Origin of the sequence: Rhodococcus sp. NPDC077669 (assembly GCF_040686915.1) — a bacterium.
Lineage (GTDB): Bacteria > Actinomycetota > Actinomycetes > Mycobacteriales > Mycobacteriaceae > Rhodococcoides > Rhodococcoides fascians.
The window spans coordinates 1-55,675 of the sequence record NZ_JBFBMD010000024.1 but is presented as its reverse complement, the minus strand read 5'-3'; the positions used below and the strand labels follow the sequence as shown (position 1 = coordinate 55,675).

The 55,675-nt window shown below is 65.3% G+C and carries 55 protein-coding genes and 1 pseudogene (1 of these 56 cut by a window edge); 30 read left to right on the top strand and 26 right to left on the bottom strand.

The window, feature by feature from the left end; genetic code table 11:
- Positions 1-1,110, top strand: partial view of a glutaminase A gene (gene glsA, locus AB0P23_RS21070; RefSeq protein ID WP_032375616.1) — the 3' portion only. It extends 99 nt beyond the left edge of the window; only the last 1,110 of its 1,209 coding nucleotides appear in the window; its start codon lies beyond the left edge, outside the window; its stop codon occupies positions 1,108-1,110.
- 25 nt (positions 1,111-1,135) lie between these two features.
- On the opposite strand, the gene AB0P23_RS21065 is transcribed toward glsA, so the two are convergent.
- Both AB0P23_RS21065 and AB0P23_RS21060 read right to left on the bottom strand, forming a co-directional pair.
- Positions 1,136-2,317 (bottom strand): FAD/NAD(P)-binding oxidoreductase, encoded by a 1,182-nt coding sequence (locus tag AB0P23_RS21065; RefSeq protein WP_032375643.1) that lies wholly within the window; start codon positions 2,315-2,317, stop codon positions 1,136-1,138.
- Between the two features lie 8 nt (positions 2,318-2,325).
- Complete coding sequence (locus AB0P23_RS21060; protein ID WP_032375617.1) at positions 2,326-2,793, bottom strand: hypothetical protein; 468 nt, start codon at positions 2,791-2,793, stop codon at positions 2,326-2,328.
- 202 nt (positions 2,794-2,995) lie between these two features.
- On the opposite strand from AB0P23_RS21060, the gene AB0P23_RS21055 reads away from it, so the two are divergent.
- Positions 2,996-3,682 (top strand): HemK2/MTQ2 family protein methyltransferase, encoded by a 687-nt coding sequence (locus AB0P23_RS21055; RefSeq protein WP_094718662.1) that lies wholly within the window; start codon positions 2,996-2,998, stop codon positions 3,680-3,682.
- 61 nt (positions 3,683-3,743) lie between these two features.
- Positions 3,744-3,908 (top strand): CDGSH iron-sulfur domain-containing protein, encoded by a 165-nt coding sequence (locus AB0P23_RS21050; protein ID WP_063216898.1) that lies wholly within the window; start codon positions 3,744-3,746, stop codon positions 3,906-3,908.
- Here AB0P23_RS21050 and AB0P23_RS21045 read toward each other — a convergent pair.
- On the bottom strand, positions 3,890-4,888 hold the full coding sequence (locus AB0P23_RS21045; protein WP_048319872.1) for an iron-containing redox enzyme family protein: 999 nt from the start codon (positions 4,886-4,888) through the stop codon (positions 3,890-3,892). The two genes, AB0P23_RS21050 and AB0P23_RS21045, sit on opposite strands and share 19 nt — an antisense overlap.
- A 127-nt stretch (positions 4,889-5,015) precedes the next feature.
- Between AB0P23_RS21045 and AB0P23_RS21040 the strand changes: the two genes are divergently transcribed.
- Complete coding sequence (locus AB0P23_RS21040) at positions 5,016-6,197, top strand: zinc-dependent alcohol dehydrogenase (protein ID WP_032375618.1); 1,182 nt, start codon at positions 5,016-5,018, stop codon at positions 6,195-6,197.
- A gap of 76 nt (positions 6,198-6,273) precedes the next feature.
- Here the strand turns inward: AB0P23_RS21040 and AB0P23_RS21035 are convergent, their stop codons facing one another.
- Positions 6,274-7,227, bottom strand: coding sequence for a hypothetical protein (locus AB0P23_RS21035; protein ID WP_032366265.1), 954 nt, complete (start codon positions 7,225-7,227; stop codon positions 6,274-6,276).
- A 207-nt stretch (positions 7,228-7,434) separates the two neighbouring features.
- Between AB0P23_RS21035 and AB0P23_RS21030 the strand changes: the two genes are divergently transcribed.
- Together AB0P23_RS21030 and AB0P23_RS21025 are read left to right on the top strand one after the other, a co-directional pair.
- Entirely contained in the window at positions 7,435-7,827 is a 393-nt protein-coding gene (locus AB0P23_RS21030) for an OsmC family protein (RefSeq protein WP_027496209.1), read from the top strand.
- 39 nt (positions 7,828-7,866) lie between these two features.
- Positions 7,867-8,703, top strand: a complete 837-nt coding sequence (locus AB0P23_RS21025; RefSeq protein WP_052063189.1) for a YihY/virulence factor BrkB family protein — start codon at positions 7,867-7,869, stop codon at positions 8,701-8,703.
- Here AB0P23_RS21025 and AB0P23_RS21020 read toward each other — a convergent pair.
- The 4 genes from AB0P23_RS21020 to AB0P23_RS21005 all read right to left on the bottom strand — a co-directional run bounded on the left by AB0P23_RS21020 (position 8,651) and on the right by AB0P23_RS21005 (position 13,053).
- Positions 8,651-9,364 carry a CDP-alcohol phosphatidyltransferase family protein gene (locus AB0P23_RS21020; protein ID WP_051365079.1) on the bottom strand — a complete coding sequence of 238 codons (714 nt, stop codon included), beginning with the start codon at positions 9,362-9,364 and terminating at the stop codon, positions 8,651-8,653. The genes AB0P23_RS21025 and AB0P23_RS21020 overlap by 53 nt on opposite strands.
- 98 nt (positions 9,365-9,462) lie before the next feature.
- Complete coding sequence (locus AB0P23_RS21015) at positions 9,463-9,612, bottom strand: hypothetical protein (RefSeq protein WP_363799192.1); 150 nt, start codon at positions 9,610-9,612, stop codon at positions 9,463-9,465.
- 181 nt (positions 9,613-9,793) lie between these two features.
- The gene (locus AB0P23_RS21010) at positions 9,794-12,112 is read right to left on the bottom strand and encodes a glycosyltransferase (protein ID WP_363799189.1); all 2,319 of its coding nucleotides are present in this window, start codon (positions 12,110-12,112) and stop codon (positions 9,794-9,796) included.
- The gene (locus AB0P23_RS21005; protein ID WP_032375647.1) at positions 12,109-13,053 is read right to left on the bottom strand and encodes a WcbI family polysaccharide biosynthesis putative acetyltransferase; all 945 of its coding nucleotides are present in this window, start codon (positions 13,051-13,053) and stop codon (positions 12,109-12,111) included. Before AB0P23_RS21005 ends, AB0P23_RS21010 begins: the two co-directional genes overlap by 4 nt.
- A gap of 202 nt (positions 13,054-13,255) precedes the next feature.
- On the opposite strand from AB0P23_RS21005, the gene AB0P23_RS21000 reads away from it, so the two are divergent.
- Genes AB0P23_RS21000 through AB0P23_RS20980 form a run of 5 tightly spaced genes read left to right on the top strand, consistent with a single transcriptional unit; the run spans position 13,256 to position 18,319 of the window.
- Complete coding sequence (locus AB0P23_RS21000; RefSeq protein WP_230593396.1) at positions 13,256-14,290, top strand: glycosyltransferase; 1,035 nt, start codon at positions 13,256-13,258, stop codon at positions 14,288-14,290.
- Positions 14,287-15,399, top strand: a complete 1,113-nt coding sequence (locus AB0P23_RS20995; RefSeq protein ID WP_032371103.1) for a glycosyltransferase — start codon at positions 14,287-14,289, stop codon at positions 15,397-15,399. The genes AB0P23_RS21000 and AB0P23_RS20995 overlap by 4 nt, the downstream gene beginning before the upstream one ends.
- Positions 15,396-16,415: a glycosyltransferase gene (locus AB0P23_RS20990; protein ID WP_032375620.1), complete on the top strand. Its 1,020-nt coding sequence runs from the start codon at positions 15,396-15,398 to the stop codon at positions 16,413-16,415. The genes AB0P23_RS20995 and AB0P23_RS20990 overlap by 4 nt, the downstream gene beginning before the upstream one ends.
- Positions 16,412-17,263 (top strand): galactosyltransferase-related protein, encoded by an 852-nt coding sequence (locus AB0P23_RS20985; protein WP_363799185.1) that lies wholly within the window; start codon positions 16,412-16,414, stop codon positions 17,261-17,263. The genes AB0P23_RS20990 and AB0P23_RS20985 overlap by 4 nt, the downstream gene beginning before the upstream one ends.
- Positions 17,264-17,296: 33 nt before the next feature.
- Positions 17,297-18,319 carry an LLM class flavin-dependent oxidoreductase gene (locus AB0P23_RS20980; RefSeq protein WP_032399681.1) on the top strand — a complete coding sequence of 341 codons (1,023 nt, stop codon included), beginning with the start codon at positions 17,297-17,299 and terminating at the stop codon, positions 18,317-18,319.
- A 69-nt stretch (positions 18,320-18,388) separates the two neighbouring features.
- Here AB0P23_RS20980 and AB0P23_RS20975 read toward each other — a convergent pair whose 3' ends face one another.
- Positions 18,389-19,582, bottom strand: a complete 1,194-nt coding sequence (locus tag AB0P23_RS20975) for an alpha/beta fold hydrolase (protein WP_027496218.1) — start codon at positions 19,580-19,582, stop codon at positions 18,389-18,391.
- Positions 19,583-19,935: 353 nt separating this feature from the next.
- Here AB0P23_RS20975 and AB0P23_RS20970 point away from each other — a divergent pair, with 353 nt between their 5' ends.
- Positions 19,936-21,192 (top strand): PucR family transcriptional regulator, encoded by a 1,257-nt coding sequence (locus AB0P23_RS20970; RefSeq protein ID WP_032366259.1) that lies wholly within the window; start codon positions 19,936-19,938, stop codon positions 21,190-21,192.
- Positions 21,189-21,923, top strand: a complete 735-nt coding sequence (locus AB0P23_RS20965) for an EAL domain-containing protein (protein WP_230074240.1) — start codon at positions 21,189-21,191, stop codon at positions 21,921-21,923. The genes AB0P23_RS20970 and AB0P23_RS20965 overlap by 4 nt, the downstream gene beginning before the upstream one ends.
- A 62-nt stretch (positions 21,924-21,985) precedes the next feature.
- Here the strand turns inward: AB0P23_RS20965 and AB0P23_RS20960 are convergent, their stop codons facing one another.
- Positions 21,986-22,183, bottom strand: coding sequence for a CsbD family protein (locus tag AB0P23_RS20960; RefSeq protein ID WP_027496220.1), 198 nt, complete (start codon positions 22,181-22,183; stop codon positions 21,986-21,988).
- Positions 22,184-22,301: 118 nt separating this feature from the next.
- Here AB0P23_RS20960 and AB0P23_RS20955 point away from each other — a divergent pair, with 118 nt between their 5' ends.
- Positions 22,302-22,763 carry a hypothetical protein gene (locus AB0P23_RS20955; protein ID WP_027496221.1) on the top strand — a complete coding sequence of 154 codons (462 nt, stop codon included), beginning with the start codon at positions 22,302-22,304 and terminating at the stop codon, positions 22,761-22,763.
- Between the two features lie 74 nt (positions 22,764-22,837).
- Here the strand turns inward: AB0P23_RS20955 and AB0P23_RS20950 are convergent, their stop codons facing one another.
- The 3 genes from AB0P23_RS20950 to AB0P23_RS20940 form a co-directional block, all read right to left on the bottom strand.
- Positions 22,838-23,386, bottom strand: coding sequence for a DNA starvation/stationary phase protection protein (locus AB0P23_RS20950; RefSeq protein WP_027496222.1), 549 nt, complete (start codon positions 23,384-23,386; stop codon positions 22,838-22,840).
- A 79-nt stretch (positions 23,387-23,465) separates the two neighbouring features.
- Entirely contained in the window at positions 23,466-24,530 is a 1,065-nt protein-coding gene (locus AB0P23_RS20945) for a TerC family protein (RefSeq protein WP_032371100.1), read from the bottom strand.
- Between the two features lie 312 nt (positions 24,531-24,842).
- On the bottom strand, positions 24,843-26,057 hold the full coding sequence (locus tag AB0P23_RS20940; RefSeq protein WP_032375624.1) for a helix-turn-helix domain-containing protein: 1,215 nt from the start codon (positions 26,055-26,057) through the stop codon (positions 24,843-24,845).
- Positions 26,058-26,272: 215 nt separating this feature from the next.
- Here AB0P23_RS20940 and AB0P23_RS20935 point away from each other — a divergent pair, with 215 nt between their 5' ends.
- Together AB0P23_RS20935 and AB0P23_RS20930 are read left to right on the top strand one after the other, a co-directional pair.
- Entirely contained in the window at positions 26,273-27,712 is a 1,440-nt protein-coding gene (locus AB0P23_RS20935; RefSeq protein WP_032375651.1) for an amino acid permease, read from the top strand.
- Positions 27,709-28,608, top strand: a complete 900-nt coding sequence (locus tag AB0P23_RS20930; RefSeq protein WP_032399679.1) for a universal stress protein — start codon at positions 27,709-27,711, stop codon at positions 28,606-28,608. The genes AB0P23_RS20935 and AB0P23_RS20930 overlap by 4 nt, the downstream gene beginning before the upstream one ends.
- A 6-nt stretch (positions 28,609-28,614) precedes the next feature.
- On the opposite strand, the gene speB is transcribed toward AB0P23_RS20930, so the two are convergent.
- The gene (gene speB, locus AB0P23_RS20925) at positions 28,615-29,574 is read right to left on the bottom strand and encodes an agmatinase (RefSeq protein ID WP_032399678.1); all 960 of its coding nucleotides are present in this window, start codon (positions 29,572-29,574) and stop codon (positions 28,615-28,617) included.
- Between the two features lie 115 nt (positions 29,575-29,689).
- On the opposite strand from speB, the gene AB0P23_RS20920 reads away from it, so the two are divergent.
- Genes AB0P23_RS20920 through AB0P23_RS20910 form a run of 3 tightly spaced genes read left to right on the top strand, consistent with a single transcriptional unit; the run spans position 29,690 to position 32,846 of the window.
- Positions 29,690-30,322 (top strand): XRE family transcriptional regulator, encoded by a 633-nt coding sequence (locus AB0P23_RS20920; RefSeq protein ID WP_032399677.1) that lies wholly within the window; start codon positions 29,690-29,692, stop codon positions 30,320-30,322.
- Positions 30,319-31,164 (top strand): carbon-nitrogen hydrolase family protein, encoded by an 846-nt coding sequence (locus AB0P23_RS20915; protein ID WP_363799175.1) that lies wholly within the window; start codon positions 30,319-30,321, stop codon positions 31,162-31,164. Before AB0P23_RS20920 ends, AB0P23_RS20915 begins: the two co-directional genes overlap by 4 nt.
- Positions 31,161-32,846 (top strand): NAD(P)/FAD-dependent oxidoreductase, encoded by a 1,686-nt coding sequence (locus tag AB0P23_RS20910; RefSeq protein WP_283348335.1) that lies wholly within the window; start codon positions 31,161-31,163, stop codon positions 32,844-32,846. The genes AB0P23_RS20915 and AB0P23_RS20910 overlap by 4 nt, the downstream gene beginning before the upstream one ends.
- Here AB0P23_RS20910 and AB0P23_RS20905 read toward each other — a convergent pair.
- The 3 genes and pseudogenes from AB0P23_RS20905 to AB0P23_RS20895 all read right to left on the bottom strand — a co-directional run bounded on the left by AB0P23_RS20905 (position 32,843) and on the right by AB0P23_RS20895 (position 35,070).
- The gene (locus AB0P23_RS20905; RefSeq protein ID WP_363799211.1) at positions 32,843-33,046 is read right to left on the bottom strand and encodes a hypothetical protein; all 204 of its coding nucleotides are present in this window, start codon (positions 33,044-33,046) and stop codon (positions 32,843-32,845) included. The two genes, AB0P23_RS20910 and AB0P23_RS20905, sit on opposite strands and share 4 nt — an antisense overlap.
- 43 nt (positions 33,047-33,089) lie before the next feature.
- Positions 33,090-33,545: pseudogene (locus tag AB0P23_RS20900) on the bottom strand (YoaK family protein); the annotation flags it as partial.
- A 28-nt stretch (positions 33,546-33,573) separates the two neighbouring features.
- Complete coding sequence (locus AB0P23_RS20895; RefSeq protein WP_283348336.1) at positions 33,574-35,070, bottom strand: PucR family transcriptional regulator; 1,497 nt, start codon at positions 35,068-35,070, stop codon at positions 33,574-33,576.
- Positions 35,071-35,199: 129 nt separating this feature from the next.
- On the opposite strand from AB0P23_RS20895, the gene gabT reads away from it, so the two are divergent.
- Together gabT and AB0P23_RS20885 are read left to right on the top strand one after the other, a co-directional pair.
- The gene (gene gabT / locus AB0P23_RS20890; RefSeq protein ID WP_287452443.1) at positions 35,200-36,564 is read left to right on the top strand and encodes a 4-aminobutyrate--2-oxoglutarate transaminase; all 1,365 of its coding nucleotides are present in this window, start codon (positions 35,200-35,202) and stop codon (positions 36,562-36,564) included.
- Between the two features lies 1 nt (position 36,565).
- Positions 36,566-38,017, top strand: a complete 1,452-nt coding sequence (locus tag AB0P23_RS20885; protein WP_032366251.1) for an NAD-dependent succinate-semialdehyde dehydrogenase — start codon at positions 36,566-36,568, stop codon at positions 38,015-38,017.
- Positions 38,018-38,128: 111 nt separating this feature from the next.
- Here the strand turns inward: AB0P23_RS20885 and AB0P23_RS20880 are convergent, their stop codons facing one another.
- Both AB0P23_RS20880 and AB0P23_RS20875 read right to left on the bottom strand, forming a co-directional pair.
- Positions 38,129-39,157: a Glu/Leu/Phe/Val dehydrogenase dimerization domain-containing protein gene (locus AB0P23_RS20880; RefSeq protein ID WP_363799206.1), complete on the bottom strand. Its 1,029-nt coding sequence runs from the start codon at positions 39,155-39,157 to the stop codon at positions 38,129-38,131.
- 283 nt (positions 39,158-39,440) lie between these two features.
- Positions 39,441-39,920, bottom strand: coding sequence for an Lrp/AsnC family transcriptional regulator (locus AB0P23_RS20875; protein WP_027496234.1), 480 nt, complete (start codon positions 39,918-39,920; stop codon positions 39,441-39,443).
- 134 nt (positions 39,921-40,054) lie between these two features.
- Between AB0P23_RS20875 and pdhA the strand changes: the two genes are divergently transcribed.
- The 3 genes from pdhA (at position 40,055) to AB0P23_RS20860 (ending at position 43,562) form a co-directional block, all read left to right on the top strand.
- A complete protein-coding gene (gene pdhA, locus AB0P23_RS20870) occupies positions 40,055-41,137 on the top strand; it encodes a pyruvate dehydrogenase (acetyl-transferring) E1 component subunit alpha (protein ID WP_027496235.1) in 1,083 nt (360 codons plus the stop codon).
- Positions 41,134-42,138 (top strand): alpha-ketoacid dehydrogenase subunit beta, encoded by a 1,005-nt coding sequence (locus AB0P23_RS20865; protein ID WP_032371090.1) that lies wholly within the window; start codon positions 41,134-41,136, stop codon positions 42,136-42,138. The genes pdhA and AB0P23_RS20865 overlap by 4 nt, the downstream gene beginning before the upstream one ends.
- A 74-nt stretch (positions 42,139-42,212) precedes the next feature.
- Positions 42,213-43,562, top strand: coding sequence for a dihydrolipoamide acetyltransferase family protein (locus AB0P23_RS20860; RefSeq protein ID WP_206498267.1), 1,350 nt, complete (start codon positions 42,213-42,215; stop codon positions 43,560-43,562).
- 32 nt (positions 43,563-43,594) lie between these two features.
- Here the strand turns inward: AB0P23_RS20860 and AB0P23_RS20855 are convergent, their stop codons facing one another.
- Complete coding sequence (locus AB0P23_RS20855) at positions 43,595-45,064, bottom strand: MDR family MFS transporter (RefSeq protein WP_032371088.1); 1,470 nt, start codon at positions 45,062-45,064, stop codon at positions 43,595-43,597.
- Positions 45,065-45,174: 110 nt separating this feature from the next.
- Between AB0P23_RS20855 and AB0P23_RS20850 the strand changes: the two genes are divergently transcribed.
- Complete coding sequence (locus AB0P23_RS20850; RefSeq protein ID WP_051365083.1) at positions 45,175-45,822, top strand: helix-turn-helix domain-containing protein; 648 nt, start codon at positions 45,175-45,177, stop codon at positions 45,820-45,822.
- 67 nt (positions 45,823-45,889) lie between these two features.
- On the opposite strand, the gene AB0P23_RS20845 is transcribed toward AB0P23_RS20850, so the two are convergent.
- Both AB0P23_RS20845 and AB0P23_RS20840 read right to left on the bottom strand, forming a co-directional pair.
- Positions 45,890-47,032 (bottom strand): FAD-dependent oxidoreductase, encoded by a 1,143-nt coding sequence (locus AB0P23_RS20845; RefSeq protein WP_032375654.1) that lies wholly within the window; start codon positions 47,030-47,032, stop codon positions 45,890-45,892.
- On the bottom strand, positions 47,029-47,526 hold the full coding sequence (locus AB0P23_RS20840; protein WP_027496240.1) for an Lrp/AsnC family transcriptional regulator: 498 nt from the start codon (positions 47,524-47,526) through the stop codon (positions 47,029-47,031). Before AB0P23_RS20840 ends, AB0P23_RS20845 begins: the two co-directional genes overlap by 4 nt.
- 166 nt (positions 47,527-47,692) lie before the next feature.
- Between AB0P23_RS20840 and AB0P23_RS20835 the strand changes: the two genes are divergently transcribed.
- Complete coding sequence (locus tag AB0P23_RS20835; protein ID WP_072692112.1) at positions 47,693-48,265, top strand: antibiotic biosynthesis monooxygenase; 573 nt, start codon at positions 47,693-47,695, stop codon at positions 48,263-48,265.
- Positions 48,266-48,311: 46 nt separating this feature from the next.
- Positions 48,312-48,836 carry a peroxiredoxin gene (locus tag AB0P23_RS20830; protein ID WP_027496242.1) on the top strand — a complete coding sequence of 175 codons (525 nt, stop codon included), beginning with the start codon at positions 48,312-48,314 and terminating at the stop codon, positions 48,834-48,836.
- Positions 48,837-48,839: 3 nt separating this feature from the next.
- Here AB0P23_RS20830 and AB0P23_RS20825 read toward each other — a convergent pair whose 3' ends face one another.
- Positions 48,840-48,962, bottom strand: a complete 123-nt coding sequence (locus AB0P23_RS20825) for a hypothetical protein (protein ID WP_255032376.1) — start codon at positions 48,960-48,962, stop codon at positions 48,840-48,842.
- A 91-nt stretch (positions 48,963-49,053) separates the two neighbouring features.
- Here AB0P23_RS20825 and AB0P23_RS20820 point away from each other — a divergent pair, with 91 nt between their 5' ends.
- The gene (locus AB0P23_RS20820) at positions 49,054-50,172 is read left to right on the top strand and encodes a methyltransferase (RefSeq protein ID WP_094622006.1); all 1,119 of its coding nucleotides are present in this window, start codon (positions 49,054-49,056) and stop codon (positions 50,170-50,172) included.
- Between the two features lie 24 nt (positions 50,173-50,196).
- On the opposite strand, the gene AB0P23_RS20815 is transcribed toward AB0P23_RS20820, so the two are convergent.
- A complete protein-coding gene (locus tag AB0P23_RS20815; RefSeq protein ID WP_027496244.1) occupies positions 50,197-50,622 on the bottom strand; it encodes a hypothetical protein in 426 nt (141 codons plus the stop codon).
- Between the two features lie 197 nt (positions 50,623-50,819).
- On the opposite strand from AB0P23_RS20815, the gene AB0P23_RS20810 reads away from it, so the two are divergent.
- Complete coding sequence (locus AB0P23_RS20810; protein WP_032375637.1) at positions 50,820-51,668, top strand: Bax inhibitor-1/YccA family protein; 849 nt, start codon at positions 50,820-50,822, stop codon at positions 51,666-51,668.
- A gap of 63 nt (positions 51,669-51,731) precedes the next feature.
- Here the strand turns inward: AB0P23_RS20810 and AB0P23_RS20805 are convergent, their stop codons facing one another.
- Both AB0P23_RS20805 and AB0P23_RS20800 read right to left on the bottom strand, forming a co-directional pair.
- The gene (locus AB0P23_RS20805) at positions 51,732-52,952 is read right to left on the bottom strand and encodes an acetyl-CoA C-acetyltransferase (protein ID WP_032383529.1); all 1,221 of its coding nucleotides are present in this window, start codon (positions 52,950-52,952) and stop codon (positions 51,732-51,734) included.
- 72 nt (positions 52,953-53,024) lie between these two features.
- The gene (locus AB0P23_RS20800; protein ID WP_032371083.1) at positions 53,025-54,038 is read right to left on the bottom strand and encodes an SGNH/GDSL hydrolase family protein; all 1,014 of its coding nucleotides are present in this window, start codon (positions 54,036-54,038) and stop codon (positions 53,025-53,027) included.
- Positions 54,039-54,133: 95 nt separating this feature from the next.
- On the opposite strand from AB0P23_RS20800, the gene AB0P23_RS20795 reads away from it, so the two are divergent.
- Entirely contained in the window at positions 54,134-55,519 is a 1,386-nt protein-coding gene (locus AB0P23_RS20795; RefSeq protein ID WP_027496256.1) for a cystathionine beta-synthase, read from the top strand.
- Positions 55,520-55,675 lie beyond the last annotated feature (156 nt).

Genomic DNA, 55,675 nt, shown 5'->3' with positions numbered 1-55,675 from the left:
GCCGATCCCGACACGTTCGCGGTTGCGCTCGCCACCGTCGGTGGGTCGCACTACGGGGCGGGCGATACCGACACCGAATTCTCCATCCAGTCGATCGCCAAAGCGGTGGCCTATGCGCTGGCCATCGAGGACAACGGGCTCGCAGCGGTGCTCGAGGCCGTCGACGTCGAACCGTCGGGGGATTCGTTCAACGAGATCTCGTTGGAGGCGCGGACCGGTCGACCTCGCAACTCTCTGATCAATGCCGGTGCGCTGGCGGTACATTCGATGATCGCGGGAAGTGACGGCGAAGAACGAGCGGGGCGGCTCATCGAGCTGCTCGGAGCCATGGCCGGCCGTGAACTCCACATCGATCGATCGGTGTACGAGGCCGAACTGGAATCCGACGATCGAAATACCGCGATCGCGCACCTGCTGAAGTCGGTCGGCCACCTCGGTGCGGAACCCGCGGTCGTCGTCGACGGGTATGCGCGCCAGTGCGCGGTGACGGTGACGTGCAACGATCTGGCCGTGATCGCCTCGGTGATGGCGAACGGCGGAACCGATCCGGCCACCGGCCGACAGGTCGTCGACCCCGCGGTCAACCGTCACGTTCTCGCTGTCATGGCAACCTGTGGGATGTACGACGGCAGCGGCAGTTGGATTGCGACAGTGGGCATTCCGGCCAAGAGTGGAGTCGCGGGAGCCATCATGGGCGTGCTCCCCGGTCAGGTGGGTGTTGCCGTGATCTCGCCCCGGTTGAACGAGCACGGAAACAGCGTCCGCGGGGTTGCGGTGTTCGAGAGGTTGTCACGCGACCTCGGTCTGCACATGATGCACGTCCCTCCCAGCGGCGAATCCGCCATTCGCACGCTGAACGAATCCGACGGCGTCACGACCGTCGAACTGCAGGGCGAGCTGAGGTTCGCCGGTGCGGAATCCGTCGTCGCCCGTCTTGCGGCCGGCGTCCCGGACTGCGAGGAGATAGTCGTCGATTTCACCGAAGTGCGCGCCGTCGACGGCGCTGCACAGCGCCTCCTTCGAGAGGCTGTGAGCGGACTGGAAGACGACGGCTACCGCGTCGTCGTCGAGGATCCCGACGGGCTGATGAACGCCTCCCGCGACAGCTGACACACCTCGAACCAGACGGTCGGTGTCACAGTCTCCCGGCGAGAATCATGTGCCAGTAGGACTGCGGTAGGCCGTATCGGTCGAACGCCCACGCGGACCGTCTGGGTTTCAGGGGATCGAGAAACGAGGGTAGCGACGACGCCAGTGCACCGGTGCGGTCGAACTCGGCAGCGATCAGAGTGTGTGCTTCGACAGCGATGGGTGCGACGGTGTACCCGTCGTAACTCGACATCGCTCCGCCGCTCCTGGATGCGACGAGATTGTCGACGAGAACCGAAATCTGTTTGCGTAGAGCGCCACCCGACGAGTCGGTGTCGATCGCTGCACCGTCGCCTGCAGCCCACACCTCGGGGTGGCGTCGGTGCCGCATCGTGCGGGAGTCGATGTCGACGACACCGTGCTGCTGCTCTCCTGCCAGACCGGACTCCTGTACCCACAATGGTCCGCGATACGGCGGGACCAGGTGCAGCATGTCGTAGTCGATACGCTCGTCGACCCCGGCGTGATCGGTGACGGTGATGCGCTTGCTCTCGGGCTCGAGCGCCGTGACCGCCGTATCCATCAGGACGCGCACACCCAGGTCTCGGAGGTGGCCGGCGAGCCGGGGGTCCAGGTCAGGGACACCGAGCAGACTCTCACGATCTACGACCAACGTGATGTCGACGGTCGGTAGTCGTCCTGTGCGCTTCCAGTGGGCGGCCGCGAGGAACAGCGGCTTGACAGTGGTCCCGGTACACCCGACGGGCGGACGCGGCACGGTGAACACGGCGCGACTGTGTGCAGGCAGGTCACGGACCAGCCGCCATGTGCGCTCGGCCCGGTCGAGGTAGTTGCTGGCGACATCGGGAAAACGAAGCGCCGCATGCACACCCGGCAGAGCGGCTTCGTCGGCGATCAGGCCTTGCCCCAGTACGAGATCGCGGTAGCCGTACTCCATTCCCGACGCGCAGCGAACCGAGCGTTCTGTCGGATCCACCGACACGACCGAATCTTCGAGCCACACACAGCCCTCGGGGGTCACCGAGCGTTGGGTCCGTTCGGCCTCGGTCAGCGGTGCCTGACCGGCACCGACGTACGACAACAGGGGCTTGTACGTGTGCACCTGCTTGGGCTCGATCACGGCGACGTCGGACACGCCCTTCTTCAGCAGTCGTGCGGCCGCGCTGATCCCGGCATTGCCTCCACCGATGATCAGCACGTCGTACATGGTGCGGCTCACCGTGAATCGGCCGCCTGCGCTGTGACGTCGGTGCGGGCATCGGTTTCGGTGCGGGCTTCGGCGAGCGTGCGGTAGACGAACACGCGGTCCGAGACGCCGCTCGGGTCTGCGCCGTCGGGAAGCACAACGGAGAGTTTCTGCTGCCAGCGACCCTGGCGAATAGCGGTGGCGTCGAGCACGGAGCGAACCCCCGCCGCGACGAACGTGACGCGAGACAGATCGAGAATCAGAGCCCGGCCGCGCTCGGCGGCTTCCCCCAACGTCTCTGCCAGCACCGGAACGTCCACGTCGGTGATGGTGCCGGCAATGCGCACCTCGATGTCGGCGCCTGCGCTCTCGTCGACCGACACCGTCATCTCGGCCTCCGGGAGCGAGGAACGGGTACTCGAGGCACGGTCGTCGGCGGTGGAGAGCGATGGAACCACACCGGCGAGCGGAGTTCGAATGGACGGAACGACGATCATGGACAACTCCTCTGGAGCCGAACTCCTGAACCCGTGCAGGGGGAGTGCGGCAGTCGACTGCCGAGACTGCGGGCTGCTCCTCAACCACACACGTCCTAGCACTACCCCGAAGTGCGTGTCGGTAAGCCTGTTCCGAACAACCGGTTTGCGGGGCTTGGACGCGGGAATACGAATCCGACAATCCACGCTGGGAGGAATGTCCATGACGACAGCCGAATTCGATTCCGTCCGTTCGCTGGCACGAGTGCACGCCGATCCCGGAGTGTACGAGCCTCAGGAGGATTCACTTCTGCTGTGCGACGTCGCCGCAGATTCTGGGCTCGTGCCCGGAGCCCGTGTACTCGACATGTGTACCGGTAGCGGCGCAGTGGCCATCACCGCAGCACTGCTCGGTGCCCGCGAGGTGGTGGCCTTCGACATCTCTCCGCGTGCGGTTGCCTGTGCGCAGCGCAATGCCCGGTCGGTCGGAGTCGATGTGGATGTGCGGCTGGGGTCGTTCTCGGAGGCGACCGAGCTGGAGCCGTTCGACATTCTGCTGTGCAACCCTCCGTACGTTCCGTCGGAGACCGCGCCCACCGGCATGGGTTTGCACCGCGCCTGGGATGCGGGTGAGGACGGGCGAGTGGTGCTCGACCCTCTGTGCACGCGAGGCGCGGAACTGCTGGCACCCGGCGGTGTGCTGCTGGTGGTCCACTCGGAATTCTCGGGTCCGCAGCGAACACGGGAGATGCTGAATACTCACGGTTTCGGTGCATCGGAGGCGGCGTGCCGCACAATCGACTTCGGGCCCGTCATGACGGCTCGTGCCGAGTGGCTCGAGGCCAAGGGCGTGCTCGAATCAGGCCGCAGAACGGAAGAATTGGTGGTGTTGCGTGGCGACAAGCGATGAGTCGACGGGTGGTGACGCTGCACCTGCGCGCACTCGGGTGAGACTGGTCCGGGGCGGACCGATGCTGATCGACGGGCCGGTCGAGATCGAACTCGACGACGGCTCCGTCGTCACCTCGGATCGTTTCGTCGTCGCGCTGTGCACGTGCAAGCGCAGCAAGACGTACCCGCTGTGCGACACGAGCCATCGCGCGAAGCGACGAGCGAGTCAGTCCAGCGACGACTGACCGGCGGACCACCGCTGCATCACGTGGTCCGCGAGCTCGTTCTCGACGAAATCCAGTGCGCGCATGCCGAATACGATGTCGGCTTCGATGTGTGGTTCCTGTCCGATCAGGTTCTCCACCACGTCGTGGCGCAGGACCTGCTCGTGGACGGCGTCGGCCTCGACGTGCTCCGCGTAGAACGCGATGCATGCCGCCGGCGCAGACAACCTGCGAAGGCCCTGCACGAACCGCTGTGAACCCGGCGAGGACGTGATCTCCGTGGCGGCGAAATGGCCCACGGTGGCACCTCGCCGGCTGCGGTGCAATCCGAACAACGACATGAGGTTGACCCACGCGAGTGTCTGGGCGGGGACGCGGTCCACGTACCCGAGGTAGGACGCATCGAGGTCTGCTGCCGTCATGGATTCGGCCCACAGATGCTGGTGGACACGCTCACCCCTGCCACCGCCGTACTCGTCGAATTCGACGGCGACATACGAGGCCTTGACCTGGCCGACCAGCCTCGGGATCGCCCACGCATGGGGATCCGCTTCCTTGAGGTGGTAGATGGACCGATGTACGAAGTACTCGCGCATCTGCTCCCACGATCCTTCGTCCCGCAGGAACCACGACGGGCCGGTACCGGACGACGCCTCGACCGACAGTCGCTTCATTTCGGCGACGACGTCGTCGCCGGGTTCGACATTCGAGCGCACGTAGTTCAGAAACGCGGATTCGAGTGCTGCTCTGAACTGCAGCAGTGCTGGATCCCACTCCAGTTCGTCGTCCACGCCCTCGAACCCGCGGTAGTGCAGTTCGTAGCTGACGAGCAACGCCAGTTGCATATCACGCGACGTCGGATCGGCATCCGACGCGCTGGGCAGTGCGGCACCGCCGCCGGTGGAGAGATACCGGATCACGGCGTCCGAGAGTGGACCACACGGCACCGGCAACCGAGGCGACACGAGGGTGGGGGCGATGGAAGGGGTCACAACACTCATTGTTCACGCCTACCCGCTGCCGGTCACGGTCAATCGTGTGGGTCCGATGCGTTTGCACGCATACGAAGCAGGTAATCCGCTTCGTGCGATTCCGAGTTTCGGGGTCGAGTAACAGAGAGGAGCCTCCATGCGCGCAGTGACATGGCAGGGCAAGAGGAACGTCAGCGTCGATTCGGTGCCCGATCCCCGCATCGAAGCGCCGACGGACGCGATTGTGAAGATCACGACCACCAATATCTGCGGATCGGACCTACACCTGTACGAGACGCTCGGTGCCTTCATGGACCAGGGCGATATTCTGGGTCACGAGCCCATGGGCATCGTGGAGGAAGTCGGTTCGGAGACAGGCGATCTCGCCGTCGGAGACCGTGTGGTCATCCCGTTCCAGATTTCGTGTGGACATTGCTACATGTGCAATTCGAGTCTGTACACCCAGTGCGAGACCACCCAGGTTCGTGAGCAGGGCATGGGTGCCGCGTTGTTCGGCTTCTCCAAGCTGTACGGCCAAGTGCCCGGTGGGCAAGCGGAGTACCTCCGTGTTCCGCAGGCGCAGTTCACGCACATCAAGGTCTCCGAGGCCGGACCCGATTCGCGATACGTCTACCTCTCCGACGTATTGCCTACCGCGTGGCAGTCGGTGGAGTACGCGTCGATACCTGCAGGCGGGTCGGTGACGGTGCTCGGACTCGGTCCCATCGGAGACATGGCCGCCCGCATCGCCCAGCACAAGGGTGCTCGGGTCATTGCTGTCGACCTCGTACCCGAGCGCCTGGCGCGAGCTGCGGCACGGGGAATCGAAACGGTGAATCTGGCCGAACACAGCGGGGGCGTCGGCGACGTCATTCGAGACATGACCGACGGCCGAGGAACGGACGCGGTGATCGATGCCGTCGGAATGGAGGCGCACGGCTCACCGGTCGGCAAGCTGGCCCAGCAGATCGTCGGAATGCTGCCCGACGCCGTGGCCGCGCCGATGATGCAGAAGGCCGGCGTGGACCGGCTGGGTGCGCTGTACTCGGCAATCGACATCGTTCGACGCGGCGGAACCATCTCGATCATCGGTGTGTACGGAGGTATGGCCGATCCGCTACCGTTGATGACCTTGTTCGACAAACAAATTCAGCTGCGGATGGGCCAGGCGAACGTCAAGCGATGGGTCGACGACATCATGCCGCTTCTCGGCGACGACGATCCGTTGGGCGTCGATTCGTTCGCTACTCACGAGCTTCCGCTCGAAGAAGCGCCGCATGCGTACGACATCTTCCAGAAGAAGCAGGACGGTGCGATCAAGGTTCTGTTGAAGCCCTGAACCTTTCGAATACAGCGATGCGGCCCGGAACTTCACGGGCCGCATCGGTATTCGCAGAAGGATCGATCGATCGTCGTCAGTCGACGGAGATGACGTCCTTGGCGATTGCTGCCAGGCGAGTCTGTCCTGCGGACACGACTCCGTGGCGGTTCTTGTGTGCCTCTTCGTACGCCACGACAGTGCGTACGTCGGCGGGTGTGGTCAGTTCCTTGATGGCGGCCACCGCGTCCGAGACGTTGAGGTCGTCGTAGTCCGCTACGGGAAGTTCGTCGGCACCGAGAGTTCCACCGGCGGACCGCGCGGTGTGAATGGCGTCGGCGACAGAATCGACACCCTCGCTACGGGTGACATCTTCGGCGGCTTCGAGTGCGGCATCGCGGCTGGCGGTCAACGTTCTGACGGCGACGTCGCCTGCGTGTGCACCGCGGCCGAGCAGAGCGCTCAGTCGGTCCGGGGTGGCGCGAGCGGCGTCCAATGCACGGTCGAGACCGCGAGCCGACCAGTTGGCCGGTGCGTTGACGATCTTGACTGCGGTGCCGGCAGCTGCCTGGAAAGGCGTCCGGCGCAGTGCGGCGGGTCCACCCAGGGCGTCTTCGGCGAGGACGGTCTCGAGCCATTCGACCGTCGCGGCGTGCGCGGTGGCCAAGCGGCCGGCCAGTGCCACGACGGACGGTTCCTCGGCTGCTGTTGCCAGAGCCTTGATGTACTTCGCTCGACCCAACAGTTGCTGCTCGAGGGCGAGATCGCCTAGCAGTGCCTCGTCGAACGGCTGCGCCTGCTCGGCGACTGCCTTCACCGCTGCGAAGGTGCGTCCGATGAACGGTGCCACTACCTCGGGCAGGCCACCGAGGTTGCGCAGTGCTTCCTCGATAGCGGCGGCGCGGTCACGTCCGTTGGCGGCGTTCTGCGTCAGTTCCCGACGAACCGCTTCGGTGCGCGCCTGCACGACGCGGGTTTCCGCGACCTGAATTTCGGTGTGTGTCAGCTGCAGTGCAATCCGCAACTGAGCGATCAAAGTCGATGTGCTCATGGTGCTCCCCTTTCGGTGGGTGGGTACATGGATCCGGCCGATGCCTGTGGGTCACAGCGTGATGCTCGGCCCTGTTCGGGTGTTACCCGTCGGTAAGTTTTGCCAAACGGCTGTACCGCAGGTGTGAACAGCGACACGTCCGAACCGCTACTCGTGTCGGCGGGATTCGACGGTTTCGATCGGCAGCGGAATGGACATCCGACACCGATGACTACCGAGCTGTACACAGCAACCGTCTCTGCAACTGCGACCGGCGTGACCTCCGACGACGGAGTGCTGTCGTTGAGTGTGCGAGAACCGGCCGAACTCGGTGGCCCGGGCGAGGCCACCAACCCCGAGCAGTTGATGGCCGCAGCGCTGTCGAGTTGCTTGGTGGAGTCACTGCGAATCGCACTGGGGACCGTCGGCGGCAGTGTCGACGAACTCGCGGTCAAGGGCACCGTCGTGCTGACCGATTCCGACGCATCCGGTTACGACGCGAAATTCGCACTGTCGGTGTCGCTACCGGGCACCGACAACCCGGAGGCCGTACTCGCGCAGGCCACGTCGATCTGCCCGTTCCTCAAAGTGATCGACGCCGTGGACGTCACCCTTGAATAACCGCTCGATCGATCGGCGGACCTGCTCCGAACGCGCGCGATGACATCCGTTCGCGTTCGGGCGGTTCGCGGAGTGCAGGCGATCAAAGCCGGCTTCGCGCGTGAGGACACCACGCTGATCGCGGGCGGACTGACGTTCTACGCGGTGATCGCCGTCGTCCCTCTGCTGCTTCTGACGATCCGGGCGACCGTGTTGTTGGTGTCGGCGCAGTGGGTACAGGGCGGATTCGACGCCATGTCTGCGTTACTGCCCGATGCGTTGGGTGCCCGCGCGGCGCTCGACGGCCTGGCCGATGCCGGAATACACCTGGGACCACTGGGGGTCGTGATCTCGATCTTTCCCGCAACGTTCTACGGAGAGGGTCTGCGGAGGGCGATCGTGCGCTTCGCCCCGACCCGTGAAACGTTCACCGGGTGGCGAGGCAGAGCTGCCATGGTGCCCTTTTTCGTTGCCGCCCCGGTGTTGCTCCTCGGGGTGCTGACCGTCGCACGCGTCCTGCAGGCGACCACGGGCGGCGGGGGTGCCGGTGCGCTGGCTCTACGAATATTTCTGGGGTTCAACTGCCTATGGCTGATCCTGGCCGTTCCGCTTGCCTGGACCTACCGGGTCATCGCGCCGCGGGCGGTGGGGTGGCGGGCACTCGTGGCCGGCTCCTTGGTCACGTCGTCGATCGTCACCGGGTTCGTGCACGGCTTCATCTTGTTCCTGGCCATTCCGGTCGACCTCGGTGCACCGTTCGGCGGTCTCACCGACATCGGCGGCGGTGTGGCAATCATGCTGTGGATGTTCGTCTTTCACGTGCTGGCGCTCGCCGGCTGGCTGATCACCGCCGAGTTCGATCGGCCCGTCGGTACAGCCCGAACATCAGCTGGGTGAACCCGAGAACAGCCAGACCACACGTCACCGATATTCCGATCGTCGCGGACGTCTGAGCGCTACCGGGGCCCGCGCCCGCAACGGTCGCGGTGACGACGGCGGCAACGACCCGAGACGGCCGCTCCCACACTGTCAGAAAGCCGACGTCGGAAATCCCGGCTCCGACGGCACGCGCGCGGGCCGTCTCGTGCAGCAATGTCGTCACACCGACGGCAACCACGATGGGCATCGGAGCACCCAGCGCGAGGCTGCCCGCCAGGAACAGCAGATCGCTGCACCGATCCGACACCGTGTCCAGCAGATAGCCCCACTGCGATTGGGAACGGCCGATCATGGCCACGCCGCCGTCGATACCGTCGAGCAGCCCGGAGAACACGATGAGCACCGCCGCCAGGAGGGGCAGCGAGGTGCCCGGCCGGGACAACGCCACCGAGCCTGCAGCCGCAACCACCGCGGCGACGGTGACGACGTGGGCAGAGACGGACGCGCGCACGAGCGGGGCGCTCAGGAAGTACACCAGACGAAGCCACGTCGACACGAGCACCGACGACGATGGATCGATGTTGCTGTGCAGACCCGACCATGTCGACAGATATTCCTGGCGGGTCGCCGGAAGTTCGGACGAAGTGCGCCGGCTCGGTGTGCTGCGCTGGTTGACCATCGACGATCCTTGCTCGGCAAATCGAAAAACCGACTCTACGAAAGATTCGTCGATGTATACCCGCCTATTCGAAACCCACACCCGAGCGGCTCGAACTGTTACTGCTCTTCGGAGTTGCTCTGTCTCCTGCGGGCTTTGAGCCGCGATATTTTGATCCCGACGGCCGCGAACAGAATCAGCCATCCCGCGATCAACACTCCGCCTCCGACGAATGCCGCTCGCTGTAGAGGATGGGTGTCTGCGTACACGTAACCGACTGTGCCCCAAAGCAAAGCGACGAAAAAGATAATCGCCATCATCCACATCATCGAATACAGCGTTCTGTTCATCATTCGCCCGATCTCGCCGTTGCTTTTGTCTGCCGCCGATTTACATTCTCCCACTGGCCGTACCCGATTCGGTCGAGTCGACACCGGAACCACCCCACATTCACCACGCAAGTTTCGGTTGAACCTCGCCCGCGAAGAGCCCGAACTCCGCGCCTGTCCGATGCATGTGCCCGAACAGGGCCTCCGCGAGGTCCTCGGAAGCCGTTCCCATCGTCGACGACCACCGTCGAGCGCGACAGCTCGACCGAGACGTGCGCAGTTCGACCGTGCCCGAGTTGCCCACGTCGACCGTCAGCCGATCCGCTCCTGTCTCCACGAGACGACGAAGTGCGTCGGCACCGAACAGGACGAGGCCGCGCACCTCGAGCACCGCGTGAGAACGTGCGGTGTCTCCCGGAAGACCCACCTGGATGCGGCAGTCGGCGTCGCCCCACTGCCGCCGTAATTCTTCGGCACCGGGTCCGTGAATCCACACTCGACAATCAGGATGCCTCAGGACCGAGCCGACGGTCTCGAGGAGGGACGCAGCGCTGTGCCCGGTGGTATCGACAACCGCGACGATCTCCGGCAGCGCGTAGGTCAGACCCTGGGTACGCGCCGCAGGGTCGGTGATGCGGGAGGCCAGCATCAGCGCTTCGGCGTTCTTCCGCTCTCGGTCTCCGCCCGTGCGTTCGGCCCAGTCGGGCCCGTCGTGCCAGGCGACTGCTCGCGGCCGATGGGCCAGGACGGCACCTGCGGCGTAGGCCCGATGCGCGAATTCCCAGTCTTCTCCGCCGTACCCGACGAACGTCGGGTCGAACCCGCCGAGTTCCTCGAACAACGTTCGGCTGCAGGACATCACGGCACTGATGACGTATCGGTACGAACGACGGTCCGCGTCCAGAAGGTCTCGCGAGCCGGCGTAACCGTCACGAAGCCATGGAGGCTCGGTGAATTCCGTCGGGCCCGCAGATCGGCCGTCGAACCAGGTACCGACGTCCGCGGGCGACCACCCGCCGAGATCGGCATGTCGACGCCTACCCACCGTCACCGCATCGGGAAGGGCCACGATCAGGCGTACCGATTCCTCGATGTAATCGGGTTCGGGCACGGTGTCGGCGTCGAGGAAGCAGAGGATGTCTCCGCGCGCTGCGGACGCACCGAGATTGCGTGCGGCGGCGGCCCGGAATCCGAGATCCGGTTGGCGCACGACGGTGATGTCGAGAGCCGAGCCGAATTCCTCCACGTTCGGTTCCTCGGGAGATCCGTCGTCGGCGACGATCACCTGGATGCGGGACGCGGGCCAGGTCTGCGCGGTCAACGCTGTCAGAACCAGGTCGAGCTGGTGCTGCTGCCGGAAGTAGGGAATCACGACCGACACTCGGGGCGTGTCGGATGCGGTCGGTGCCAGATCCCACCGATTGTGCGGAACCACCGAGCGGCCATCGGGCAGCGCGATGGACGGTAGAGCCATGCTTTCTCGGAACAGGGAGCTGTACAGGTCGGCCGCCTGCGCCGGCGATGGATACGGTGCCGAGTCGGTGGCCTGCCATGTCTTCTCGGGTCGGCGTAACGCTTCTGCCATGGCCTCGGCCAGGCCCTCCACTGTGTCCTCGTGAATCCACAGCGCATCGGGCGAATTGACGGCCATCTCGTCGACGTATCGACCACGAGGGACCAGAGGGCGACGGCCCGCCGCGATCCAGGTGTTGATCGAACCGGATGCCGATACATGCCGGTGGAAAGCGACCGGGACAGCAATGGACCGCAACCGGCCGCCCAGTTCGGCGTCGGGCACGAAGCCGGTCGTCGAAAACGGCCTGCCCAGATGCCGGGCAGTGGCGCGTAGTTCGTCGAGCACGTCCTCGTGTCCGGCCGACGCGGCCCCGACGATCTCGAACCCGACGTCGGTGTCCAGTGCAGACATGGCACCGAGTACTTCGCTGTGTCCCTTCCCCGGATAGACGAACCCGAGAATCCCGACGACTCGCCGGGGGACGACGTCGTCGGATCGTAGTGCCGGGCGGTCTATCGGTAGGGGAATGACCCGGATGTCGGGTCGGCTGTCGAGTATGTCCTCGACAAGCAGTCGCTCGTGCACACTCGACACCACGACCGTTGCAGCGCAGTCGATCACTCGGCGGTAGCAGTCGGTGCGTGCCGCAAACGCGGAGCCGTCCGAGATCTGGGGTACGTCGTGCAGCGTAACGGTGATGCGGGCTCGATGCTGCTGTGCCAGTGCGACAATGGCATCGGCTGCCTCGTGCGCGGTACGTCCGAACAGCCGGTCGGTGAAGTGAATGTGGACGGGAGTGTCGCGCGGTAGTCGGTCGGGAGCGGTCACCACGGGACTCGCTGTGGCGGCAGCCATGTCGCGGGCGCACCGGACGACTCCGTGGTCCGGTGGGCCGACCACGAGATGATGCACGGGTGCGATCACGGCGTCGTCTGCAGGATTCGCAGGAGCTCGGAGTGGCGGGCCAGTGCGGCGTCGACGAACTGGGGATGTGCCGCATACCAATCGAGGTGAGCGCGGTGCACGACATCGTTGGACACGTCGGAACCGTCGACCGTCCAGTCTGGGCGAGGATCACCGGGGAGGCCGAGGGCGTCCAGTACCCGGCGTTCGACGGGCGCTCGCACACCGCCGAGCAGTTCTCTCCCTGGATCACCCACAGTGCAGGCGGTGTCGAGGTGGTCCAGGATCCGCTGCGCGAGTGCAGTCAACACCACGTTGGTCGGGTGGTTGATCGTATGTGTGGCACGGCTTCTTGCACTCTGGAACAGGTCGGACGCAGCGATGTCGGTGTCGCGGCTCTCGCGTCGTCGTAGTTCCTCCAGGCTCGCCTGCGCGGCATCACGAAAGCCGGCGTCGGATACCGGGAGGTCCCAGTTCTCGCCGGACCGCACGCCACGCTCGAAGGCCACAATCGTCCGCAGATCGTGGTACGGAACGAGATCCGGAACGGCCGCTGGGTCGCTCGGATGCCGAACGATGATCTGAAAAGGATGCAGCGCAGCGTATCTCAGCACGGGCCAACGAAGTACCACGGCGTGCGGCGGGAGTGATCGTGTCAGATCGGGGACCCCGAGCGGCAAATGCCGATAGCCCTCCCGCACAGGTTGAGTCAGCAGTACCGAGGTCTGCCGGACCAATCGATCGACGTGCGGCAGATCGGCGGATTCGAGTTCGTGTACCGGCGGGATTCGTACCGTCCGAAACGGCAACGCCGCATCCGAGCTCAGCAGAATGCGCATCGCCTCGGCCTGGCAGTTACCCCAGACGAGCAACAGGGGGCGATCGTCGACGGGTGTACGTGGCGCGGCCTCGAGCCCCGATATTCCGTAGAAATCGCCGTAGTGGCGAGTACGCCCGTCCATGTCTGCCCCGACGTCGTGTGAGTGCGTGTGTTCGACCATTCTTCTGGTCAACGTAGCCCCGCCGAACCTGCGACGCCAACCGCGATTGAACTCGGTACGAAGTGGGTACAGACCCCATGCGCGTGTCGGGAACAGGCACGATTCGTCTGACCTGTACCCGAAGGAATTCATGATTCGTATTGCGTCCGTACCCTCCTCTCACGTGTACGTACAGCACGTGCAGCCGGTGCCCGACGGCTCCGGTAACTCGGTGGTGCTGTTGCCCGATCCGACGCCGGTTCGCGTCGATGTGCCGGGCCAGTGGTGGCCGCCTCGTCTCCTCGACGCCGGGTGGTTGGCCGAGCAACCCGATTCGAGCTTCGACGTTCTGCACGTGCACTTCGGCTTCGAGTCCTTCTCGCCGGAAGAACTGACCCGCACGGTCGAGTATCTGCGGGCCCACCGCAAGCCCTTGGTGCTCACGGTGCACGACGCGCACAATCCCCATTTCGCGGACAACACCGGTCATCTGGAGCAGCTGGACGTATTGATTCGTGGTGCCGATGCCGTGATCACCCTCACCGAGGGAGCAGCCGCATGGATAGCCGATCGGTGGAATGTGCGTGCGACGGTGATCGAGCACCCGCACGTGGTGCCCCTCGAGAGAATGAACGTCCCACGCCCGGTCTCGGACTCGTTCGTCATCGGAGTCCACGCCAAGAACCTGCGAGCGAACATCGACCCGCTTGCGGTGATGGACGCCGTCGTCGAGGCGGCTCGATTGCTACCGGCTGCGACGGTGCGGTTGGACATCGACGAGGACGTGTTCGACACGGCCGGCCACTGGTACGACCCGACCGTCGGCGCGAAGTTGCTGGACTACAACAGTTTCCCCGACGTCGATGTGCGGGTGCACGCCCGATTCGACGACGACGAACTGTGGGACTACCTGTCCTCGATCGACGTCTCGGTGCTGCCGTATCGGTTCGGAACACATTCGGGTTGGCTCGAGGCATGTCGAGATCTGGGAACGGCCGTCGTCGCGTCCGATTGCGGCTTCTATGCCGACCAAGCGCCGATTCACAGTTTCGTCATGAACACCGACTCGTTCGATCCCGACACGTTGGTGGCAGCCGTGCAGGCGGCCCACGCCGATCGGACCACAGCGCTCGACGCCGCAACCCGGGCCGAGCAGAGACAACGAATCGCAGCGAATCACGCTGGGATCTACGCAGCAGTGACAAAGGAGATGCGTTGAACGAGAAGCCACTTCGCATCGCGGTGCTGGCGTCATCGAGTTTTCCGGTGGCGCAGCCTTTCGCGGGCGGTCTGGAGGCACACGTCTACAATCTGGTGCGGGCGCTGACCGAGCGTGGGCACCACGTCAGTCTGTTCGCCGCAGACGGATCGAGCGTCGATCTGGATGCCACGATGCTGCCGGTCCGAACGCTGGATCTGACACCGATTGCCCTCGCCGATCTCGCGGTCACCCCCACTGCGGTTCGCGAGCACCACGCATACCTCGCCGTGATGATGGAACTGGCCGGTGCGCTGTCGAACTCATTCGACATCGTGCACAACCACAGCCTGCACTACCTGCCGTTGGCGATGTCCGCCACACTGCCGGTGCCGATGGTGACCACTCTGCACACGCCGCCGTTCGCGTGGCTGGAGTCGGCTGTTGCCCTGGCTCCGTTCGGTGCCAACACTTTTGCTGCTGTCAGTGCGTTCGCAGCCGAACAATGGGCCGACGTCGCGTCCGGGACGATCGTCATCCGGAACGGGATCTCGCTGCAGGACTGGCCGTTCGGTGCGGGCGGCGACTACGTGGTGTGGTCCGGACGGTTGGTTCCCGAGAAAGGATTGCACCTGGCCATCGCCGCCGCGAAGCTCGCCGGCCGGTCACTACGAATCGCCGGACCCATCAGCAACCTCGAATACTTCCACGGTGTCGTCGAACCCCTGCTCGACGATCGAGTCCGATACGTCGGGCACCTCGATCAGCCGGCCCTCGCCGCGCTGGTGGCCGGTGCCGAGGTCGCGCTGGTGTCGCCGGTGTGGTCCGAGCCGTACGGTCTGGTGGTCGCCGAAGCCCTGGCCTGCGGTACCCCGGTGGCAGCATTCGCCCGCGGAGGGATACCCGAGATCATCGACGCCTCGTCCGGAGTGTTGGTACCCGCCGACGACGTGGCCGGGCTCGCCGCCGCCATTCCCGCCGCGGCAGCGTTGAACAGGCACGACGCGCGGGCGCGCGCCGAGCAGGTGTGTTCGGTGGACCGGATGGTCGACGAGTACGAGGAGCTGTACCGATCGACCCTCGAGTCCGCATCGGCACCGGAGTCCGCCCACGGTCTCGCGATTGCATGATCGGCTACTACGCACACCACCACGGGGTAGGCCACGTCACTCGGTCCGACGCGATTGCGCGCCGCCTGGGTGAGCCGATCACGGTGCTGTCCTCGCGGGCGAGGCCTCCGGAACATGCTGCAGCGGAATGGATCGCACTCCCGCTGGATGTGAACGACACCGTGGGCGAGGCAGCCGCCGACGACATCTCGGCGGGGGGAGTGGTGCACTGGGCACCCCACGACGTCGACGGACTGACCGCACGGATGGCGATCATTGCCGACTGGGTTGCGCGTGAGCGACCGCGGGCAGTGGTCGTCGATGTGTCCGTGGAAGTGGCGATTTTTCTGCGGCTGATGGGTGTCCGGGTGATCGTCATGGCGATTCCGGGACACCGGGCCGATCCCGTCCACGCGATGGCCTACCGCGCGGCGACGCACATTCTCGCACCGTGGTCACGCAGTGTGTACGACCCGGCATGGTTGCATCCGTACGCCGCAAAGACGACGTACTCGGGCTCGATCAGCCGGTTCGCCGGACGAGCCCGAACGGAGGGCTCGAACACTGCGGCCACCGAAGGCCCGGTTGTCGTACTGGGCGCGGCGGGTGGCACCTCGTTGACCCGTGAACTGGTGGACTCGTGGTCCGCCGCGGACGACCGGTTCGACTTCCGCACACTCGGAGTGGCGGGCGGCGACTGGGTGGACGACGTGTGGCCGGTGCTGTGCTCAGCGGCCCTCGTGGTGACCAACGCCGGGCAGAACGCCGTGGCCGACGTCGCCGCGTCGGGCACACCGGCCATCGTGGTTCCGCAAGCCCGGCCGTTCGACGAGCAGGCTGCCACCGCGCACGCACTGGCGGCCGGATCCATCGCCGCGGTGCTCGACGAGTGGCCCTCGGTCGATCGGTGGCGACGCGCTGCCGACTGCGCCCTGGGCATCGGCGGACGGACATGGTCGCTGCTCGGTACCGACGGCGCACCCGATCGGGCGGCTCGCGCGATCGAGCAGGCTGCGTCCGGGACGGCTCGACGATGAAAGTGGTTGTCGTGACCGTGGTCTCGGGCCGTCACGATCACCTCGCCGCGCAGATTCGCGGGTTGGCCGAGTCCACCGACCGGCCCGTCGAGCACATCGTGGTCGCCATGGGCGATGACGACATTGCGGACGTGGTCGCCCGATCCGGCTCTGCGGCAACGGTTCTCGACATGGAGGCACAGACACCGCTGCCGGTGGCGCGAGCGCGTAACCTCGGGGCAGCCGCTGCCCTCGATCGGGGTGCCGAGCTGGTGGTGTTCCTCGACGTGGATTGCATACCCGCCCCGGAGATGCTCGACAGGTATCGCCGCGCCGCGCTGCGCCCCGACAGTCGGCGAACTCTGTTGTGCGGACCGGTGACCTACCTGAAACCCGACAGCGTCGGGCTCGAAGGTGACGCTCTGATCCCGCTCACCGCGCCGCATCCGGCTCGACCGAATCCGCCCGCGGGCGCAGTGGAACCCGGACACGATTTCGACCTGTTCTGGTCGTTGTCCTTCGCCGTGCACGCCGACACGTGGACCGAGATCGGCGGCTTCTGCGAGGACTACACCGGGTACGGGGGCGAGGACACGGATTTCGCGGCCACGGCCCGCGCGTCGGGCATCGGGTTGCGGTGGGTGGGCGGCGCTCACGCGTACCACCAGTTCCATCCCGTGTCCGATCCTCCGGTGGAACATCTCGACGACATCGTCGTCAACGCTCGGATCTTCTTCCGTCGGTGGGGCCGGTGGCCGATGGTCGGATGGCTCGAAGCGTTCGCGTCGCTCGGACTGCTCGAGTACGGCGGCACCGAGATTCGCCGTCTCACCGCCGCTGTTCACGACACCGACGACGGTGTGAATTAGGCTGGCCGGACTTTCACGAAACGAGGTCCAGACGTGCCCGAACCATCCAGGCCCCTGCGTTCGCTCGGATTTCTGACCATCGGGCTCTTCGACGAGAACGCACCCGGGGTCGGCCACGAATCGACGCTGCGCATCATCGAACTCGGGGAGCGGCTGGGATTCGACAGTGCGTGGCTTCGTCATCGTCACCTGCAGTTCGGTATCTCGTCTCCCATCGCGGTCATGGCCGCCGCGTCGCAACGTACCGACCGCATCATGCTCGGTACTGCGGTGACGCCGTTGGGTTGGGAGAACCCGTTGCGTCTCGCCGAGGACCTGGCCACGGTGGATGTGCTGTCCGGTGGGCGCGTCAACGCGGGAATCAGTGTGGGACAACCGATGCACTTCGATCGCGTCGCACACTCGTTGTATCCCGACACCGCCGAGGACGAGGACTTCGGCTACGACCGAGTCTCGCGGCTGCTTCGGTTCGTAGCCGGTGAACCTGCGTCCACGTGGTCGGGGACCGAGGGAATCGAAGCGTATTCCGAACGAGTACAACCGTATTCGCGTGGTCTACGGGACCGAATGTGGTACGGCGGGGCCAGTCTCCGGTCTGCCCAGTGGGCAGGGGAGAACGCGATGAATCTTCTGGTGAGCAGTGTGGTGCGCGCCGAGGACTCGACGGATTTCGATGCGATCCAGCGCGCGCACATCGCGCGGTTCCGCGAGGCTCACCCGGCCGGGGCCGACGCGCGGGTCTCCCAGGGGCTGGTGGTCATCCCCACCGACAGTGCTTCCGCCGCGCAGAAGCGCAAGTACGAGGACTACGTTCACGCGCGTACTGCACGGACCGGAGCACCGCAGGGGCCGGCTCGGATGATGTTCGCACCGGACCTCGTGGGTACCTCGGACGAGATCGCGGAGCAGTTGTACGCCAATCGATCTTTTCGCGAGGTCGACGAGGTGGCGTTCGCGCTGCCGTTCAGCTTCGACCACGAGGACTACGTGCAGATCCTGACCGACACGGCGCAGAAGCTCGGCCCGGCGCTGGGGTGGACCCCAGCACAGAACTGACCCGGACTTCCGCCGAGGGCGATCGGCCCGATCGGCCGATCGCCCTGGTGGAACAGAGGTACCGGTGTCCTACTGGCCCGTGATGGGCGAGTTGTAGGCACACGGGATCGACTTCGCGGGGAAGCCCTTCGGATCCAGTGCGTTCTTGACGATGCCGATCGCGCGCGGTGAGACGGAGATCGACAGGTGGTCCGACAGGTCGATGCCGCAGCCGTCCTGCAGGGTGACATTGTTGACGGTGGCACCGGGGCCTGCGGTGAGGAACGTCGTCTTGTACGGGGTGACGACCTCGTCGTACTTGGTGCCGATCACGGTGTACTTGATGCCGGGGTCGGTGTCACCGCCGACGGCCAGTCCCTTGACGAGTGGCGAGTCGATCACCTGGTCCGAAGCTGCCGGCCCGGCGATGGCACCGACGACTCCCAGGACGTTGAGTCCCAGGTTGTTGATGGTGCGCCCCAGAGTTCCGATGCCGACGAGGGTGGTGCCGTGATTCGATCCGGCGACGCTGACGACCGTGTTCACTTTGTTCTTGGTCGGGTCGGTCGGATTGGCACCGCCCTCGAAACGGAGGTACTGACGGGTGACGAGCCCACCCTGGGAGTGGCCGACGATGTCGACCTGCGCAGAGCCCGTGGCCGTCCGCACAGCGTCGACGTAGGTGGCGATCTCCTTCGCGTTGGACGCGACCGATGCGGTACCGCGAAGCGACGGGAGATTGCCGACGACACTGGAGTCCCCGTCTCCGTAGTTGAGCGCGAAGATGCAGTAGCCCTCCTTCTTCAGGGCGGGCGACATGCGCGCGAAGTTGTTGTACGCGTTCTCCCAGGTGCCATGCAGGAGGACGACCGGGCGGGGGTGCGCGGCGGTGGGCTTGCAGTTCCAATCGTTGGCACCTTGGGGTGCGACGTTGGGGTTGACGATGCTGTAGAGGAATCCGGCCAGGAAGTTCTTCTGATCGGGCCCGTATCCGGTGGTCTCGGTCCGTGGGTCGTACGTCGCGGTGGCGGGGGCAGCCGAATCGATGCTCGGTGCCGTGATGCCCTGATCCGAGGCCTTCGGGTATGCGCCGGTCGGCCCCGGCGGAACAACGGTGTTGCCCTGCACGGTTGCGGGCGGTGCCGGTACCGGGACGGGTGCCGGCTGAGCCTGTGCTGCGAAACCGGAACCGAGGGCAACGGAGCATGCCATTGCAGCAATCATCGCAGCGCGGACTGTCGTGGCCTTCCTCGTTGCACGGAAGGTGGACCGAGAAGTGGTCATGGAGCCTGACTTTCGACGAGGGTCAAGTGGACAAGTCGGAACTGTAGGCCCGGATTTCGGCCCGGAACGTGCGCCGCATCACGTTTGGAAACCGCCCGCACGTGACCGTTCATTCGTGATGGGGCGTCACAAATGACAACGAACCGGACGCTAATGCGGATTTGTTGCCGGGTTCACGGTCCAAAACAATCCCCAGGTTTTATTTGTGCACTATGGTTCGAGTGTCTTCACCCCGGCCGACGGTTCGGCCGGGGAAGGACGGTTCGATGCCGAGGCAGGGGCGTTGTGGGCAGACATCGGCCGCCTGAAGGACATGACCTGACGCGGGTTTCGAGTACGAGGGGTGGGGTTCGGTGACTGCAACAGACAGTGTGGACACGGCGCAGGAGGAGTACGCAGGTGGTCGACGTGCATCGGACCGCTTGCGGACGCCCCGGGAGACTGCCGCGCGAATGCTGAACCGGTATTTCGTCGATCCGGAGGACGTACCGCCGCCGCGCGACTGTGCACGGGGCGAACTCGACGACATGGCGACCACCTGCAGCGAACTGGCTGCAGGGGTCCTCGATTCCGGTCGACTACCGGTCGCGGGGGCCATGGACACCTTCCGGGACGCCGCAACGCGGTGGGCCCGCGACGGAGTGCCACTCGGCCGAATTCAGCACGCGATCAACGAGGGCTGCGCGCTGGGTCTACGGGCTGCCGAGTCAGCGGTGAACCGGGAGGCAGGCGCGGCGGGTGATGACCGGACGATCCTGATCATGGAGCTTCTGAACGTGGTCACCGAGGCGGTGTCCGACGCTTATCTCACCGAGTTTCGCACGTTGGCGCAGAACGGTCCACGGCACGACGTCGAATTGCTCGACGCTCTGCTGACCGGCGACGGCACTGCCCGCAGGATCGCCGATCGAATGGGTGCGCTGCTCGCCGAGGAGTATCACGTCGTGGCCCTGCACTTTCCGGCGCATGCCGACGAAGGGGGTAGGCGCGGCGATGCGGCGATGATGGCCGCACGGAAGCTGCGGAGAATTCACGCGGCCCTGGCAGCGCACAACGGAGACATCGCCCCCATCGCATCCATCAGTGCGACGGGCGGAACGGTACTGCTGCCCGACGTTCCAGGTGCCGACGTCGACGAACTGGTCGAGCGGCTTGCCGACGCCGGCCAGGTCGCAGTGACGGCGACGACCGGGTCGGCAGCGATCGACGACATCTCGGTGACTGCGCCGCACCTGTACGAGCTCTTGAGCCTGGTCCGCAGGTTGCACTACACGCCGGGCACCTACCGCATCTCGGATCTGGTGTTCGAGTACCAGGTGAGCCGGCCCGGACTCGGTCGAAAGCACCTCGTGACTCTGATCGATCCACTCCGTGACTCGGTCGACCTACTCCCGACGCTGCAAGCCTTCGTGGACTCCGATTCCAACAGGAAGAAGACAGCCACGTGGCTGACGGTGCATCCCAACACCGTCGACTACCGCCTCAAGCGGGTGGATCAACTCACCGGTCTCGATCCGATGAAACCGTCGGGGTTGCGGCGACTGCACGCAGCACTGATCGCCGATCGCCTCGAGGCACGCCGAACCCCGGTGGACGAGCGATCACTGTGACTGTCTCGGACGGCGCGGTGCTGGCAGCGTCCGCGGCGCTCGAGTCGGTGGATTCGGTGGCGGCGCTGTTTCAGCCGGTCGTCGAACTGTCGACCGGACATGTCGTCGGCTACGAGGCCCTCGCTCGGTGGCCGTCGCCGAGCAGCGCACTTCCCGAGGACGTCTTTGCTCTGGCCCGTGAACGGGGACTCGTCGGCCGAGTGGATGTGGCCTGCCGCGCGGCAGCTCTGCGCGCGGCGAGGGAACGTGCCTACTCCCGCAGGGTGCGGTTCTTCCTCAACATCGAACCGGGTTGCTTCCGTGACGAGCAGGACGTCGACATGCACCTCGACGCCATCGGCGACGATCTCGACGTGGTCCTCGAGATCACCGAGCGTGATCTGGATCGGAACGTTCCGTTGCTGATGGCCCTCGTCCGCGGCGCGCGCGCACGCGGGATGGGGGTGGCCATGGACGACGTCGGAGCGACACCGGCAACCCTGGATCTACTGGCGCTGGTGGCACCGGACATCGTCAAGCTCGACGCGTCGATCGTGCGAGCTCCGCTGCGGTCCCGACCGGCGATGCGACAGGTTCGCGCCTACGTTCGGTCGAGCAATGCGATCGTGCTGGCGGAAGGCATCGAGACGCGTCGACATCTGCGGCGCGCGAGAGCACTCGGAGCCAGCTTGGGGCAGGGATGGATGTTCGGGCGGCCACTGCCGCTGCCGAATCCGACAGAAGGCCTGTGACAGAGAAGAACCCCGCACCCGAGCCGTGAAGGCTGGGTGCGGGGTTCTGCTGCATCGATGGATCAGTTCGTGAACTTGTCCTTGATGTTGCCGGCTGCGTCCGAGACGTCGTCGCCGACCTGCTTGGTCTTGCCCGACGCCTGGTCCTTTGCGCCTTCGGCAGCAAGGTCGTCGTTGTCGGTCTTGTGGCCGATCTTTTCCTTGGCTTCGCCCACGAGCTCTTCTGCCTTGTGCTTTGCCTTGTCGATGAAATCAGCCATGTGAACTCCTCGAAATAGATTGTGCTGCTCGTGCATGGGAGCTATACCCGAGATCGCGGTCGGTAATCATCGGACTCCCGGCCGTGTTGCCGGCACGGGATGCGGGTACGTGCCGTTCATGACTGCACAGACGAACGACCCACATTCGCATGAGACGCCGGCACCGGAGCACCGCCGCCCCGACGGAGTGGACGACGATACCGTGGCAGCCACGGGCAAACTGTCCGAGGCACTCGAATACGTCGAGCGCGCTCGCGGCCACCTGTACTCGTTCCATCAGCTGATGGGACACGCGGATCTGCTGCTCGGGGAGGCCTCCGACGCGTTGTCGGACGCCGGGCACGACGCGTTGGCACAGCGACTCGAAACCGACATGATCGGCCGCAACATCGCTCAGGGGCGGTGGACGTTCCAGCTCGTCGAAGAGTTCGACGACGGGTATTGGACGGTACTTCGTGATCACGAGCGGGCGGTCCGGAACGAGCTGCTCGACGGACGTCGGCACGTCTTCGAGGCCGAGATGAAAGAACAGCGACGAACGCACGGTCGCAGCGGCCACGAGGCGCGTCCGACGGAGTGATCTGTCTCTGTCACAACGAAAAGCACCGGCCTCGCCGTGATCGGCGAGACCGGTGCTTCGGGTAGAAATGTTTGTCAGCCGGCTTGCTTCGCAGCGTCGACTTCGCTGGTCGCGCTTGCGGTGGAGAGCTGACCACCGGAGTTCTCCAGGTGCGCGCGGACGAACCAGTGGAACAGTTCGAGCTGGGCGCTCTGGCCGATGAGCATGTCCTCGGTGATCGGATCGATCTCGCCGACCTCTTCGATGTTCTTACGGGTGGTCTCGATGACCCCGGTGTACACCAGATCGAGAGCGCCGAGGTGCTCGATCGCCGTCGCCCGGCCGATCGAGTAATCGTCCCAGGAACGTTCCTTGACGATGGTGCCCGGCGTTCCCTTCGCAGAGGAGCCGAGGGTCGCGATGCGCTCGGCGACCTCGTCGGCGAAGCCGCGCACGGCCTCGACCTGAGGATCGAGCATTTCGTGGACAGAGATGAAGTTCGGTCCGACCACATTCCAGTGAATGTGCTTGAGCGTGAGATGGAGGTCGTTGTAGGCGTTCAGGCGATCCTGCAGGATCGCTGCGACGCGCGCGCCCACGTCCGACGAGAGTCCGGGAACGGTGTACGAGTTCTTGTCAGCCATGACGACGGTTTGCCCCATCACGGCGAAGTACAAACATGCCCCGCCGGATCGATTCCGGCGGGGCATGTGTCGTGCGGAACTACTTGTCGAGTCGAGGCGAATCGGTACCCGACGTACCCGTCGACGAGGTGCCGGCGGTGGAGGTTCCGTCCGTCGGATCGACGATCGGACTGTCGGCTGCGGCCCTGTCGACCGCGTCGGCGCTGTCTTCCTCCGGGGGATTCTTCAGGCTCAGGATGATCGAGCCTGCCAGGACCACGACGATGACCACCAGGCTGACGAAGGACGGGATCTCGGGGATCGACGTGCTGATCACCTTGTGCCCGGCCTGCAGGATCAGCTTGACGCCGATGAAGGCGAGGATGATCGCCAGTCCCTTGGACAGGTAGTGGAACTTCTCGAGCAACCCTGCGAGCAGGAAGTACAGGGCACGCAGGCCCAGGATCGCGAACGCGTTCGAGGAATACACGATGAACGGGTCGTCGGTCACTGCCAGAACGGCAGGAACACTGTCGACCGCGAAGACCAGGTCGGCGGCCTCGATCGCCACCACGACGGCGAGCAGTGGCGTGGCCACCCGCTTGCCTGCTTCCTTGACGAAGAACTTGGTACCGGAGTACTCGTCCTGAACGGGGACGATCTTCTTGAGCAAGCGCACTGCAATGGAGGTGCCGGGGTCGTACGAGTCGTCCTCGTCCTTCATCAGCTTGTACGCGCTGTAGAGCAGGATGGCGGCGAAGACGAACAGAACCGCGGCGAACTTGCTGACGATGGCCACACCGGCGGCCAGGAAGATGGCACGGAAGACCAGGGCGCCGATGACACCGAAGAACAACACGCGGTGCTGGTACTCACGGGGGACCTTGAAGTAGCCGAAGATCAGCGCGAAGACGAAGAGGTTGTCGACCGACAGACTCTTCTCCAGCAACCATGCCGTCGTGTACTCGACTCCGGCCGTTGTTCCCAGCGTGAAGAACACCACGATGCCGAAGATGATGGCGACGCCTACCCACAGTGCGCTCCACCACGCGGCCTCCTTGAAGCCGATGATGTGCGCGCCGCGGTGCGCCAGCAGGTCGATGGCCAGCAGGATCAGGACGACGGCACCGAATGCGGCCCACGCCCACCATGGGACGACGTTCATGAACGTCCACCCTTACCGGTGAACTTCGTGCCCAATTGCTTCAACTTCGCCTGATTCTCTGGCTTGGTTGCATATCGGCGCGCTCGGTCGATCATCTGTTTGCCCTGAGGGCTGCGAGCGAACGCGGTCAACTTTTGTGTCAACGACGACATCTGTCCTGCTCCTTACGTTCTCGTTCGATCGGTATGTGGGGCGGTTCGACCGCAACTACTCCAGTCTGACTGTTTGCTTTACTGCAGGCAGGGTTGTTTTGCGGACATGTTTCAGCAGACTTTCTTGCCGACATCCGGCAATCTCGGCCTCAGGTGCGATTCAGGAGTGCAGGCCGGATCGCGGCCAGTCGAGCAACATCGCGCCGAGTACTGCCGTGTGCAGCGCAAATGCCTCGACGGGATTGCCCACATCTTGCCCGGTCAAATCTCTTATTCGCGACAATCTGTACGTGACCGCGCGCACTGACAGATGCATCCGGCGTGCGGTGGACGCCGAGTTCGCGCCGGTCTCGAAGTACACCTGCAATGTTTCCAGCAGTGGGCCTGCTCCGCCCCGAGCGCTCGTCAACGGGGTCAGCAACGTCTCGACCAGATCGGCGATCGCGGCGCGATCACTGATCAGAACGCGATAGACGAGCAGATCACGGGCGTCGACGACGGGTGTGTCGAGCCCCAGCGACGACGCGAGGTCGAGCGCGTCCAGGGCGTCTCGGTACGACGCGGCCACGCCGACTGCGCCGCTGCGTGGGCGACCGACCCCGAGCTGTATCCGTCCGTATTCGCCGCGACGGCGCAGGTCGACGGTATCGCTCGGGCCGGATGCCGATCCGCCGAGGACTCGTCCCGTGTGGGTGAGTACGTGATCGACGGCCTCGCGATCGGGTGCCGGAAACACCACGATCAGCCGACCCTGCTTGGTGGCGACGAGGAGATCGGCGTCCCCTTTGCTGCCCTGCACGCTGCGTTCGACCAGCCCGATGGCCGACGTCGCGTCGGTGAACGGAGTCGTGGACGTGACCACGGCGACTGCGTGCGGACTCGACAGATCCAGCCCGAACGTCTGCGCACGTCCCAGGACACCGGCGACATCGGCCGTTCCGGAGAGCAGATCGTCCACGAACTCGCGGCGTGCCAATACCTCCACGCGAACCAGGGTCCGCCGGGCGAGCTGAAAGCCTTCGGCGAGTTCGGCCGCGGCGTCGTCGACGGCTCGAAGCATGACCTCGCCCGCGGTGACGACCCCGGCCGGGTCTGCTGCGGCGGCCTGCACGGCGGGCAACTCGCGCCACAATCGCCACGCCGCCGACAGGTAGAGGTCGAGCAACGCGCGCAGAGCCACACCCGCTCGGGCTGCTTCGTCGCCGTGTACGCGGCACTCCCGAAGTTGCTTGCGGGTGAGCGGAACACCTGCGTCCACCGCATCGGTCACGACGTCGAGAAAGTTCCCCAGGAACGCGACGTCCAGGCCGCCTGCGTCCGAGGCCGCTTGCGCGGCCACCGCGTCGAGCGGTGTCGCGTCCGGCTGTGTGGCCATGTGTTCGAGGGTCTCCCATCCGAGTCGAGGTCAATGGTAGGCGGCGCTCACACCGACACCGGCTCGACGACGAGCTCGTGGACCGCGCGGCGTGTTCGGTGTGCGACCGGGTGGCTCGGGGAGCAGAATCACCGAAATCGCCTCGCGTCGGCTGCTGTACCGCCCGCGGCACGGTTCGGTCCGCACCGTTCGTCTTCACGTTGGGAGTCTCGACCATGACATCGTCGAACGGACCCGCATCGGGTCTGCGCTCGCAGTTGTTCCGCAAGAAACCGATCGCAGAACCGGACCAGCAGCCCGGTGGTCTGGAACGCACCATCGGGACGTTCCAACTGACGATGTTCGGAGTGGGAGCGACCATCGGTACCGGCATCTTCTTCGTGCTCTCGCTCGCTGTTCCCGAAGCCGGTCCAGCCGTGGTCTTGTCGTTCCTGGCCGCAGGAATTGCCGCCGGGCTCGCCGCTATCTGTTACGCCGAAATGGCCTCGGCGGTGCCGGTGTCGGGATCGACGTACTCCTACGCATACGTGACGATGGGGGAGGTGGTCGCGATGGGTGTTGCGGCCTGCCTGCTGCTGGAGTACGGGGTGTCGAGTGCCGCGGTGGCGGTCGGCTGGAGCGGATACCTCAACGAACTTCTCGGCAATCTCTTCGGCTTCACCATCCCGCACGCGTTGTCCGCGGCACCGGGTGACGCCGATCCGGGAATCCTGAATCTGCCCGCCGTCGTGCTGATCGTTCTGTGCGCCGTGTTGCTCATTCGCGGTGCGAGCGAGTCCGCAGCGGTGAACGCAGTCATGGTCGTCATCAAGCTGGGCGTGCTCGCGCTGTTCGCCGTCGTCGGATTCACCGCCTTCGATTCCGGCAACTTCTCGGACTTCATGCCGCTCGGAGCGGCAGGTGTCACCGCGGCGGCCGGCACCATTTTCTTCTCGTTCATCGGTCTCGACGCCGTCTCGACAGCCGGGGACGAGGTGAAGAATCCACAGAAAACCATGCCGCGAGCCATCATTGCCGCACTCGTCGTGGTGATCGTCTTCTACCTCGTTGTTGCGGTCGCGGCGTTGGGAACTCAGCCGTGGACAGCATTCGCCGGGCAGGAAGAAGCCGGGTTGGCCGAGATTCTCCGAAATGTGACCGGACGGGCATGGCCGGCCACGATTCTGGCGGCGGGCGCGGTGATCTCGATCTTCTCGGTGACTCTGGTGACGATGTACGGGCAGACGCGCATTCTGTTCGCCATGGGCCGAGACGGGATGCTGCCCAAGGCGTTCGCGAAGGTCAGTCCCCGGACTCACACCCCCGTCAACAACACCATCGTCGTCGCGGTCATCATCTCTGTACTCGCCGCGTTCGTTCCGCTGGACAAGTTGGCCGATCTGGTGTCGATCGGAACGCTCGTCGCGTTCATCGTCGTGGCCATCGGCGTGATCGTCCTGCGCCGGACGATGCCCGACCTCGAGCGTCCGTTCAAGGTACCGGGCTACCCGGTGACACCGATCCTGTCCATCGCCGCGTGCATCTACATCCTGTCCGGCTTGCGCTGGACCACGTGGTTCTGGTTCGGGCTCTGGCTCGCCGTGGTTCTCGCGTTCTACTTCCTGTGGGGTCGGCATCATTCGGCGCTTCGATCGGTCGGAAAGGACGCGGAATGAGCGTGCTGATCGCCTTCGCGCCCGGCAAGGGAAGTGTCGGTGCCCTCGATCTCGGTGCGCAACTGGCCCGATCCCTGACCACGAACATCGACGTGGCAACCGTGGTTCCCAAGCCGTGGTCGACGCCGTCGATGGCCCGGGTCGACGCCGAGTTCGCCGACTGGGCCGCGTCGACGGCCACCGAGTCGGAGGCGAAGGCCCGCCACTACCTCGAGGAACGCGCACCCGATGTCGCCGCGTCGTTCCACCGGATGTCGCACCGCTCGGTATCCACCGCATTGACCGAGGCCGCGGAGACCACCGGGGCGTCGATCCTGGTTCTGGGTTCCTCGGGGGACGGTGCTCTCGGGCACGTCGTCGTCGGTTCCACCGCGGACAAGTTGCTCCATTCCTCGCCGGTCACCGTCGCGTTGGCCCCGCGCGGCTACCGCATTCGAGATCGGGCCGTCCTGACGCGGATCACCTGCGCGTTCTCGGGCGACAGCGAGGCCACCCGCGTCGTCGGGCCCACAGCGGAGTTGGCCCGCGACACCGGTGTGCCACTTCGCTTGGCCTCGTTCGTCGTTCGCGGGGCAACGATGTATCCGCCCGAGATCGGGCTGCGAGCCGAGGACGACGTAGCAGCGGAGCTCGCCCGAGGACTGAGCGAGGCGCTGACCGCTGCGGTGGACGACGCCGTCGCGGTGGGGTTACCGGCCGACCGCGTCGACACCGAGTTGGCCACCGCGGGCAGTTGGCGAGAAGCACTCGACGAACTGCACTGGCAGGACGGCGAAGTGCTGACCATCGGATCGTCCGGGCCGTTGGGTCCGATCGCTCGGGTGTTCCTCGGTTCACGGGCAACGAAGATCATCCGCCACTCGCCGGTGCCGATCCTGGTGTTGCCACGGCGGTGAGAATCGCTAGCGGTTCATTGCCAGTACGGACAACAGTTCGTAGGCCACGTGCGCCGCTGCGATGCCGGTGATCTCGGCGTGGTCGTAGGCGGGCGCGACTTCCACGATGTCGGCACCGACCACGTTGAGCCCGACGAGACCGCGCAGCGTGTTGAGCAACTCGCGCGAGGTCATCCCGCCGGCCTCGGGTGTGCCGGTGCCCGGAGCGTGCGCGGGATCGAGAACGTCGATGTCGACCGAGACGTAGACCGGGCCACCGTCGAGGCGACGACGCATCCGCTCGACGATGCTGGCCACGCCGTCGACCTCGTAGTCGTCGGAACGAATCACCTGGAAGCCGAGCACCCGGTCGTCCTCGAGGTCCTGCTCACTGTAGAGAGGGCCGCGGATACCGATGTGCTGGGAGCGTTCGAGGTCGATGAGCCCTTCCTCGCTGGCTCGTCGGAACGGCGTCCCGTGTGTGTACGGCGCACCGAAATACGTATCCCAGGTATCGAGGTGGGCGTCGAAGTGCAACACCGCAATCGGCCCGTGATCACGCGCGAGCGAACGCAGGATCGGGAGCGCGATGGTGTGGTCGCCGCCGAGAGTCAGCACCGAAGAGCCGTCGGCACGTAGGTCCGTCACGGCATCGTGCACGGTCTGCAGCGCTTCGGTGATGTCGAACGGATTGACCCCGATGTCGCCGAAGTCGGCTACCTGTTGGCGTGCGAACGGCGAGACCTGCAGGGCAGGGTTGTACGGCCGCAACAGTTTCGACGCCGCACGAATGTGGCCGGGTCCGAAGCGCGCACCCGGCCGGTAGCTCACCCCCGAATCGAACGGCACGCCGAGAATCGTCACGTCTGCCCGCGACACCTCGTCGAGCCGGGGGAGTCGCGCGAATGTCGTCGGTTCGGCGTAACGGGGGACCTTGGTGGCGTCGAGCGGGCCGACCGGGGTGTGTTCCGGGTTGTTCGCATTCATCGAGATGTCCCTCCGCAGTCGAGCGCCCGGCCGTCGAAAGGTCGACCATGTCGCTCGGCAAGCGTTACTCTGATGCTCGGTCTTGTCAACACAAGTTTCCTGAAAGGCGAAAAGGGTGTCTTCAGCCGCGCAGGTCGACGTCGATGCGCCACGGATCGGTGCGCGCCTGAAGGAGGCGCGCCTGAAGAAGCGGCTCACGCTCGACGCGCTCGCCTACACCTGCGGGGTCACCAAGGGGTATCTGTCCAAGCTCGAGCGCGATCAGGTGAACGCATCGGTCGCATCCCTGGTTAGAGTCTGCGCCGCGCTCGACGTACCGGTCGGCTCGCTGTTCGACGACGCACCCGTCGGCGAAGTGGTACGCGCACAGTCGTTGCCGCGCATCATGTTCGGTGGAGAACAGATGACCGAGTATCTGCTGACGCCGGTAGGGGAGCGTCGCGTGCAGGTGTTGTTGGGGCATATCGAACACGGCGGCGGAAGTGGGTCCGAGGCGTACACGCTGCCGCTCGACGTGAGCTTCGTGTACGTGATCGACGGCGAGCTACGGGTGATCTTCGAAGCCGATCCCGGCGCGGACTTCGGCGGGGACGGCATCTCTCTCGGGGCGGGGGACGCCTTCACGTTCTCGCCGCGCCGTCGGCACAGTTTCCGCAGCGACAGCAGCGGTGGGGCGCGAGTGTTGTGGGTACTGGCACCGGCACTGCCCGAAGAATTGCCGATCGGAAAGCCGGGGTTGCATCGGTGACGAACACTATCTCGCTCTATCAGGGGCCGGAGGATTCCGGCGATGTCGAGTCGAACCTCGAAGCACTCGACGCCGCGGCCGCGGCAGCCGCGGCGGCAGGTGCATCGATCCTGGTCACTCCGGAGATGTCGGTCAGCGGTTACGACATCGGTGAACTCGTCGTCGATCGTGCCGAACCGTTCGACGGACCGATCTTCGGGAGGGTCGCACAGATGGCCCGCGCTCACGGCGTCGCGATCGTGTACGGATATCCCGAACGCAGCGGCGAGTCGGTGTACAACGCCGTTCAGGTCGTCGACGCGACCGGTACGTCACTGGCGCGTTACCGCAAGACGCACCTGTTCGGTGAGCTCGATCGTGCCCACTTCACCCCAGGCCAGGAGTTGGTGGTGCAGTTCGACTTCGGAGATCTGCGCTGCGGTCTGCTCACCTGTTACGACGTCGAATTTCCGGAGACCGTCCGCGCGCACGCCGACGCGGGTACGCAATGGTTGATCGTCCCGACCGGTCTGATGTCGCCGTTCGAGATCATCGCAACCCACGTGGTTCCCACGCGGGCCTACGAGAGTCAGGTGTTCGTCACCTACGTCAACCGCTGCGGCACCGAGTCGACTCTGACCTATTGCGGCCTGACGTGCGCCGTTTCTCCCGATGGCACCGACATCGCCAGAGCCGGTGTGCACGAGCAACTGTTGACGGTGCACTTGGACCCCGCCGACCTCGACAGGTCCCGAGCGATCAACACCCACCTTTCCGACCGACGTCCGGATCTGTATCGGACGGCTCCTCGTCCCGCAGGGTTCGCAGGCCCGGTACGAGCCGAGCAGGAGAACGACAGATGACCACACCCGTCACCCCGGACAGCGCGATCGAGCCCGAGGACGAACAACCGCTCACCATGTTCGGGCCGGACTTTCCGTTCGCCTACGACGATTACCTCGCCCACCCGGCCGGCCTGGGTAGCGTTCCCGACGCCGCACTCGGTACCCGAGTCGCGGTGGTCGGCGGCGGACTCGCAGGAATGGTCGTGGCCCGTGAGTTGCTTCGGCTCGGCCTGGAACCGGTTGTCTACGAATCGGATCGAATCGGCGGCCGCATGCGATCGGTGCCGTTCGAGGGGCATCCGGGTGTAGTCGCCGAGATGGGCGCGATGCGGTTTCCGCCGTCCTCGACCGCGTTGTTCCACTACCTCGACTCCGTCGGGCTCGAGACGACACCGTTTCCGAACCCGTTGGCCGAGGCGACCCCCAGTACGGTGATCGATCTGAAGGGCACCAGCCACTACGCCCGCAAGCTCGAGGATCTCCCGCCGATCTTCGCCGAGGTCGCCGAGGCATGGAACAGAACGCTCGAGGAGCACGCCGAACTGATTCCGCTACAGCGTGCCATCCGCCGGCGGGACGCGGCCGAGATCAAGCGCATCTGGAACGAACTGATCGTGAAATTCGACGATCAGACCTTCTACGGATTTCTCGCTGCGTCCGAGCATTTCTCGTCGTTTCGCATGCGAGAGTTGTTCGGCCAGGTCGGTTTCGGAACAGGAGGTTGGGACACCGACTATCCCAACTCCATTCTCGAGATCCTTCGTGTCGTCATCACCGCAGCCGACGATCACCACCGCGGCATAGTCGGCGGGTCACAGCAGCTGCCGATGCGGTTGTGGACCGACACACCCACGGACCTGGCGCACTGGCCCGCGGGTACGTCGGTGTCCTCGGTGAACGGCGGCACCACGATGCCGCGCGTCACCGAGATCAGGCGCACCGGGGGCGGCACCACGATCCACGACGACCGAGGAAACATCCGTACGTACGCGGCCGCGGTCGTGACCGCGCAGAGTTGGATGTTGCTCAGCAACATCAGGTGCGACGACGATCTGTTCCCGATCGACCACTGGACCGCCATCGAACGTACCCACTACATGGGGTCGACGAAGGTCTTCGCACTCGTCGATCGGCCGTTCTGGAAAGACAAGGACCCGGTGACCGGGCGTGATCTGGTCAGCATGACGCTGACCGACCGGATGAGCCGCGGCACATACCTTCTCGATCAGGGCGAAGGAAAGCCGGGGCTGATCTGCCTGTCCTACACCTGGTCCGACGACTCGCTCAAACTGCTGGCTCTCGATCCCACCGAACGCATGAACATCATGCTGCGATCCCTCGAGGAGATCTACCCGGGCGTCGACTTCCGCAGCCACATCATCTCGACTCCGGTGACGCTGTCATGGGAGACCGAGCGCGACTTCATGGGTGCGTTCAAGGCCAACCTGCCGGGGCACTACCGCTATCAGGAAAGACTGTTCACCCACTTCGTGCAGGACGAACTCGAACCCCGACACCGTGGCATCTTCCTTGCCGGCGACGACATCTCGTGGACCGCCGGTTGGGCGGAGGGCGCGATTCACACAGCACTGAACGCGGTGTGGGGCGTCGTACATCACCTGGGTGGCACCTCGGCACCGGACAACCCGGGCCCGGGGGACGTCTTCGACACCATCGCGCCGCTTCGACTGGGCGACTAACGCTTCGCTGCAGCCGATCGAGGTGGGCGCTCGTCGAACACGAACAGTGCCAGCGCAACGATCAGCATGACGGCCACCACCCAGATCGCGCGCAGCGCGAACAGCTCCACCGACACCGCGCCGAGTACAGCGCCGCCGAGAAATCCGGCGATGACTGTGCCGAACCGCCGAGCCCGAATCCCGATCGTGCTCGACCACACGATGAAACGCCGCCATGGCCATGGTGCGGAGGTTGCCGGTCGTCATCGTCGTGTTGAACGGCGAATCCACCAACACCCGAAAGGTCGTCACCTGCACGCCCGCGACATGCGCGAGGATGACCGACACCACCGCATCGGGAACCGTTGCCGGCAGAAACCCGACGATCACCAGAACCAGGATCTCGTAGCAGAGCACGGCCCGCACCGGCCTGCGCACGATTCTCTCGATCGCAGGCAACGCGATGAACTCCGCCGTCATGACACCCAGAACGAACGCCGTCAACGGCGGCAGGAACACCAGCGCCTCCACCCAACGCCCGCCCGCCACGTCCACGCCGAGCAGCACCACGTTGCCGGTCTGGGCACCGGCGAACACACCGCCGCGAGTGACGTAGGTGTACGCATCCAGAAATCCGCCGACTGCCGCCAGCAGCACTCCGAGCCGAACCGACTTCGCGGTGGCGACGGAGATCTGGGGTTCAGGACGAGGGGTGGTCATGGCGAAATCCTGACACAGAGGGGCGCTCTCATGCCGCGAGTAGGGAGAGCAACAATTCCGCTCGCACCCGCGCCGACGTGAGATCCACCCCCAGCAATTCCTCGCATCGTGTGATGCGGTTACGCAAGGTGTGACGATGCACCGACAGGTGGGCAGCGGCGGTTTCCCAGTGCCCGTTGGCTTCCAGGAATGCCCGAAGCGAACCCACCAGATCCGCGGTGTGAGTGCGGTCGTACTCGGCCAGTACGGCGATGGTGACGGCAGCCATGGCACGCAACGACTCCCGAACCGGTTCCGACGCCAGCAGCATCGACCCGGTGAAATGGACGACCCGATCACCGGGACCGGCCGCCGCGCACGCGAGCCGCGCTTGTCTCAGCGCGGTGGGGGCCTCGGTGATGTGCATGTCGGTGCCGACCCCCGCACACACCGAACGGGGAAGAGAATTCATCAGCTGCGCAACGAAAGTCGCGTCGCCGCCGGGTAGCAGCATCTCGGCGCCGTCGTCGGTGGACCTGACGAACGTCGGCCGTGCGTGGGCGCGGAACTGAGCATCGACGGCATCGGCGATGGAACCCGTCCGCCCCGTCGCGCCGCGGAGAACCACCACGGTGATGCGTGAGTCGTCGTCGGCCGCATCGGCGAGATAGCTCGGTACCTGCGTGTCACCGGGGGACAGGAGATGCCCGTCGAGGAGAAGTCCGAGCGCGCGCGAGTTGAGGGCCGTCTGCTCGGCGCGCAGCCGCGCAGGCTTTTCCAGTTCGAGGGTTATCAGCGACACCGCATGCCCGAGCAATATCTGCTCGACTCCCGTCACGGGCCCCTTCGTGCGAATCGCGAGAAAGCTCGGCGCACTGGCGGTGATCGGTACCGAGTGCAGGCTCACGGTGCGGCCGGGCTCGCTCACCGACACCGTCGCGGGTGACGACGACGGACGGATACTGGCGGCGATCTCGCGGGCCTGCGCGATCAGATCCGCCGCGTCGACCGGATGAAACGACTCGGTGCGATGTCCGATGAGCGCGACGGAGGTGGACGTGGCGACCGCCAATTCGCGCACGATCGCGTCGACGCCGCCGTGCAGTGCGGCGCGGGTGATGCGGCTCTGTACCGACGCCGCCCGCAGGACTTCCTCGTACTCCTGCTCGGCGATGCGTGTGGTGACCGCCCGAATGACCGCGGCGAAGGGAGTGTCGTAGGGAACCTCGACGACGGGCAGCCCGACCTCGTCTGCCGCGTCGAGAAGTTCTCGTGGAATCACGCTGTGCGAGAGACCGGTTCCGAATCCGAGGCAGGCAACCCCTGCCGTTCGGAGGGTGCGGACGTACTGCGCGAGTGCGGGGCCGCCGGAGTCGAAGCCGAGACCTGTCGTGAGGATCAGCTCGCCGCCGGACAACCACGGACTCGGATCGGTGAGCTCGGTCGCCTGGGCGAAGGTGATGGCGGCACCGCTGCGTTCGGGCCCGCTGCGATGACTCAGCCGGAGGTCGCGTTGTCTCAGCAACCAGGAAATCTGCACACTCACCTGTCGCACTGTAATCGTGCCTGACGAAATGGCGTGTGCTTCTGCACCCGAATGTACGTATCGGCAGTCTCCGGTCGACCCTCGCGGTCGCATACTTGCTGCACAGAGACCAACCCGAAAGGTGCGACCATGGCTTCGATCGAATACCGACTTCCGCAGGAGCGCAGGATCGTCACCGCGTTCCCCGGCCCGAAATCGTCGGCTCTGGCCGAGCGCCGCAAGGCCGTCGTCGGTGCAGGCGTCGCATCGACGCTGCCGGTGTACGTGTCCGACGCAGACGGCGGCGTCGTGGTCGACGTCGACGGCAATTCGTTGATCGACCTCGGTGCCGGTATCGCCGTGACGACCGTCGGTGCGTCGAATCCGGCTGTCGTTGCCGCCGTGCAGGATCAGGTCGCTCACTTCACGCACACCTGCTTCATGATCGCGCCCTACGAGGGATACATCGCGGTCGCCGAGAAGTTGGCCGAACTCACCCCGGGAGATCACGACAAGCGCACCGTCCTGTTCAACAGTGGTGCCGAGGCCGTCGAGAACGCAGTCAAGATCGCCCGGCACGCCACCGGCCGCTCGGCCGTGGTCGTGTTCGACCACGCGTATCACGGCCGCACGAACCTGACTATGGCTCTGACCTCGAAGTCGATGCCGTACAAGAGTGGATTCGGGCCGTTCGCTCCCGAGGTCTATCGAGTTCCGATGTCGTACCCGTTCCGTGAAGGACTCGGTGCCGACGGATCGGCCGTCACCGGTGCACAGGCCGCCGCCCGTGCGATCTCCATGATCGAAAAGCAGGTCGGCGCAGATAATCTCGCGGCCATCCTGATCGAGCCGATCCAGGGTGAGGGCGGCTTCGTCGTGCCGGCGGACGGCTTCCTGCCTGCGCTGACCGAGTGGGCGCGCAAGCACGATGTCGTGTTCATCGCCGACGAGGTGCAGTCCGGATTCACCCGCACCGGTGCCTGGTTCGCCAGCGAGCACGAGGGGATCGTGCCGGACCTGATCACCATGGCCAAGGGCATCGCGGGCGGTATGCCACTGGCCGCGGTGACGGGCCGGGCCGATCTGATCGACGCCGTGCATCCCGGTGGGCTCGGCGGCACCTACGGAGGCAATCCCGTCGCATGCGCCGCTGCGCTGGCATCGATCGAACAGATGGAGACCCTCGACCTCAACGCCCGCGCTCGCGACATCGAACGCATCGTCGTCGATCGGCTCACGGCGTTGATGCCGGAGGTGGGGATCATGGGTGAGGTTCGAGGCCGTGGGGCCATGCTTGCCGTCGAGCTCGTCGTACCGGGTGGACGTGAGCCGAACCCCGAGGCCACCAAAGCCGTTGCCGCTGCGGCACTCGCGGCAGGCGTGATCGTGTTGACGTGCGGAACCTACGGCAACGTCATCCGCCTGCTTCCGCCGCTGGTGATCTCCGACGAGTTGCTCGACGACGCACTCACGGTCCTCGAGAACGCACTGCGCGACGCTTCGAAGGGACTCTGACATGGCCGTCGAGCAGCTGTTGTCCTCGCTGCCCACCGACCTGTGGCTCGGTGGAAAGCAGACCCCCGCGCAGTCGGGCGCGCGATTCGCCGTCCTGAATCCCGCCACCGGTGAGGAACTGACCACCGTCGCCGACGCAGGCGCAGCCGACGGCATCGCGGCCCTCGATCTCGCTGCCGCGGCGCAACCGGAGTGGGCGGCAACGCCTGCACGGGAGCGAGCCGAAATTCTGCGGCGCGCCTTCGTCCTGTTGCAGGAACGTGCAGCCGATTTCGCTCTGCTGATGACCCTGGAAATGGGAAAGTCGTTGGCGGAGAGTCGCGGTGAAGTCAACTACGGCGGTGAATTCCTGCGCTGGTTCAGCGAGGAAGCGGTCCGAATCGGCGGCCGGTACACCCCTGCACCCGCCGGTAACGGCCGCATCCTGGTCACCAAGATGCCGGTCGGCCCGGTACTCGCGATCACTCCGTGGAATTTCCCGCTGGCCATGGGAACTCGCAAGATCGGTCCCGCGCTCGCAGCGGGTTGCACCGTCATCGTCAAGCCGGCCGAGGACACCCCACTGACGATGCTCCTGCTCGGCCAGGTGTTCGCCGACGCCGGATTGCCCAGCGGTGTGCTGTCGGTGCTCCCGGCCTCGGACGCTGCATCCGTCACCGGTCCGCTGATGGACGACCCCAGACTGAGGAAGGTCACCTTCACCGGATCGACCGGAGTGGGAAAGCTGCTGGTGCGCAATGCAGCCGACCGACTGCTCCGGACATCGATGGAGCTCGGTGGCAATGCGCCGTTCATCGTCTTCGAGGACGCGAACATCGATGCCGCCGTCGACGGAGCGATGCTGGCGAAGATGCGCAACGGCGGCGAGGCGTGCACTGCAGCAAACCGTCTGTACGTGGCCGAGCCCGTTCGCGAGGAATTCACCGAGAAGCTGACCGCGAGAATCGCAGCACTGACGGTCGGCCCCGGTGATCGCGACGGTACCGACATCGGACCACTCATCAACGACAAGCAGCGACGGACGGTGTCGGCACTCGTCGACGATGCCGTTGCCAAGGGCGCCCGCATCCGCACCGGCGGATCGGCACCCGACGGTCCCGGGTTCTTCTTCACACCCACTGTGCTCGACCGCATCCCGGCCGACGCAAACCTGTTGCGCGACGAGATCTTCGGGCCGGTTGCCGCCATCGTCGGATTCGAGACCGAGGACGAGGCCGTCGCCGCGGCCAACGACACCCGATACGGATTGGTGGCCTATTTCTACACCGAGAGCCTCGATCGGGCTCTGCGGGTCTCGGCTGCTCTCGACACCGGCATGGTGGGGGTCAACCGGGGTGCCATCTCCGACGCCGCGGCCCCCTTCGGCGGTGTGAAGGAGTCGGGCTTCGGACGAGAGGGCGGCTCGGAAGGGATCGAGGAATACCTCGAGACCAAGTACATTGCGCTGCAGTAGACGGGCGCCGCAGTAGATCGCAGCGGTGCAGTAGATCGCAGCGGTGCGCTCCACTCCTGAGGCCAGCGCGGTACATGCGCTGCCGGGTGGAGCGCACCGAGCGTGCGGTCCCTAACCTCGGGCGGCCGCAATTCGCCTCTCGGCCAGCCGGTCCGCGGCTGCTCCGAGCAGGATCCCTTCACTGCGTGCCATGGCGAATATGCCGGCGACGGTAGTACGGATCTGTCCGATCGTTGCCATCACCTCGGCCGAATTTCGTCCGCGCAGTTCACCTTCCACCTGAATCAAGCCGCCGGCGTTGGCCACGTAGTCCGGTACCCAGACGATGCCTCGGGCGGCCAGCAGCGATTCGACGTCGGGCGTGAGCAGTTGATTGTTCGCGGCACCGCACACGATGGACGCCGACAGCCGGTCCACCGAGGACGCGTCGAGCGTTGCTCCCATGGCGCACGGGGCGTACACATCGATGTCGGCTCCGATGATGTCGGTTCCGATCGTGACGCCGGGGAAGTCCTGGGCGATCCGTTCGAGGGCGGGTTCGTAGGAGTCGCTCACGAGCACGTCGGCACCCGCTCCGCGCAGGAGCGCCACCAGGTTGTAACCCACCTTGCCTGCGCCTTCGACACCTACTCGTCTGCCGGTCAGATCGTCGGAGCCCCAGGTCGATTCGGCTGCTGCCAGCAGGGAGAGATAGACCCCCAGGGCCGTCTGTGGACCGCTGTCGCCGGTGCCGCCCGCGGTGGTGTTCTTACCGACGACGTAGGCCGTTTCTTCGGCGACGATATCGAGGTCGTCGATGTTGGTGCCGACGTCGCCTGCCGTGACGTACGTGCCGCCGAGCGATTCGACGAACCGGCCGTAGGCCTCGAGCAATGTCGGGGTCTTGATGACGGTCGGGTCGCCGATGATGACTGCCTTCCCGCCGCCCAGATCGACCCCTGCGACAGCCGCCTTGTAGGTCATCCCGCGGGAGAGTCTCAATACGTCGGTCACGGCGTCCTGCTCGCTTGCGTAGGGGTAGAAGCGAGTTCCGCCGAGTGCCGGTCCCAGCACGGTCGAGTGAATCGCGACGATCGCGCGCAGACCGGTGTCTCGATCGTGGCAGAACACCACGCGCTCGTGCGCGGAGTCGGCTGGCATGTCGGGCCGGTCGAAGACACCGGGTGCGGCCGGTGCCGAAGCCGAATTCGCGGTCTGGGCAACAGAAGAGCGATGTCGAGTGGGTGTGACGGCAGAGTGGTCGGCAACGACGGACACAGTCGGTCTCTTTCGGTCAGAGGATGGGAGCAGATGCAGCGGCTACCCGGATGTCTTGTCCGTCACAGGGTGTCGTGCACGACGCAGACCGGTCAACCGGCATCGCTCGGACCGTGCAGATTGCGTGATGCGGTCGGTATCGGCCCGGCGGGGATGGTCGGGGTGCTCAGCGGCGGCCGTCGTCGGCGAGCTGTTCGAGCAACGGCTTGGTTCGGTACTGAATCAGCTCGGACATGGCAATCGACATGTTCGTCCGCTCGACGCCAGGAATGTCGAGGATCAGGCCGGCTATGCGGTACAGGTCGTCGGCGTCGACCGCCGCAATGCGGATGTGCATGTCCGCGGCACCGGACAGGCCGAACACCTCGAGTACTTCGGGGATCGTGCGGAGGTGTTCGGTGACCGCTGCCAACGTGTGCTGATTGACCTGAGCGGTCACGAAGGCCTGCAACGGACGTCCCAGCGACTTCGGCGGAATACGGTGATCGATGGGGGTGAGAGACCCCTTGTCGTCCCACCGCCCGAGGCGTGCCTGGACGGTGTTGCGGGACAGGCCCAACGTGGTGGCGAGTTCGACGCCGGTGGCTCGAGGCTTGGCGCAGAGGGCGAGGAGGAGTCGGGCGTCGGTCTTGTCGAGATCGGTCATTGCGCACTTCCTGTAGCTCGGTCGTTACCCGATATTGTGCACACTGCGTAATTCTGAAGTCATCACTTGTGCACGCTGGGTGTCGGTGGTGTCCTTGTGAAGGACATCACATCACGACGGAGAGTGCCACGGACATGAACACCACCTCGCTGATACAGCTGATCAAGGAATCCGGAACGGTGGTCCGCAACGAGACGTATTCACCTCTGGTCGCGGACATCGACACGGCTGCCATGAAGGAGATCTATCGCGATCTCGTGGTCGTCCGACGCATCGACGCCGAGGCCACCGCGCTGCAGCGGCAAGGCGAGTTGGGGCTGTGGGCTCCGTTGCTCGGACAGGAAGCGGCGCAGGTCGGCTCGGCCCGCGCACTCGACTCCGAGGACTTCGTGTTCGCCAGCTACCGCGAGCACGGGGTGGCTTACTGCCGCGGAGTCGATCCCACTCGGATGCTCCGTTTCTGGCGGGGATCGACCCTGTCGGGATGGGACCCGTACGAATATCGAATGACGACGCCGGCGATCATCGTCGGTTCGCAGGGTCTGCACGCGACCGGATACGCGATCGGCATGCAGCTCGAGGGTGCCGACGGCGCGGCCATCACCTACTTCGGAGACGGAGCGACCAGCCAGGGCGATATCTCGGAGGCTCTCGGGTTCGCGGCCAGTTTCCATGCACCGGTGGTGTTCTTCTGCCAGAACAACCAGTGGGCGATCTCCGAACCGGTCACCGTGCAGACCAAGTCCACGATCGCGGCACGCGGTGAGGGATTCGGCATCCCATCGGTACGGGTCGACGGAAACGACGTCCTCGCGGTGCTGGCCGTGACCAGAGCAGCGCTGGCCCGCGCCCGTGAGGGCAGCGGCCCGACGCTCATCGAAGCCGTCACCTACCGCATGGGGCCGCACACCACGTCCGACGACCCGACGAGGTATCGATCCGGGGCCATGGACGACGAGTGGCGTGCCAAGGATCCGATCGACCGAATCGAGAAGCTGCTCAGACGAATCGGCGTGTTCGACGACGAGTTCGTGGCATCGGTCCAGCGGACGGCGGACGACGTCGCCGCCGATCTGCGACGTGGATGCCTCGAGACCGTCGAACCCGCGGCGATGACGGTGTTCGACAACGTCTACGCAGACCCACACTCTCTGCTCGACGACGAGCGGGCCCAATTCGCCTCCTACCAAGCTGGATTCGAAGGAGTCACGTCATGACCACCCTGGAACGGCCCACCAGCCTGCCGCTCGGCAAAGCCATCAATGCCGGCCTGCGTCGCGCTATGGAAAACGACCCCAAGGTGTTGCTGATGGGCGAGGACATCGGCAAGCTCGGTGGCGTCTTCCGCATCACCGACGGCCTGCAGAAGGACTTCGGGCCCGGCCGAGTACTGGACATGCCGCTGGCCGAATCGGGCATCATCGGTACCGCTGTGGGCCTGGCGATGCGCGGATTCCGTCCCGTGTGCGAGATCCAGTTCGACGGCTTCATCTACCCGGCGTTCGATCAGATCGTGTCGCAGGTGGCCAAGCTGCACTATCGCACGAGCGGAAATGTCAAGATCCCGATGACCATCCGGGTGCCCTACGGCGGCGGAATCGGTGCAGTGGAACATCATTCGGAATCGCCGGAGGGCTACTTCGCCCAGACCGCCGGACTGCGCGTGGTGACCTGCAGCAACGCCGCCGACGGCTACTCGATGATCCAGCAGGCCATTGCCAGCGACGATCCCGTGCTGTTCTTCGAACCCAAACGTCGATACTGGGAGAAGAGTCCGATCGACCTCGGTGTCGACGATCTCGACACCGCCTTCCCGCTGCATCGGGCGCGGGTGGTCACCGAGGGCACCGACATCACACTGGTGGCCTACGGACCGTTGGTGTCCACTGCCCGTAAGGCAGCCGAAGTTGCTGCACACGAGGGTATCTCGATCGAGGTCATCGATCTGCGGTCGCTGTCGCCGATCGACTTCGAGACCGTCGAAGCGTCGGTGCGCAAGACCGGGCGGCTCGTCGTCACACACGAGGCACCGGTCTTCATGGGCCTCGGCTCGGAGATAGCCGCTCGCATCTCCGAGCGGTGCTTCTACAACCTCGAAGCGCCGGTGCTGCGGGTTGGCGGATTCGGAACGCCGTACCCGGCGTCGAAGCTCGAGAAGTTCTATCTTCCCGACGTCGACCGGATCCTCGACGCAGTGGACCGCTGCCGTTCCCACTGAGCTGCCGTTGCCCCTCGGCTGCCGTTTCGCCCCGATCACATTCTCTGCCGATACCGACCGAACAGGATTCGACGATGTCCACCATCAAGAGTTTTCCGCTGCCCGACCTGGGGGAGGGCCTCACCGAGGCCGACCTGTTGACCTGGCTCGTCGCGGTCGGTGACACCATCGAACTCAACCAGAACATCGCCGAGGTCGAGACGGCCAAGGCTGCCGTGGAATTGCCTTCTCCGTTCGCCGGTGTTGTTGCTGCCCTACATGTTTCCGAGGGCGACACGGTAGAGGTCGGAGTGCCGATCATCGACATCAGAGTCGGCGGTGACGACGAACCGGTTGTTTCCGATCCAGAGCAGTCCGTTTCCCCGGTTCAGACCACGTCGTCCGGGGAGGACGAGGACGAGCGCGTCCCGGTCCTCGTGGGTTACGGCGTCGCGAAGGAAGGGTCGAGCCGACGCGGTGGCCGCGTCGACTCACCCGCGGCGTCCGCGCCGAACGATCGGAACGGAAAGCCGCTTGCGGCCCCACCGGTACGAAAGATGGCCAAGGACATCGGCGTCGATCTGAACGAGCTGCCCGCGAGTGGACGCCACGGCGACGTCACCCGTCAGGACGTGGAGTCGTACCTGCAGGGCGGGTCGGCTGGGCAGATTGACACCGATGTGCAGAGTGACACCGACGTGCAGCTCGAGACCGAGGCGCAGCAGTCGGTATCCGGGCGGACCGGTCGGGAGGAGCGCACTCCGATCAAGGGTGTACGCAAGCACACCGCCGAGGCCATGGTGCGAAGTGCATTCACTGCACCTCACGTCACCGAATTCGTGACCGTCGACGTGACCGAGACGCTCGAACTCCTCGAGTCGCTGCGGTCCTCCACACATTTCCGGGACGTGCGTCTGACGCCGTTGGCTCTGGTGTCCAAAGCCGTTCTCGTTGCCCTGAAATCGAATCCGTCGCTGAACTCGAGCTGGGACGAGGCTGCGCAGGAAATCGTGACCAAGTACTACGTCAACCTCGGCATCGCGGCGGCGACACCCCGCGGATTGATGGTGCCCAACATCAAGAACGCACACGAGCTCTCTCTGGTGGACATCGCGCGTGCCCTGGCCGACCTGACGCGTATCGCGAAGGAGGGCAAGAGCAGTCCGGCCGATCTGGCCGACGGCACCATCACCATCACCAACGTGGGGGTGTTCGGAGTCGACGCAGGCACGCCGATCCTCAACCCCGGCGAGGCGGCCATCCTGTGCTTCGGGTCCATCCGTCGCACGCCGTGGGAACACAACGGCGAGATCGCTTTACGGTCGGTGACGACACTGTCGCTCTCGTTCGATCATCGACTGGTCGACGGCCAACAAGGGTCGGAATTCCTCGCCCTCGTCGGTCGTCTGCTGACTCACCCGATCGATCTGATCGCGCTCGGCTGACCGCGGCGGCGCGGTGTGAATGCCGCCGGGGTTCAGTGCACCGGCTGCGCCGACACGGCCTCGTCTCGATCACTGCTTGCCTGTGCTCGGATGAAGAACGACGCAGCCACCGCGACCAGTGACACCGCCCCACCGCACAGGAATGCGGTGTGGATGCCTGCCTCGGAACCACCCACCTGCGTTGCCCCGTCGGAGATTCGGGCCGCTGCGGTGTTCGACATGACGGTGACGAACAACGCGGTTCCTGCGGCTCCGGCCAGTTGCTGCACGGTGTTGAAGATTGCGCTGCCGTGGGAGTACAGGCGGGTGGGAAGGGATCCGAGCGAGGAGGTCATCAGCGGAGTCATGATGAGCGCGAGCCCCGCCGAGAGCAGCATGTGGATACCGACGACCAGCGGTAGTGCCGACTGTGCGTCCAGCACCGTCATCGACCACAACGCGGCGCTCACCACCATGGCTCCGGGAATGACCAGCGGGCGCGGCCCGATTCTGTCGAAGATGCGGCCGACGAAGGGGGCGAGCAGACCCATCAGCAATCCGCCGGGCAGGAGCATCAGGCCGGTTGCGAGGGTGTCGAGTCCGCGCACGTTCTGCAGATACATCGGCAGGAGGATCAGGGCACCGAACAGGGCCATCATCGAGATCGCGATCATGCCGAGTCCGATGCTGAAGGTGGGGGTGCGGAACGGGCGCATGTCCAGCAGCGCGCCGCCGCGTTCCTGGCGGGCGATCTGCCGCAGCACGAAGACGACGAGTGCGATCACTCCCACCACCAACGGCAACCAGACCGGTACGACGGACTCCTCGGCAGAATGACCGAGGCTGCTCAGGCCGTAGACGATGCCGCCGAACGCCAAGGCGGACAACACGACCGACGTGGGATCGAACGAGGGCCGTCCCGTCTCGGTCACGTTCTTCACCAGTGTGGTTCCGATGCCGAACGCGACGAGCGCGATGGGAAGCACCAGCCAGAACATCCAACGCCAATTCAGCGAGTCGAGAATGACTCCGGAGATGGTGGGGCCGACAGCCGGTGCGACGGCGATGACGATGGAGATCACACCCATCATCGCGCCGCGCTTGTGGGCCGGGACGACGGTGAGCACTGTGGTCATGAGCAGCGGCAGCATGATCGCCGTCCCGCTGGCCTGCGTGATGCGGCCGAGCAGAAGCAGCTCGAAACCGGGTGCCGAGGCCGCGAGCAGGGTGCCGACGGTGAACAGGGTCATCGCTGTCACGAACACCTGACGCAGCGTGAAGCGTTGGAACAGGTAGCCGGTGACGGGAATGACCACCGCCATGGTCAGTAGAAATCCGGTGGTGAGCCACTGGGCCGTCGTTGCCGTGATCTCGAGGTCGACCATCAGCGTCGGGAGCGCCACGCTCATGATCGTCTCGTTGAGGATCATGACGAAGGCCGCGATGACCAATATGCCGATCAATAGCTTGCTGCCCGGCGCGAGTTGCTCGTCGGGGGTGCGGTCGGTCTCGGGTGAACTCATGTGTCGACAAACTTTCGCGTATGGGATCGAAGCGTGCAATCGTATGTAGATAGCTTCAATCATTATGACAGTGACTGTCAACTTGACGATTGCTGGTAAGTTGACAGCGAATGACGACCGCAGTCGACGGATGGACGAGGATGAGCGAACGAGTGCCGGACCTGCGAGAGCGACGTCGCCGAGACACTCGGCTCGAGATCACTCGCGCCGCACTCGAGCTGTTCGAGAAGCAGGGCTGCGCCGCGACCACGGTGGACGAGATCGCGCGCCGAGCGGGGGTGTCGCCCAGTACGTTCTTTCGCAGCTTCGCCTCGAAGGAGGAGTCCGTTCTCGGCATCGACCCTGATTTCGAGGTCGACTTCGACCAGTGGCTCGCCGCTACCGCGCCCGAGCACATCACGCTGCCTGGAATCGAAGCGTTGTACGAGCAGTCCGTCGAGCGACTGTCGACAGCGCCCGAGGAGGAGCGCGACCGACTCCTACGCACTCGGCGACTGATCGGTATCGACGCGCATCTGCGGGCCGCAGCCTTCGCGGCCGACGCGATGACACTGTGCCGCGTCACCGATGCGGTGACCGAGCGCCTCGGCGACCACGAATCACGTTCGTATGCACGACTGTTGGTCGAAGGTGCCGGTATGGCCCTGCGCATCGCCTTCGACGACTGGGCGGTACGGATCGACGGCGGGCAGGATGCCGACCTGCTGGACATCTATCGGACGACAGTGCGCGATCTGCGACGCGTCGTCGCCGGCTGAGGTCTCACGTCGTGAGTGGAACTTCGTAGCCCAGGTCGAGTTTCCGCGCACGTGGCGCGCAGCGCCTCTAGCCGAGGCGGCGGGGCGACAGATCCGCTTCGAGAAGGCCGCGCTCGGCCACATCTGCCGGAACCGGTTCTCCGCGAACGACAGCCGCGCCCACCCGGGCCAGCGCCGCGCACGTCTGGATTCCGTAGCCGCCCTGCCCGGCGCACCAGAAGAAGCCCTCGAGCTCGGGGTCGAACCCGACCACCGGGGTGCGATCGGGAACGAAGCTGCGCAGTCCGGCCCAGGACGAACGAACGTGTCGCGCGGTCAGGGTGGTCACCTCGGCGATGTCGTCGAACGCCCGCGCGATCTCCAGCTCGTCCGGACGGGCATCGCTCGGTTCGACCGCCGTCTCGTCGGCCGGCGAACACAACAGTTGTGCGCCTTCGGGTTTGATGTAGAACTTCTCGTCGATGTCGCTCAGTGTCGCCAGATCCTTTGTGTCCAGATCGTCGGGTGCGGAAACCATGAAGACCGACCTGCGCTTGGGAACCAAGCCGATGTGGCGGGCCCCCGCCATCGCGCCGACCACATCCGACCAGGCCCCTGCCGCGTTCACGACCAGTGGAGCCCGATGAGTCGTCCCGTCAGAGGTGCGCACGTGCCACAGACCGTTGACGCGCTCGAGTTCGGTCACCGAGGCTTTGGTGTGAATCCGACCGCCCCGCTGTCGCAGCCCTCCGACGAAGCCCTGATGCAGAGCATGGACGTCGACCTCCATCGAATGCGGTTCGTACAGAGCGCAATCGATCAGCTCGGGCCGTAGCGGTGGGAAGAATGTGCAGGCGTCGGTGGGGGAGACCAGCTGCGCGTCGGGAGTGAGGCGACTGACGTCGCTGTACATCGCTTCGAGCGCATCGCCGCGTCCCGTGGCCGCGAATTGCAACAGTGGACGCGGAGTGAGCAAATCCGACCGGAAGCAGTCGGGTGGGTTCACCAGAAAGTCTCGGCTGGCGGTCGTCAAGGCGCGAATCGTGCTGTTGCCGTATGTCTCCAGAAACAGAGCCGCGGATCGACCGGTGGTGTGGAACGCCAACGTGGACTCACGCTCGAGCAGAGTGACACGGCGGTCGCCGGCGAGTTCGTATGCGAGTGAGACACCGCCGATGCCGCCGCCGATGACAACGACGTCCGAGAGGGCGGGCTGTTCGGTGGCGCTCATGGATGTCTCCTGTTCGGCTTCGGCGTGAACCACTGCGCTCCGGGGCCGACTGCTTCGTCGAAGATCAGCCACGTCCGCGTCGAGAGTATCCCGTCCAGCCCCTGCAACTTGTCGAGTACCAGGTGTCGCAATGCCGAGTTGTCCGGAGCGCGCACGAGGACCAAGGCGTCGAAATCACCGCCCATCAAGCTGACGTGTTCGACGAAGGGGAACGTGCTGAGGTCGTCGGCGACAGCGCGCCAGGAATCCTGCCGAATCGACAGTGCGACATACGCGGATGCGCCGAACCCGGCTTTCTCGTACGCGATACGGGCGGTGAAACCCTCGATCACACCTTCGTCGACGAGGCGGTCGACGCGGACGTAGGCATGTGCGCGGGAAATATGGGTGGCCTCGGCGAGGGCCCTCATGGACATGCGGCCGTCTCGGCTCAGTTCGGTGACGATTCGTCGATCGACGTCGTCGAGTTCGTACTCGGTCTCGCTCGGTGCCATACGTCCACTCCAGACCGATCGCGATGGAAGCTCGTGGACGAATAGTCACACAGCGAGCTCCAGTATGCCATCGGTCTGCAATCCGGTTCCTGATTTGATACTCGGTCCATTTCGACACAGTCTGTGTAGAACGCATCGACGACGAACCAGCGCAGGAGGGGACCCCATGGCCATGACCGACACGCTCGAGCACGTCACGACCTCGGTTGCACGACGCGTTCGCGAGGGACACGAGGCGGACTTCGTCGAATGGACCGACCGGGGCATCGACCTGGTGCGAACCTTCCCGGGCTTTCTCGGCGGAGGTTGGCTGCGCAGTTCGGCCGAATCCAGTGACTATCACGTGGTGTATCGATTCGAGACGCACGACCATCTCGAGGCGTGGTTGCGTTCGGAGGCCAGGCGCGATTGGCTCGGCCGTGGTCGACCGATAGCCGACGACGTTGTGACACATCGCCTTTCCGGCGTGGAGGGATGGTTCGAGCCACAGTCGAACCTCACCGACGCCGTGCGCGTCGTGGGCGGTCCGCCGCCGCGGTGGAAGCAGGCCGTGTCCATCGGTGTTGCGTTCTATGCCGTCAGCCTGTTGGTGAACCTCGTGATCACCCCGCATCTCACCCACCTGAACGTGGCCCTGCGGACTGCGGTCGTGGTGATGATGTGCACTCCGCTGATGGTGTACGTGGTGATGCCGTTCGTCACCGCACGACTGCGAAAGTGGCTGGTACCGCGCGGTTGACGGCCACGGCCCGGCTCGTTCCGAGCTGGGCGGTACCCTCTGCGTCATGCGAATCGGACAGACCGCCCCGGATTTCGAGCTGCCCGATCATTCCGGTGAACGCCGTGCTCTCACCGAGCTGACGGCGTCGGGGCCGGTGGTGCTGTTCTTCTATCCGGCCGCGAACAGTCCGATCTGCACGGCCGAGGCGTGCCATTTCCGGGATCTGGGTGCCGAGTTCGGCAGGTTCGGTGCCCAGCGAGTGGGCATCAGCACCGATACCCGAGACAAGAACCAACATTTCGCGCTGCAGCGGTCGTTCGACTTCCCGCTGCTCTCGGATTCCGACGGTGCGGTGGCAGAACAGTTCGGAGTGCGTCGCGGCGGGTGGTTCGCCCGTAGGCGTCGACTTCGGGATTTCGAGCGCGGCCACTCGAACGTGGCTCGTCGCAGTTACCTACGGCAGTTGTTGTCCGTGAAGCGGACGACGTTCGTGATCGATCGGCACCGTACGGTGCGGATGGTGGTGCAGAGCGAGCGCGGTCACGTACACGCGACCAAGGCGCTGGAGTACCTGCGATACCTGTCGTGAGGGTCAGTCGTTGGCACCGCTGAAGAGGGCGGTGTAGACGGCGGGCTTCGTCGCTTCGGCCGAGGCATCGGTCGATGCGTCGTCGGGGTGGCTGAAGAGCGCCTCGTTCTTGTCTTTGTGTTCCATTCCCCGAGCATGCACCTCATCGGTCGCAATAGCCACTTGCCGCGCGGAACGACCGCGCTCGGCCGGTCGCGTTCGGTGGAATACTGCCCGGGTGTCCGATGAAACGTTGTTCGAAGCTCTGCGGCGTGAGCCCGATGCCGAGGCACCCAATCTGCATGCGGTCGACGCGGCAGATCGTCTGCTGCTCGATACCGTCGCCGAACTGGGGGTCGACCGCACGGCACCGATTGCTGTGATCGGCGATCGCTACGGCGCTCTGACTCTGGGTGCGGCGGCCCTGGGGTTCACCGACGTGCGAGTGCACCAGGACGCTGTTACCGGCGTACGGGCTCTGGAGCTGAACGCGGCGCGTGTGTCGATGGTCGGCACGTACACCCACCACGGGCTGGGTGCGGGACTGCTCGACGGCGTCGGCACCGTGTTGATGCAGTTGCCACGAGGTCTGGCCGAGCTCACCGAGATCGCCGAGCACATCGCGGCGCATGCGCTCCAGAACGTCGTCGTCCTGGCCGGCGGCCGAGACAAACACATGACGCCTGCGATGAACGACATCCTCGGGCGGTCGTTCGAGACCGTCACGGCGGGTCGGGGACGGCAGAAGGCGCGGGTACTGACCGCGACCGGGGCAGTGGCGTCGGAGATGACGTATCCGGTCGACAAACGAATCGACGACCTCGGCCTGACGGTCGTGGCCCACGGCGCGGTCTTCGCCGGGGCGGGCCTCGATATCGGGACGAGATTCCTACTGGGGTTCGTGCCGAAGATGGCACCTCGCGCAACCAACGCCGTCGATCTGGGGTGCGGCAGTGGAATCCTCGCGACCGAATTGGCTCGAACCCGGCCCGGTCTCGAGGTGATCGCAACGGACCGATCGGCCGCAGCCATCGCGTCGGCCGCTGCCACCGCCGAGGTGAACGGGACGACGGTCTCGGTGGTGGCCGACGACGCGATGTCGACGTTCGAGTCCCGGTCGGTCGACCTGATCGTCTGCAACCCGCCGTTCCACGAGGGCGCTGCGGTACACACAGGCGGGGCAGGCAAGTTGTTCGAGGCCGCCGGACGCGTGCTGCGGCCGGGCGGACAGCTGTGGACGGTGTTCAACACGCACCTGAACTATCGTCGGGCTCTCGCCGACGCCGTCGGGCCCACCGATCCGATGGGACGCAACACCAAGTTCACCGTCACTCGCTCGGTGCGCCCGAGCGAGTGACGGTGAAGACCAGATGCGAGAGCGTCAGGTGACGGGGCCGCCGTCTTCCGGGGTGCCGTCGATCTGGCCCCTGTCGCGCCCACGATCCTCGACGAGAGTCCCTTCGACGATCTCGGCCTGACGCTGGCCTTCCGCGTAATCGATGTCGGGATCCTCGTCGGACTCCTCGATGACGTGGTCGACCAGTTCTTCGGTCAGTTCGTCGTCCGGGGTCTCGGTGATCGGGCGGTCGAGATCCTCCTCGACGGCGATGTCGGGTTCTTCTTCGCTGAGCTTGAGGTCGAGGCTCTCGCCCTCGGCTGCTTCACGGGCGGTGGTGCCGAAACTGTTGGCTTCGCTCCAGTGGTCCGGGGGATCGACCACGGTGTCGCCGTCGTCGTTGCGCACCTCGTCGGAGTCGAGGCTTTCGCTCTGGTCCAAGGTCTGGTCGGGTCCGTCTTCGATTGCCATTTCCTCATAGTGCCCGTTTCGATTCGGTGTCACACACGCGGTCGTGGCTGCCTGTCGAGGGGCGACCCGGTAGAGTCCGTTTTGTCCGACGTAGAGGTTCTCGTCACGGGAACTTTTGTCCGGATGTCGAACGTTCTACTGATGACCGACGGGGAGATCCCCGGTGGGGATCAGAACTTACGAAGGGAAGAGACACGGTGCGCACCTCCAGCAACCCGGTGTTCCGCAACCTGCCCAAGCAGCAGGGCGGCGGATACGCCACATTCGGATCTGCGACGGCTGGAGCCTCGCAGGCCGCAACGTTCGGCCAGCATCCCGGAACACAGGCCGACCCGTACACCACGCAGCCCGCTCAGCGGGCCATGACGATCGACGACGTCGTCACCAAGACCGGCATCACGCTCGGTGTGCTGAGCGTCACGGCGATCATCTCGTACCTGTATGCATCCGCCAACCCTTCGGCCGCACCCGCGTTGCTCATCGCTGGTGGACTGATCGGCTTCGGCCTCGTCATGTTCGCGACTTTCGGGCGCAAGATGGACAACAAGTTCATCGTCTTGGCCTACGCGGCAGCCGAAGGCGTTTTCCTCGGTGCTCTGTCGCTCGTGTTCACCGGAGAGATCTTCGGAATGAGCGGTGGATCGGGTCTCATCGGCCAGGCCATTCTCGGCACGTTCGGCGTGTTCTTCGGCATGCTGGTCGTCTACAAGACCGGCGCAATTCGCGTCACGCCGCGTCTGACTCGCATGATCGTCGGTGCCCTCATCGGTGTCGTCGTGCTCATGCTCGGCAACCTCGTCGCCAGCTTCTTCATGGACGGTGGATTCGGGCTGCGTGACGGCGGACCCATCGCCATCATCTTCAGCCTCGTCTGCATCGGCATTGCGGCGTTCAGCTTCCTGCTGGACTTCGACCAGGCCGATCAGCTGATCCGCGCACAGGCTCCCGAGAAGGCAGCCTGGGGCGTCGCCCTCGGTCTGACCATCACGTTGGTCTGGCTGTACGTCGAGATCCTGCGTCTGCTGAGCTACTTCCAGAACGACTAGTACTCACGCGAAAAGCCCCGCCCTCCGATCGGAGGGCGGGGCTTTTCCGTTGTGCGTCTCGGATCAGCTGAGACGTTCGAGCACCATGGCCATGCCCATGCCGCCGCCGACGCACATGGTCTCGACGCCGAACGTCTTGTCGTGTGTCGTCAGGTTGTTCAGCAGAGTCGTGGTGATGCGGGCACCGGTCATGCCGAACGGGTGGCCGACGGCGATGGCACCGCCGGAGACATTGAGCTTGTCCTCTTCGATGCCGAGGTCACGGGCGGAACCGAGGACCTGCACCGCGAAGGCCTCGTTGATCTCGAACAGGTCGATGTCGGAGATGGACATGCCCGCGATCTTCAGCGCCTTGCGGGTGGCCTCGATCGGCCCCAGGCCCATGATCTCGGGAGACGTGCCGGTGACGCCGGTGGAGACGATGCGAGCCAACGGGGTCAGGCCCAGCTCCTTGGCCTTGGTGTCGCTCATGATGACGAGCGCTGCTGCGCCGTCGTTGAGCGGGCATGCGTTACCGGCGGTGATGGTGCCGTTCGGACGGAAGACCGGCTTGAGCTGGCTGATCTTCTCGTACGTGGTGCCAGCGCGAGGGCCGTCGTCGGTGCTGACGACGGTGCCGTCGGGCAGGGTCACCGGGGTGATCTCCCGCTCGAAGAAGCCGGCGTTGATGGCCTCTTCGGCGCGGTTCTGGCTGCGGACGCCCCAGCGGTCCTGATCCTCACGGCTGATGCCGGTGAGCAGGGCGACGTTCTCGGCCGTCTGGCCCATCGCGATGTACGCGTCGGGCAGCTCACCGTTCTCGCGGGGATCGGTCCAGCTGTCCGCGCCCTCTTCCTGCGCCTTCTTGGTGCGGGCCTCGGCGTCGGCGAAGATCGGGTTGTGGCTCTCCGGCAGCGAATCCGAGCTGCCGTGGATGAAGCTGGACACGCTCTCGACACCAGCGGAGATGAACACGTCACCCTCGCCTGCCTTGATCGCGTGCAGCGCCATCCGGGTGGTCTGCAGCGAGGACGAACAGTAGCGCGTGATCGTCGTTCCGGGGAGCGAGTCGTAGCCGAGCTGAACCGCGACGATGCGGGCGAGGTTGTTGCCCTGCATCCCGCCGGGCAGGCCGCAGCCCAGGAGCAGGTCGTCGATGTCCTTCGGGTCGAGCGAGGGCACCTTGGCCAGCGCAGCGGCGACCATCTGAGCGGTGAGGTCGTCGGGACGAATGTCCTTGAGCGACCCCTTCATTGCCCTGCCTATGGGTGAGCGCGCGGTGGCGACGATGACTGCCTCTGGCATGAGATCTCCTTCGATATCGATACTGCTTATCTGCTCTGTTACCGCCGAGTAGGCGATGTCTCCTGATCGAACTTACAACCCTGCCTGACGGCCATCGCCACGACGTAGGAGATCCTCCGCCGCGCTGTCGATCTCGGCGTCGAGCTCGGCAGTTCTACGCCGGAGAAAGCGGTCCACTGCGGCGGTGGCGCGGGGGATGGCTCTGCGTGATTCGGCGGCGGCGGACACCGTCGGCAGTTCGGGCAGTGGACCGCCGTGCCAGACGCCGAGGGCCGAGGCGAGCACCGGCAGAATCTGTTGCGCGGCCAGCTCGTACCCCGCAGCGGACGGGTGGAAGCGGTCCGCCGAGAACATCGTGTCGGGGGCGGCCAGAAACTCGGGTGCCAGCAGATCCGCCAGGGCTACCGGATGCCCGCCGGCACCGAGAGTCCTGGCCGTCTGGGCATGGGCCAGCCGCCGACCCCAATTGCGGACGACGGTACGCAGAGGTTGCGGAATGGCCGTCACGACACCGAGATCGGGGCACGTTCCCACCGCGACGACGCAGCCCTTGGCCGTCAGTCGTTCGACTGCATCGCCCAGCCTGGCCGCTGATGCCGGAATGGAGAATTTCTTGGTGACGTCGTTCGCGCCGATGAAGATCACCGCGGCATCGGGCGGCGGGCCCGCGACGAACATGGCGTCGACCTGACCTTCGAGTCCTTTGGACGTGGCACCGGCAATTGCTTTGGTGCTCAAGCGGATTCGTTGACCGGTTTCCTCGGCCAACCCGCGGGCGAGCAGGACACCCGGGACCTCGTCGGCCACAGTGCAACCCACGCCTGCCGCGGTGGAGTCGCCGAAGATCATCAGATGAATATCTGCTGAACTTCCCATGCGCCACCGCTCGGGTGCCGCGCAGCCGGCGGTGTAAACCCCGTCGGCCTCGGGTGGCTTGGCAATGTTGCGTCCGATGACGCCGCGGGCCGCAGCGGCCTGCCCCATCAGATGTCGGTACGCGGCCCAGGACGCAGTCCCTGCTCCAGAGCCTGCAAGTACCGTCGCGGCGCTCGCTTTCGCGGCGGTACGCCATCCGCTCGCCGTCACAGATCGATCCCTCTCGTCGTGCCCCCGCACCATCGTATGCGGGTGTCGACAGCCGTGGCCGAGAGTCCGATACCTGCATCTGGGAAGATGGAGCAATGCGCATCGCACAGCACATCACCGAACTCATCGGCAACACCCCGTTGGTGAAGTTGTCCTCCGTCATCGGCGACGGCGCCGGCACGGTCGCAGCCAAGATCGAGTACCTCAACCCGGGTGGTTCGTCGAAGGACCGCATCGCCGTCAAGATGATCGACGCTGCCGAGGCCTCGGGCGAGTTGAAGCCCGGCGGCACCATCGTCGAGCCCACGTCCGGTAACACCGGCGTCGGCCTCGCGCTCGTTGCTCAGCAGCGTGGCTACAAGTGTGTGTTCGTGTGCCCCGACAAGGTCGGTGAGGACAAGCGCAACGTGCTGCGTGCCTACGGTGCCGAGGTCGTCGTCTGCCCCACGGCCGTCGCGCCCGAAGACCCCAACAGCTACTACAGCGTCTCCGACCGACTCGTCCGCGAGATCGAGGGAGCGTGGAAGCCGAACCAGTACGCCAACCCGGCCGGCCCGGCCAGCCACTACGAGACCACCGGGCCCGAGATCTGGGCCGACACCGACGGCAAGATCACGCACTTCGTCGCAGGCGTCGGCACCGGCGGCACCATCTCCGGCACCGGCAAGTACCTCAAGGAGGTCTCCGGCGGCAAGGTCAAGGTCATCGGCGTCGACCCCGAGGGATCGGTGTACTCCGGTGGCACGGGACGTCCGTACCTGGTCGAGGGTGTCGGTGAGGACTTCTGGCCGACCGCCTACGACCCGTCCATCCCGGACGAGATCATCGCCGTGTCCGACAACGACTCGTTCGACATGACTCGTCGCCTCGCCCGCGAGGAAGGCCTGCTGGTCGGCGGCTCGTGCGGCATGGCTGCTGTCGCGGCCATTCAGGTTGCCGAACGCGAAGGCCCCGACGCGTTGGTCGTCGTATTGCTGCCCGACGGTGGCCGCGGCTACCTGGCGAAGATCTTCAACGACTCGTGGATGTCCTCGTACGGATTCCTGCGTTCGCGGTTGGACGGCACCACCGAGGAGACCTCGGTCGGCGCAGTGCTGCGCGGCAAGTCCGGTGCCCTGCCCGATCTGGTGCACACCCACCCGTCCGAGACCGTGCGTGACGCCATCGAGATTCTGCGCGAGTACGGCGTCTCGCAGATGCCCGTCGTCGGAGCCGAGCCGCCCGTCATGGCAGGCGAGGTCGCCGGCAGCGTCACCGAACGCGATCTGCTCAGCGCCGTGTTCGAGGGTCGCGCAGCGTTGGCCGACCCGGTAGCCAAGCACATGAGTGAGCCGTTCCCGCTGATCGGTGCCGGCGAAACCGTCTCCGACGCCACCAAGGCCCTCGGGGAGTCCGATGCGCTGATGGTCGTCGAAGAGGGTAAGCCCGTCGGCGTCATCACCCGCCACGATCTGCTCGGTTTCCTCAGTAAGGGTGCCTAGGCATGTGAGTGGAACTTCGTAGCAGGCTACGAGGTTCCGCTCACAAGCGGCGCAGCCGCCTTCATATGGAGGTCGGCCTGTCAACGACGGCATGGTGAAGCGGTGGCACGCACCGTCGTGTGTGCCACCGCTTCCTGTTGCCGGGATGGTGATCGA

Bases quoted from the DNA above. Each gene is read 5' to 3' on its own strand.
- AB0P23_RS21065 (WP_032375643.1), bottom strand. From the start codon at position 2,317: ATGTACGACGTGCTGATCATCGGTGGAGGCAATGCCGGGATCAGCGCG.
- AB0P23_RS21060 (WP_032375617.1), bottom strand. From the start codon at position 2,793: ATGATCGTCGTTCCGTCCATTCGAACTCCGCTCGCCGGTGTGGTTCCA.
- AB0P23_RS21055 (WP_094718662.1), top strand. From the start codon at position 2,996: ATGACGACAGCCGAATTCGATTCCGTCCGTTCGCTGGCACGAGTGCAC.
- AB0P23_RS21050 (WP_063216898.1), top strand. From the start codon at position 3,744: ATGCTGATCGACGGGCCGGTCGAGATCGAACTCGACGACGGCTCCGTC.
- AB0P23_RS21045 (WP_048319872.1), bottom strand. From the start codon at position 4,888: ATGAGTGTTGTGACCCCTTCCATCGCCCCCACCCTCGTGTCGCCTCGG.
- AB0P23_RS21040 (WP_032375618.1), top strand. From the start codon at position 5,016: ATGCGCGCAGTGACATGGCAGGGCAAGAGGAACGTCAGCGTCGATTCG.
- AB0P23_RS21035 (WP_032366265.1), bottom strand. From the start codon at position 7,227: ATGAGCACATCGACTTTGATCGCTCAGTTGCGGATTGCACTGCAGCTG.
- AB0P23_RS21030 (WP_027496209.1), top strand. From the start codon at position 7,435: ATGACTACCGAGCTGTACACAGCAACCGTCTCTGCAACTGCGACCGGC.
- AB0P23_RS21025 (WP_052063189.1), top strand. From the start codon at position 7,867: ATGACATCCGTTCGCGTTCGGGCGGTTCGCGGAGTGCAGGCGATCAAA.
- AB0P23_RS21020 (WP_051365079.1), bottom strand. From the start codon at position 9,364: ATGGTCAACCAGCGCAGCACACCGAGCCGGCGCACTTCGTCCGAACTT.
- AB0P23_RS21005 (WP_032375647.1), bottom strand. From the start codon at position 13,053: ATGGACGGGCGTACTCGCCACTACGGCGATTTCTACGGAATATCGGGG.
- AB0P23_RS20990 (WP_032375620.1), top strand. From the start codon at position 15,396: ATGATCGGCTACTACGCACACCACCACGGGGTAGGCCACGTCACTCGG.
- AB0P23_RS20985 (WP_363799185.1), top strand. From the start codon at position 16,412: ATGAAAGTGGTTGTCGTGACCGTGGTCTCGGGCCGTCACGATCACCTC.
- AB0P23_RS20975 (WP_027496218.1), bottom strand. From the start codon at position 19,582: ATGACCACTTCTCGGTCCACCTTCCGTGCAACGAGGAAGGCCACGACA.
- AB0P23_RS20960 (WP_027496220.1), bottom strand. From the start codon at position 22,183: ATGGCTGATTTCATCGACAAGGCAAAGCACAAGGCAGAAGAGCTCGTG.
- AB0P23_RS20955 (WP_027496221.1), top strand. From the start codon at position 22,302: ATGACTGCACAGACGAACGACCCACATTCGCATGAGACGCCGGCACCG.
- AB0P23_RS20950 (WP_027496222.1), bottom strand. From the start codon at position 23,386: ATGGCTGACAAGAACTCGTACACCGTTCCCGGACTCTCGTCGGACGTG.
- AB0P23_RS20945 (WP_032371100.1), bottom strand. From the start codon at position 24,530: ATGAACGTCGTCCCATGGTGGGCGTGGGCCGCATTCGGTGCCGTCGTC.
- AB0P23_RS20940 (WP_032375624.1), bottom strand. From the start codon at position 26,057: ATGGCCACACAGCCGGACGCGACACCGCTCGACGCGGTGGCCGCGCAA.
- AB0P23_RS20935 (WP_032375651.1), top strand. From the start codon at position 26,273: ATGACATCGTCGAACGGACCCGCATCGGGTCTGCGCTCGCAGTTGTTC.
- AB0P23_RS20930 (WP_032399679.1), top strand. From the start codon at position 27,709: ATGAGCGTGCTGATCGCCTTCGCGCCCGGCAAGGGAAGTGTCGGTGCC.
- speB (WP_032399678.1), bottom strand. From the start codon at position 29,574: ATGAATGCGAACAACCCGGAACACACCCCGGTCGGCCCGCTCGACGCC.
- AB0P23_RS20910 (WP_283348335.1), top strand. From the start codon at position 31,161: ATGACCACACCCGTCACCCCGGACAGCGCGATCGAGCCCGAGGACGAA.
- gabT (WP_287452443.1), top strand. From the start codon at position 35,200: ATGGCTTCGATCGAATACCGACTTCCGCAGGAGCGCAGGATCGTCACC.
- AB0P23_RS20885 (WP_032366251.1), top strand. From the start codon at position 36,566: ATGGCCGTCGAGCAGCTGTTGTCCTCGCTGCCCACCGACCTGTGGCTC.
- AB0P23_RS20880 (WP_363799206.1), bottom strand. From the start codon at position 39,157: ATGCCAGCCGACTCCGCGCACGAGCGCGTGGTGTTCTGCCACGATCGA.
- AB0P23_RS20875 (WP_027496234.1), bottom strand. From the start codon at position 39,920: ATGACCGATCTCGACAAGACCGACGCCCGACTCCTCCTCGCCCTCTGC.
- pdhA (WP_027496235.1), top strand. From the start codon at position 40,055: ATGAACACCACCTCGCTGATACAGCTGATCAAGGAATCCGGAACGGTG.
- AB0P23_RS20865 (WP_032371090.1), top strand. From the start codon at position 41,134: ATGACCACCCTGGAACGGCCCACCAGCCTGCCGCTCGGCAAAGCCATC.
- AB0P23_RS20860 (WP_206498267.1), top strand. From the start codon at position 42,213: ATGTCCACCATCAAGAGTTTTCCGCTGCCCGACCTGGGGGAGGGCCTC.
- AB0P23_RS20855 (WP_032371088.1), bottom strand. From the start codon at position 45,064: ATGAGTTCACCCGAGACCGACCGCACCCCCGACGAGCAACTCGCGCCG.
- AB0P23_RS20850 (WP_051365083.1), top strand. From the start codon at position 45,175: ATGACGACCGCAGTCGACGGATGGACGAGGATGAGCGAACGAGTGCCG.
- AB0P23_RS20845 (WP_032375654.1), bottom strand. From the start codon at position 47,032: ATGAGCGCCACCGAACAGCCCGCCCTCTCGGACGTCGTTGTCATCGGC.
- AB0P23_RS20840 (WP_027496240.1), bottom strand. From the start codon at position 47,526: ATGGCACCGAGCGAGACCGAGTACGAACTCGACGACGTCGATCGACGA.
- AB0P23_RS20835 (WP_072692112.1), top strand. From the start codon at position 47,693: ATGGCCATGACCGACACGCTCGAGCACGTCACGACCTCGGTTGCACGA.
- AB0P23_RS20830 (WP_027496242.1), top strand. From the start codon at position 48,312: ATGCGAATCGGACAGACCGCCCCGGATTTCGAGCTGCCCGATCATTCC.
- AB0P23_RS20825 (WP_255032376.1), bottom strand. From the start codon at position 48,962: ATGGAACACAAAGACAAGAACGAGGCGCTCTTCAGCCACCCCGACGAC.
- AB0P23_RS20815 (WP_027496244.1), bottom strand. From the start codon at position 50,622: ATGGCAATCGAAGACGGACCCGACCAGACCTTGGACCAGAGCGAAAGC.
- AB0P23_RS20805 (WP_032383529.1), bottom strand. From the start codon at position 52,952: ATGCCAGAGGCAGTCATCGTCGCCACCGCGCGCTCACCCATAGGCAGG.
- AB0P23_RS20795 (WP_027496256.1), top strand. From the start codon at position 54,134: ATGCGCATCGCACAGCACATCACCGAACTCATCGGCAACACCCCGTTG.